Here is a 57,671-nt window from a genome sequence, read left to right as displayed (position 1 = left end):
TTGATGCGGTGGTAAGCGGCAGCGCGCCGGATAATCATCCGGATTTTTTCCCTGTACTGATGATGCGTGCATACATGTTGCTAAGGTCTTATCGACCTGATCAGGCCGCCATCTGGGCCGAGGCACTTCGGACGATTGATCCTGAGAACGATTATGTATTTACGATGAGTAAGATGAATAATGCCAATCGCATGATTAACTGGAATGCGATTATGATCTCGGGTGAGTATCTGCGATGGAGCGAACATCTTGCGATTGAGGATACAACATGGATGGATCGTTATCTGGAAGCATACCATCTGCCACGTTTTACTCCGCTCGGTCTGTATCAGGACGGCCCGCTGGATCGGCCGAATTGTCCGTTTTCCTATGATATCGCTACCCGCTATCATTTTGAAGTGATGCTTGATGCAGGTTACGAAGGGGCAGTCGCGGATGCACTACGAGAGAGACTGAACCATGGTGCGTTCAGCTCACTGCTGATGTTGTCTCCGCTGGGAGAAATACCGCCGCGAGGTCGCAGCTCCCAGCACCAATGGAATGAAGCAGCGGCGGCATATGTGTGCTCGGTGCATGCCAAGCTGGCGATGCAAGCCGGGGATTCTGTGATGGCCGGGGCGTTCGCACGAGCGGCAAATCGTTGTTTTGAAGCCGTAGAGCGCTGGCTGATGCCGGATGGACGTTTGAAGATTGTACGCAACGAATATGCGCCTGAGAAACGTCACGGCTACGAAGTATACACCAATCACACCTGTTACAATCTGTGGACGGCAGCCGCGCTGGCATATGCCTGTCTTCGTGATTCAGATGAGGGTATGGTGCAATCCTATCTCCCCTCCGAGATTGGAAACAGGGTACTGCAGGCGGACGGCTGGTTCGAAACCGTGCTGGCCTCTGTGCCAGGCCAGCAATTGGTTCTGCACACTGCGCTGAATGACCCGTATACGATTCCGGGGCTGGTGCGGGTGCAACAGGCAGGTTTGCCGGGATTATTAGGCCCGTCCGCAGCCAGCCATGTACAGGCAGGATTTACGGAATTTGCTGAGGGTATGGTGCAGCCTTTGAGTTATTGCCCCGCCTGGAAGACAACGGATGGGGTGTGGCATAGTCTGGCTGTGGGCATACCATCAGGGAGTCCGTATGACCGTGATGCGGGAATTGATCCGGCACACGGTGGCGGTTCAATCCTGTTTAAAGTGGTGACCCGGAAGGGTGAGATTACGGCAGCAAATAAACTGCATAACACGGTGTCCGCCGTTGGTACGAATATTGCGGAGAGTACAGCTGAGCATGATCCGGGAAAAGCTTCTGAGCAAGCTAAGAGGGAAACTGCTGAGAAAGCCACGTCGAATACAACGGAGAATGGTTTTGAGATCATCTGGATGGGGCCTTTACCTGGGATGCGCTCTATAATTACCCGTTATGTGCAACGAGCGGATGAACTCATGGTGACGTATATATTCGAGGGTGAGGTTGAGGCGGTGGGAGCTGTGATTCCACTGATGTTCAGCGATGGTCAGGAACAGGCTGTGATTACCTGTACGGAGCAAAGTGTGCGTACAGCTTACCGGGGAGCGTACGTTGAATCGACAATTGAAGATGCAAAAGCGGTGATTCATCTAAGTCCACAGGAAGTGGCGTCACGCAACGGGCTACTCAAGCAAGCACGGATGGAAGTTTACGATGCACAGCAACTGACATTCACTATTCGATTGGGACGCGATCTCGTATAGAAACAGGAGGGACATGATCATGAATACCTCAACATCGGCAACATGGCTGGAGGAAGCATGGCAGCAGGGGGTTCGCAAGACGGTTCGAAATGCGACACGAATCCAGGATACCTTTCCTCATATTTCACCGCAGGGTGTGTACGACCAAAATGATCCGGCATGGTGGACAGCCGGCTTCTGGCCCGGACTGTTATGGCTGGTGTACCGGGATGATCCGCAGCATGAAGCGGCCGCGGATCTGCGGCGGATCGCCGCTAGCTGTGAGCGACAGCTCGAAGATTGTCTGCGTGACCCAGACCTGGTGGATCACGATCTGGGCTTCATCTGGCTGCTTAGTGGCGTAGCCAGCTATCGCCAGATGGGCAGCGAGGATGGGCGCCGCCGCGGCATGCTTGCCGCGAATCTGCTCGCTGCCCGCTTTCACGTGCGCGGTGAGTTCATCCGCGCATGGAACTTCCGCTCGTCGATGATGGACACGCGCGGCGTTGCCATTATCGACAGCATGATGAACCTGCCGCTGCTCTACTGGGCATCCGAGCAGAGCGGCGATCCTCGCTTCCGATGGCTGGCGGAAGCACATGCGGACACCGTGGCGCGCGAATTCGTCCGCGCTGACGGGTCCATCTGCCACGTGGTGGAGTTTGATCCACGCACGGGGCAGAAGTTACGGGAGCATGGCGGCCAAGGCCATGCTCCCGGGTCCGCCTGGGCGCGGGGCACCGCCTGGGCGTTGCACGGGTTTGCGCTGTCTTTCCGGTATACGGGCGAAGCCCGATATCTGGAGACAGCGGAGCGGGCGGCCGATGTCTTCCTCGCCATGCTTGGCGAAGACATCGTGCCGGTGTGGGATTTCCGCGCGCCTGCGGAGCATCAGGCGGCGTGGGACTCGTCCGCTGCGGCGATTGCCGCGAGCGGTCTGTTCGAGCTCGCGAAGCTGTCGCCGCGCGGGCAAATCTACGCCGCCGCGGGAGAGCGCATCGTCCGCGGCTTGTATGAGCGCTACAGCCCTGCTGAATCTGTAGCGGAAGAAGGGCTGATTATGCAAGGAACGGTGCATTACCCGGAAGGCCGGGGAATCAATGTGCCGATTATTTACGGCGATTACTTCTATATGGAAGCGCTGGCGAAGTTGCGTGGAAACGAGGGGTTATTTTAACTAAAAGTAGGAGGTTCCTAAATGTCATTTCCGACACATATCGTATCTGCAGGCGGAATTGTAGAAGATGGACAGGGGAATATCCTGTTGGTCAAAACTCATGATGATGGCTGGGTATATCCTGGTGGGATAACTGAAATCGGAGAGAACCTGATAGATGGCGTCATTCGTGAAGTCCAAGAGGAAAGTGGAATCATCGCAACGGTTAGCCATTTAATAAGCGTTGTTTCTAATACAGCTATTCATAAGTGGTATGACGGTGTAACGGATGTTCCTACAAAAGTCATGTTTGATTTCGTGTGCAGAGCAGAGGGTGGAGAGTTAACGACTTCTGAGGAAACGAGTGAGTGCAGGTGGGTTCCAAAGGAAAATGTTCTGGACATGATCGCTTTACCCGCCATTCGTATGCGTTATGAGGCTTATTTAAACTTCAACGGTTCTGTAAACTATCTGGAGTATGGTACTGCGGCATCGACAGAACTACATGTCAAACTTCAAAGGCATATTTAAATACATGTAAAATAGTATCGTTAAACGTCTGCCTAGTTGAACAGAAGCAAGAAATAGAACCGCACACACAGGCTGGTTCTATTTTTGTTTTTTTTTCAGATATAGATTTTACCTCGCTGGCGAACGTCTCAGAATGACAAAGTCGGCAGAGGACTGCTCGGGATATCGCTGGCGTATGATCTCATGCACTTTGAATTCGGGATAATCGAATAGATAGTGGAACAGATTCCGATCCTGGATGGTTTTCACGCCGGATTCCCCTTGCTCCTTCAGCCTTGTATAGAGCACCACCCATTGAGATGAAGTGTGGAGAACATCGCGTAAGGTAGCCCGAAAATCCGTTTCATCTGTAATATGATACAGCACATCCAGACACACGGTCAGATCAGCTTGGAGAAAACCGCGATTGACCCACAGGCCCGGCGTATACACCATGAAGCTTTTGGAAGGATCGCTGGCATATAGCGAAGCACATTGTTTTATCGACGAGGATGACACGTCCATGCCCAGATATTCACCATAGTTCATATATTTCAACTGGTTTCCATCTCCGCAGCCGAATTCGATGACCCGATAAATACTTTCCCGCTGGATTAACGCATTGACTACCTCGGCCTTGAATTCCGCCAGCACGCCATATGAACCCCTGCCCGACGTTTTACCTGAAGAATAAGTCTGCTCCCAATAGTGGATGTAATCAAATGACTGATTCACACCGATTTCCCCCGATACTGAAAAATGATGTTACTTATGCTGATAAGCCTTATATTCAGGTTATGCGCCACGGAAATGGTTATGAATTAGACTTAGCAAATCTGCGACTTTTCCTCCAAAACGTGTTCCCATGGCGTCCATCGTAGATGATAGATGAGACTATAGTATGAATTTCCATATAATTACCTGAAAATTTCCTGAAAGTCTAAACATCTGGAAAGTTCTTGCCGACATTAATTAGAGTAGGAAAAAATTGACGAATAATCGGAGGGAAATGATGTTAAAGCCAAGATTGACCAAGTACATGGTGATGATGCTGGTGTTGATACTGAGTATATCCAACGTAGGCTTGGCCGCTGCGGCAGAGAAAGAACTGTCCAAAATTGTGGTTTCCAAAAATGAAATGTCGCTCGAAGTCGGCGATTCCGGGTCGGTCACCGTAACGGGGGTATATTCGGATAATACCTCGGCAAACGTGACCATCAGTTCATCCTGGACGAGCAGTGATGCTTCGGTAGCATCTGCATATAATGGTTCGATAACTGCCAAAAAAGAAGGTACAGCCACGATTACAGTGGCCTATCAGGGGCAAAGTCAACCTATTCAAATCAAAGTGACCAAGAAAGTCAAAGCCCTTTCCAAAAATGTGCAAGATCTTGATCTCCGTACAGGGGTTACCAAGGATATTTTGCTGACGGCAACGTATAGTGATAATTCAACGAATGAGCAGGCGGCCAGCAGTGCTGAATGGTCGACAAGTAATGAGAAAGTGGCAACAGTGGTTAACGGTAAAGTGACGGGTCAGAGTGCAGGCACAGCGTTGATTACGGCGAAGCTGGGCAGTCAGAGCGTAACTGTAGATGTTAATGTGGAAGTGGTTAAACGTGTGGATGTAGACAAAAGCCAGATCAGTCTGCTTCTTCAACAGAAGGAAAGTGTCAAATTAACAGCGACCTATCCAGATGGATCTACCAAAGATGTAACCGATCTGGCAGAATGGACGTCAAGCAACGAAAAGGTTGCAGACGTACTGAAAGGCAACATTACAGGTTATTCGGCAGGTTCTGCCACAATTACAGGTAAATATGGTACCAAGTCGGTATCCGTAGATGTGGATGTAGATCTGACGAGCAAGCTGAGCGTAGCGAAACAGAGCATCTTCTTCCGCTTGAGTGATACGAATAAAACGGCCAATGTCGCAGTTACAGCTTCATATCCAAACAGTAGTGATGTGAATGTAACCGATCAGGCAACGTGGACATCCAGCAATGAGAAGGTGGCTACGGTATTCAAAGGCCAGATTACAGCAATAAGTGCGGGATCAACAACGATTAAGGCTGCATACAGTGGCAAAACGGTAGAGATTGCTGTCGATGTGGATACGGCGAGATATCTGGATATCAAAGATGTGACAGACAAACTTGCCATGAGCGTTACCGGTGACAATAGAACGAAACAGCTTACAGCAAACGCTGAATACATCGATGCAAGCAAGGAAGATGTAACGTCCAAAGCGACGTGGACGTCCAGCAATGCAGATATTGTATATGTATCGGGCGGTGAACTGATTGCCTATAAATCGGGTACAGCTACCATTACCGCAGCCTATGGCGGCAAAACGGTGAAATTCACAGTAAACGTAGACGTGCCTGACAAGTATGAGATGGATAAAAAGAAAGCAACCGTTGCTGTTGGCGGAACCACTGCTGCCAAAGTGCTTGCCGTATACGGTGAAACTTCCAAGGATGTATCTGACGATGCAACGTGGAGCAGCAGCAGCGAGAAAATCGCAGAGGTCGACAGCAAAGGGGTTATTACGGGTGTAGCGACAGGCAAAGCGACGATTACGGCTAAAATCGAAGGAAAAACGTTGACACTGCCTGTAGAAGTAGGAATGGCGAGCGGACTGGAAGCGGATGTGAACTTTGTCGTGTTGTCGGCAAAAGAAACTCAAGCCATTGTCCTTACAGGCACGGATGGGGACGGTAATACGAAAGACGTCACAGCCGATGCGACCTGGAAATCGAGCAATGCCCGTGTAGCTGATGTGAAAAAAGGTGTAATCACAGGCAATAGCAGTGGTAAAGCTAACATCACGGCTGAATATGGCTCACAGAAAATCACAATTCAGGTTGAAGTCGATGTTATTTCTCGAATTGAAGCTTCTGAGCCTGCTCTTTCCCTGAAATCCGGTGAAACCGTGGAATTGAAGTTGACTGCTACCTTGAGTGATGGCAGTGAGCGGGATGTTACAGACAAAGCAGAGTGGAAATCAAACAGTTATAAAGTGGCTCAAGTGACCAAAGGCAAAGTGAAGGCACTGAACTCAGGTAAAGCAAGAATAACTGCGAAGTACGGTAACAAAACGGTTACGATTGCGCTGGATGTAGATACATTGAAATATTTACAGACGGATAAAGTCACGTTGACGATGAAAGTTGGCGATAAGGCAACCGTAGTCGCAACCGCAACATATTTGGACGGAAGTGAAGCCAATGTGTCCAAACCAGCACTGTGGACTTCTTCCCGCATTGCGACGGCTTCCGTAAAAGACGGGATCATTCAAGCGAATGGTAAAGGTAAAGCGACCATTACCATCTCCTATGCAGGTGTAAAAACCAAGGTCAACGTTGTGGTTGAGGAGAAGTAAGGTCGGAATACGGATCAGAAATAGTAAATGTCAAAAAGGTGATATCAGCTTGAATGCTGATATCACCTTTTTGAGTACCATCCACATTTGAAAACTTACGTTTTTCTGAATTCAAAAATGAATTAAAGTAGCGGTCTAATCTGGTCACATCGTATGTGACAGTACCAAAGCACCGTAGGCAAAAGCAATAAGGATAAGAATTGCCGGATGCAGTTTAGTTTTGGTCATAACCCAGAGGGAGATGCCTGCAATAATGAGCGTCTGCCAAATGCCGATCGAACCGGTGGATACTTGGCCGAATTCCCAAGTGAGTAGAATCATGAGCACAGCAATCACCGGTTGCACAAGTAGAGTCATACCTTTGACCTTAGGTGAGGTCCGGTGTTTGTTCAACAAACGGAGTAATAGAATAAGTGCAGCCGCTGACGGTACAATGGTAGCGAAACTGGCGATGAACGCACCAAACCAGCCTGCGACGTGATATCCGACAAAAGCAGCGATTTTGGTGGCAATCGGGCCTGGGAGCGCATTGCCGATCGCCAGTACATCTCCGAACTGCTCGGTTGTCATCCAGCGGTAATGATTCACAATCTCTTCCTGCATCAATGGAATGGAAGCGGGGCCGCCTCCATATCCGAGGATGTTCGCTACGAAAAATCCCCAAAATAATTCCCACCATGTCTGAAGCATCCTACGATACCTCCTTGTCGGAGTTACCTTTGGATTTTACACGCTGCACCAGCCCGAAATGGAAGAAACCATAGGCCAGGAACACCGTAATCACCAGTCCCGGATGAATATTGAGTAACTGTAATGCTGCAAAGGCAATCACACCGAATAAAATCGCAAACCACTTACCCAAGCCTTTCCAGGCTTTCATCGCGAATTCATAGGCCATCATGCCAAGCATCACAAAAATGACAGGCCGCACAGCTGCGACCATACCCGCCACAATCTTGGATTCGCGCAGGGCGTACATCGAACCGAGTAGAGCAATTATTGCGATGCTTGTCGGCAAAATATGAGCGAGTACGGACACAATCGCGCCTAGAATCCCCTTTGTTTTATAGCCAAGATAAGCAGCCATTTTAGTTGCAATGGGTCCGGGCAGGGCGTTGGCAATCGCCAGAATCTCGCCGAACTCATCGTCGCTGACCCACTTGTACCGGGTGACGGCTTCATAACGGATTAGCGGAATAACCGAGGGGCCACCGCCGTATCCTATAATTCCGGTTCGTACCATACCGATTACGAGACCGTTGTAATCTTTCCAACTCATGTGGTTATCCTCCTAGAGTCTCATGCCCATACGGCTTTTATATCGTTTTAAGAGCAGTTGTGATTCCACTTTGACGATGCCAGGCATCTTGTAGAGTTTCTCCAGTATAAACTGCTCCATCTCTTCCATATCTGCAAAAATACCGTGCATATGCAGGGTACTTGGGCCTGTCATATGATAGAGACTGGTCACGGCTGGTTCATCATCCAGCATCTCTGCAACTTCATCCAGAAAGCGCGGTTCCACATCGACATTGAAAAAGGCAGAGACCTGTAGCCCCACCTTGCCTGGGTTAATGACAACGGTGAAACGTTCGATGATTCCTTTTTCAGATAATGCATTGATGCGAGCTTGAACGGCTACGCGGGATAAACCGATCTGTGTACCCAGGTCTGTATAGGAAATCCGGCTGTTCTCATGGAGCGCGGCGATGATTTTGCGATCCATCTCGTCCAGATTGTACATTTGCGGAATTTCTCCGCCTTTGGAGGAACGTTTAAGAGACATATTTGAACCATCCTTTACGTTTTCATATGTTGCATGATGTGTATCCGAATCTAAAGAGTAATTGAATATACGCTTAATACATGCAGCATTCATAGTTTAATGACGAAACGTAACTAACGTCAACTGATTTTAGGGGGATTGTTAAAAATATATGAGGGAGCACCTTCATTTTGTCGTATCTGTGAAAGAAAAAAGACTGCTCGCTTGATGCGGGCAGTCAGCACATCCTTGTTAGGGCAAGTTACTTCATGAATTTGTATCAGCAAGGATGCTTCTCTCAGAAGATTAGAAGTTGTTGCTATAGTGAAGATGTTTGTTTGGATGGTGATGCATCACCCATTATGAGTTCACTCTCTTAGGTAGCAGTAGCGTAACCGTAGTCCCTTCGCCGGGTTCTGATGATACGCGTAACGTACCGCCTGCTCCACGTGCACGTTCCTCCATGCTGAACAACCCAACACCATTCCCCGCAGTAGCGTCGTTAAATCCCGCACCTTGGTCTTCAATAACGACAAGCGTGAGCTCTTCCGTATCTTCTACAGTCACTTGTGCCTCGGCAACGTCGGCATATTTGGCTACATTGGTTAAGGCTTCCTGGATGATGCGATAGATGGCGATCTCCCGGTTCATCTCGAGCCGTTTGCGCAAATTGCATTCGAGAGTAACCTCGATGCCGTAATGGCGGTTATAGTTCTCGATATAGGTTCGAATGGCAGGAACGACACCCAGATCATCCAGCACAGACGGCCGCAGTTCCCAAGCCATACCGCGAACATCTTCCATAATGCCCGTAACCTGTTTCCGTAGTGCTTCTAAACCCGGGTTTGCTTGATCTGCCAGCAGACGATCCATCTGAATCACGAGAGAGAACAGGCTTTGTCCAATCCCGTCATGGAGGTCACGGGAGATGCGCCGCCGCTCTTCTTCCTGAATGTTCATGACTTGCGACATCATCTGTTGCAGCTCGGCCTCGACTTGTTTCAGCTTGGTTACCTCACTGCGTACAGCTAAATACTGATATGGCTCCCCGTCATTATCGAGGAAAGGCACAATCGTGGTATTTACCCAGTAATAACTGCCGTCTTTCGCACGATTCCGAATCTCGCCATTCCACACCTTGCCGGCAGAAATTGTGTCCCACAACGTCTTCATAAAGGTTTTACCGTGATACCCCGAGTTAATAATCCGGTGATCCTGACCAATGAGCTCCTCGCGGCTATATTGGGAAATTTCACAGAATTTATCGTTCACGTACTGGATTTTACCTAAACGATTCGTCAGTGCTACGATCGAGGATTCGTCGAGTGCAAACTTCAAATCACCAAGTTGATGCAGCGAACCCTTCAGTTTGCTTCGGAATTCGTTATCCGAGATGTGCTTGTCAATTTCGCTGAGTAGGAGCTGAACAGGTTGGTCAGCTAATCCGCTGAGTCTGTTTTTGCGTGGCTTACTCAAAGTTCAACAACCCCTTTTTCATCGCAAACTTCACCAGTTCCGGTCTGGTGCGCAGGCCAAGCTTTTCCATCAGATTGCTTTTGTGGGATTCCACCGTTTTGACACTGATGACCAGATGCTCGGCAATTTCCTTATTGGCGTATCCTTTGGCAATCCAGGATAAGATCTCTTTTTCCCGATCGGAGAGCGTGTCGTATGGCCCGGCATTTTCCTGTTTGGCTTTGTCCAGATACTCGCTCATTAATCGTTTGGTCGCACTTGGATAGAGGTAGGCGCTTCCATCGGCTACAGAACGAATGGCAGCGAGCAATTCCTCGTGGGGCGCGCTTTTGAGGATATACCCGGAAGCTCCCGCGTGGATGGCGCGGAACAGGTATTCCTCATCATCATGCATCGTTAGAATTAAAATCGATACATCCGGGATGAGTTTTTTTAACTCCGCCGTAGCGGTCAATCCATCCTTGCCCGGAGGCATACTGAAATCCATCAGAACCACATCGGGTTGCAGTTCCTGTGCTTTGGCAATGGCTTCGTCACCATCCGCTGCATCGCCAACAATATGTATATCGTTCTTTCCTTCAAGCAGGGCGATTAGCCCCGAGCGTACAACCACATGGTCGTCCACAACTAACAGTCGAATCACATTCATTTCCCCCTGTCCGCTTCCATCATCTGTATCCATCATACCAAAAAAAAGAGGCTTTTCAGAGGTTAATCTCCGAAAAGTCTCCTATTCAGTGTACTTATTACATGGAATGCATAGATGATAAGGAGGGAATGATGCAACGCTCCCCATACGGTGTAGTCAGATTCTGTGCTCTTACCCTACTCACGCATGCAGCTCTAATTGTCTGGCGGCTTGCTCGGTTTGCATCACCATCTCGGAAGAAAACGTGCGAGGGGTGCGGCTTCCCACAAGTAATACACCGCTGGGCAGGCTACCTTCGCTGAACAGGGGGACGGCTACAGCACATACGAGTCGTTCAGCAAGCATAAGCGGGCAACGATCCGGGGTATACTCCCCACGGGACTGCTCATCCAGCATAACCGTGCGTCCGGTTCGTAGCGCCGTGCCTACCAGATCTTGTCCAGGGCGCATAGCCATGCGTTTGACACGTTCATTGGTTGCCCCGAAGGTATATTTCCAGCGCAACATTGATCCAGACACACAAGCCATTCCGCAAAAATCGCCGGCGGTGCTCTGACACAGGCCGCTCATCATCTCCTGAACGGCAGATGAGACTTCATCATGCATGAGGGACACTTCCTTTTTTCGAATCATATGACGATCTGTTCTTCACTCGTTACGTTCCTTCATTATCGTGGTCGTTCATCGTTGTCACAACATATGGGTAACCTTGAACTCAAGGCTCGTTGGATGGGAGAATCAGTTTACAATCAGGTTATTCCGATGTTAGTTCTATTGTAGACTGTTTCGTCAGCCTTGTAATTCAGGGAAAACCCCTATTTCACTTCTGGAAACTGCTGAACGTGGGCACCGGATCACTCCGAGAAGCATAAGAATGAAAAAACAGCTGGCAATCTCCGCCAACTGTCTCGTTTGAATGTGTTTTCTGGAATCGGTGTATAGTCAGGAAGACTCTCCTGCAGATCAGAAAATGGTACGCATGTCTATTTTTCTACATTGTAAATGTGCTCAGTAATGCTGGCCATACTGCGATATTCTCATGACAAGAGGGACATGTTGCTTTGCCTGCCAGATAAGGCAGATGTGCGGCTAGTGTCTGTTCTCCGATCCGTGCTGTCCGCTCTGCCAGAACTTGGGTCTCCTTATCTGTCCATGAAGAAGCCGGAATGATGGCGTGAGCTTCCTGATCAGGTTGAAAAACAGGATCTTGTTCATAAGCTTTCAGAGGCACAGCATGATTTTCATCGGGCCATATGTACAGTTCATTTTCGCAAGCGGGGCACTCGGCTACATACTCATCCCCTTCCGAAAATGTCAGCAGCATATTCGCAACGATATAGGATTTGCGGAATGCGGCATCTGCAATGAGGATGTAACGTTTCTCCGTATCATCTGTGGATGGTTCGGCAGCATCGGTCAGCACCTGTTCTGTCAGTGATCTGAGCTGGTCGATCGCTTCTACATAATCAGTGTACATCTGCGTGCAGACCGTACTTCCCACCACATCGGCCAGCTCAGTCCAGGATGGCGGATATGGCGTGTGGTGCTGCTCATCGCGGCTTGCTTCTATAATACCGCAGTGGATAAACAGTTCCTTGCGCACCGCTGTATCGGATGTCGTACAAGCGAGATGCGCCAGAAATGGCATGGCTGCGTAGGTAGCCGTATAGATTGTATTTTGATGAAACAGATATTCCTGAAACAGTTCGTCAAAAACCTCTTGGCTGAATTGCTGCTGCAATTGTTGCAATAGGCGGGGTACATTTTCTGCTGACCCGTAGGGGCCGGTAAGCTTTTCCCAAAGGTCACGATCTAACGATAACATATGTATTCCTCCTGTTCCGGAAATGAATAAGATGAAAGGCTTATAAATTCGAAGATTGACAAGACTGATTACTTATAGGGTTTAAATGTATGCTAGCATGATCGCAACAAATGGACAATTTAAGATTGGCTACTCGCAAACGAGGTCTTTATTGGGTATATGTGACTTTTCTCACAGCGAATTGGGGGAGTTTCCCGCCAAAGATCAGGTAATCCCCCGATAACCTTTCGAACTGATTCACGATATGATGTAAACATAAGGAATCACCGAGGGGGACGAAAGTTATGGGTACAGTATTTGTGGAAAGAATCACCCAAAAAGCAGAGCGTGCACAGACGGAGGCGGGCAAGATGACTCAGAGAACAGGTGGAATTCTGTCTTTTGTTACACCGGAACAGTGGGATCTGATCGAAGAGAAAATGCAGCCTAAAAAAGTAAAGTCGGGATACAGCCTCTTTTTGGAAGGTGATGAAGCTGGATATCTGTACTACATTCGTTCGGGACGTGTGAAGTTGACCAAATCGACGGAGGATGGCAAAGAGATTATTCTGTCGATCCAGCAAAGTGGCGATCTGATCGGTGAATTTGGCGGTATTGGCGGATTGAATCACAGTTACAGTGCAGAGATGGCGGAAAAAGGGGAACTGGCTATCATCTCGCTGACGGATCTTGAAAGTGTGCTTAGCAAAAATGGGGATCTTGCGCTGAAATTTCTGCAATGGATGGCACTTGCACAGCGGATTACACAGTCAAGATTCCGTGACCTGTTGCTCTACGGCAAAGCGGGGGCACTTGCTTCGACACTGATCCGTGCCAGCAATACGTATGGCAAGATTGTTCCGGATGGCATTGTGCTGGAGATGAAGCTGAACCACACTGAACTCGCTGAGATGATCGGGGCGACTCGGGAAAGTGTTACACGTATGCTCGGAGCGTGGAAAGAGCAGGGCACCCTCGATATGCTGGACGGCAAATTAATGATTCGGGACATAGCTGCACTCCGCTGCATGTGTGGATGCCCTTCGTTCCCAAGTTGTCCGAAAGAACTGTGTCGTCTGTAGGCCATATTACAGTGGATTCAGGTATCGAAACAGGTAATTAGAGAGAACGCACGGATGGGGAGAAACGAGATCGGAACGAAACGAATAGAACAAATCGGATCTGAACGGATACGGAACTGAAAGGCATTGAACTGAAAGGCACTGAACTGAATGGAACGAATAGGGAACTGGACAATGCTGAAAGGCACTGAATTAAACGTATTGGACCAAACGGAATTAATGAAACAACACGAATTGGATTCATTGTTAAAAAGGGTGGAGCGGCGAGGGCTGTTCTGTCCTTTTTTTCGTCCTTTTGGGTATGTGACTTTCCCAAACTATGGGGTAACAAATCCCCCCGGCGGCTAACGATCTCAGATGAGCCTATTTGATGTATTTTAGCCCATTCGAAAATCTAACGATCAGGAGAGACGTTATTTCTCGAAATTTACTGGAAAATGCTACTTATTTGCGGTTTTTTGGAGAAATAGCGTCACTGGGGATCGTTAGAATCTCAAACAGCTGAAAAACATCCGAATAGGGTCCGTGGTGATCGTTAGAATTTTGGTAGCCACTTCCATACCTCGCTGGATCTTGCTGGCTCATAGACATTGGCGACACCAACGCACAAAACAAGCACATTGCAGTATATACCAACACATCCAGCCCAATTTATACACATGTATTATACAGTAGCACCTCTCCGCACATCCGAACGCATTACACTGTACACCAGTGCATCGCACGCAACGTGCGCCATGCATCACGTAACATCATGACGCCATAATGTCTCACAGAGCACGTATCCACACTAGACGATGCTCATGATGCCATGCTTCACAGGGCACGTACCGACACTAGATGATGCTCATGATACCATGCTTCACAGGCAGGTAAGCACAGCTGAGATTTTATACCAACTCCCGATCCAGCATGGAGTAGAGTGCCGAGTCATGATAAGCCCCTTTATAGAACCAGTGTTCCCGGAGAAGGCCCTCACGTTGCATGCCGATCCGTTGCATGACACGCTCAGACGCCGGGTTTTCTGGACGGCATTTGGCATAAATCCGGTGAACCCCAAGTTCCTTGAAGCCAAAATGAAGTAATGCGCGGCAGGCTTCGGTCACATATCCATTCCCCTGATAGGCAGGGTGAAGCACATAGCCGATCTCAGCATTGGTCTGATCGACAAGGTGCAGACCTGTGCCACCGATGAGAAGCCCTTCCTTTTTCAAAACAATGGCAAGTTCATATCCTTCTCTCGGCTTGGTCAGCCGCATACGAATGACATCCTGTACATAAGCCCGGGTATCCTCCTCCGTGTTCGGGCCCCATGCGGTGTGTGCCGTAACTTCGGGCATCGAAGTATACGTATGGATGTGCGGCCAGTCATGTTCTACAATTTCACGAAGAATTAATCTTTCTGTTTCAAGCTGCATCATGTACACTCCTTTGCTCCATTTGAGGTTCTTCTTCCCACTTGGCATGGGTCATATAACCCTGCCTGAATGGATTCAACATCGCGGTCGTATTGCATCCTATTGTATCGCACCATATACGCGCAAAAAAGCCCACGACCGAATTCATACAACTGAATTCCTCGCAGGCTATTGGAAGATTACCAAAATCGTTCATGTGACGGTATGTTTTTAGGGTTGGTTGCAAGTCGTTGCAGGGTAAGTGTAGGCCAGCTTGCGGATGATCTCCTTTTGCCATCTTGTGTCACCCAGGTTAATCGCCAGGTTCAGAAGATCCAAATAATCGTCAAGCTGCAGGACAGCCTTTTGCAGAGTTGTGTTCATTCGATGTTCGTTCCCCTTTATCTATAAAGTCGTAAGTATGGTTGGCATCATCATCGTAATTGAAAATAAACAAGCTCAAGAATGATAATCATTATCATATATAATCACATTATGCATTGAACGTCGGTAAATTGCAATGCCTAACTGAGCTATAACTCAACTTTTTTCGAAAATAGGCTTTTCCACAGCACATATGGGATATAAACGCCCAAGTAGGAAGCAGGGATCAGAAACCAGCGGTTAAGCAAAAAGTGATGAATTTCCGTAGTGAACGTCGTCATATGAGAATTAGTGGCATAGACATCGCCGGCAATAACCGTTGCCACACTATAGAAGCATAGAATAGCAAGGAGATGGAACAGCCGTACTGCCCATTGGGTTCGAAGTGCTATGAACGTCATGGCAAGTGGCACGATGATGAGGAGTAACAAAAAAACTATTTTCATAAAGGGAAATCTCCTTCTCTATTAGAGGTCATTCTAGACTTAACAAACCGTATTCATTATCGAGTCATATAGGAGTCAGTATAGACAAAAGGGAGCTTTCTTAAAATTTTTCAAAAATTTTACATAAACCGAGAGGAATTCATCATGTGAAGCTTTAAATTAGATAGGGACAAGCATCATACGTTATGAAGGAGGAGAAAGGGTATATGAAAAAGGCGTTAAGGCAGCACTGGATCGGGGCATTCCTGGTCTTTGTTATGATGGCAACAACGTTACTGGCTCCGGGGATTCAGGCTCCGGTTCAAGCCGCGGCACCACTTACCGTATCACAAGCCATTGCTGCCCAGAGCAGCGGAGGCACAGCAACCGTCGAAGGTTATGTTGTGGGACATGCAACCGGGTCACTGACGGCCAAGTTTACCTCACCGTATGCCAATGATTTCAATGTGCTGATTGCGGATGCTGCATCCGAGCGCTCGAACGCCAAACTGCTGGATGTGCAAGTTTCTTCTTCTTTCCGAGCTCAATACGGACTGGCTTCAAACCCTGGTCTGGTAGGAAAAAAAATTATCGTAACGGGAACGCTTGGCGCATATAACAGCTATGCCGGTGTCAAAAATCCTACGTCGATTACCCTTTCTTCAGGTACCACAAATCCTGACCCCGAGCCAAATCCGAATCCGGGCACACCTCTTCCGGGCGGCAACGGCAAAAAAGTGCTGTTTGATAACACGCATGCTCAGACCGCAGGTGCGGCGGACTGGATTATCGATGGAGCTTTTTCAGACTTTGCGAATGGTTTGCGAAACGCAGGCTTTACCGTGGATCAGCTGGAACGCAGCATCCCGTATACATTTGGTGAGCAAGCGTACACCTATAACAAATTGAAAGACTATGACGTGTTTGTCATTGGCGAGGCCAACGTGCCATTCAAGGCCACGGAGCAGGCTGCGCTCCTGCAATACGTACAAAATGGCGGTAGTGTGTTCTTCATCTCCGATCACTACAATGCAGACCGGAACAAAAACCGCTGGGATTCTTCCGAAGTGTTCAACGGCTACCGCCGCGGTGCTTTCCTGAATCCAGCCAAAGGCATGTCCTCTGCCGAAGCGGAATCCCCGGCGATGCAAGGCGTGACCAGTTCCGACTGGCTCGGAACGAACTTCGGTGTTCGTTTCCGCTATAACGCGCTGGGTGATGTGAATGCCACAGATATCGTTGCGCCATCACAAGCTTTTGGCATCACGACAGGAGTACAAGCTGTAGCCATGCACGCCGGATCAACGATTGCCATTCTGGACCCGAACAAAGCTAAAGGTTTGGTTTATGTTCCAACGGGCGTGTCCAAATGGAATAACGCCGTTGATCAGGGCGTATATAGCGGTGGCGGAAGAGCAGAAGGGGCGTACGCCGCGGTTGCGAAAGTAGGCGCAGGAAAAGCGGCGTTCATCGGTGATTCCTCTCCGGTTGAAGATGCGTCGCCAAAGTATTTGCGTGAAGAAAACGGAGCCACCAAGAAAACCTATGATGGTTTCAAGGAAGTGGACGACGCCATATTCCTCGTGAATACGGTGAAATGGCTCGCGGTCAAAGAAAGTTACACCAGCCTGTCCCAAGTGCCAGGTCTGACCCTTGATACAGCAACAAGCTTGTTGCCAATGGAGACACCAGCAAGTTCCACCGAGCCACAGCTTGAGCCGTGGGCTGCGCCGGCGGCAGGGTACAAATGGTATGATCCAACGACATTTAAAGCCGGTTCTTACGGCAAGGCTCAATAGAAATTTACCAGAGTCAGAAATGGCATCAGACAATTTTCGCAAAGAAGCTGGGGTTCGTCACCCGGCTTCTTCGTGTATTTTACGCAACCTTTACATACATCTAACGTTGTTTGTTTATATAAGCGATGTGACCGCACGTAAACGGCAAAGGAGAGATTAAAGATGAAAAGAGAATTAAGAATGTTGCTTTTTCTGTCAGGCATTCTTGTAATTTTGGTTGCTTGCGGAAATGAAGCCAAGAATAATACAAATCCAAATGAGGCCGTGGATGAGCAAGCAATCGAGCAGCAACAGAAAGAAGACAAAGAAGAAAATAAAATAGACCAAGAACAAAACAGTCCTGATTCCCCGGCTCTTGCTGACTTTGAAAGAGGAGTGTTCATTGATTTTGAGAAAGAGAGGGACCCTCTGCTGAATGACCAGATCAAGAACGTTTTGAAGAAATATCTGGTTGCACAGGCTCATTCAGATGAAAAAACATTCCGCAGTACGTTCAAAGATTCCGAAACTGCTGATGCCTATATGTGGAGCTATGATGGAGATTATAAGTTTACAGATATAAATCATATCTCGAAAGATGAAACGAAAAACCATATACTCGTTACGGTCGAAGGCGAAATGATAAGAGAGAATAAGATAGAGCATGCGGCGGTAACCGTATATTTCGTAGCGGATCAATTGGGGAAATGGAGTGTTATAGCTGTGGATTAATTTTGCATAAATCTTGCCTCTTCGGGGGAAGGTAGGGGTACTAATCATGGAGTTGGAGCCGGAGAGCAGATGATTCACAAAGCAGTCAGGTTTGAAGGCAGATGTGTACCAATTTAAGAAGAGGGGGCGGGCACAAGATGAATCAGCACACGGGACAAGCAGACTGTGACAGTTCTCTGATGCGGCAAAAGTTAAAGGCGGACCTGCACCGTGTAGCAGAACGAATGAATGTGACGTTATCGCGCTTTGACCATGACAGTGTCTGTTTGCTGGGACAGTTTGCGGAGATTCGTGCCGAGATCAAGCACATTGAAGTGCTTGCTTCTTCTTTTTATCTCGACTGTTATTTGTCCCCGTTTACCGAGAAGTTTGCAGAACTGACGTCCAGTGTGCAGCATCTATCCGACCGCAGGTATGGAGCGCTGATTGTCATTGAACGGGAGGTTCCGCTGGAGACGATGATTCATTCCGGTGTAGCGGTGGATGCCAAAGTAACTCACGCGTTACTCGAATCGCTCTTCATTCCCGGTGCGCCACTACATGATGGAGCTGTGCTGATTCGTGGCAACCAGATTGTGTCTGCCGGCAATGTGCTGCCGTTATCCCAAGCCGAAGCCCACGAACGAAAGCTGGGCACACGCCACCGGGCGGCACTCGGATTAAGCGAGTTGACCGATGCGGTAGTGCTGGTAGTCTCGGAAGAGACAGGGCAGGCTTCTTTTGCGGTGGATGGGGCGTTGCATCCGATCAATGTGGTTGAAACGCTGACCTAGAGCGTAGAGCGAGATAGCGATATGGTGAGATGGCGAGGGTACATAGGTATACAATTGTGAGCATATGAGTACATGAGCGTATCGACCTGCCTATGCATCCAGAGCGAGTTATTGGAGAGGCTGACCAGTCACAGGGTGACAGGCGGAGCCTCTTTTTGCTATGGTGAGATTCCGTTCCTCAAGGTATTCGTCTGGTTTGCTTTGGCTTGGATACGAATGCAGAGGAGTCCAAAAGCGAACATCGTGATGTGATTTTGCACAAACTGGGTGGATATGGGTACAATAGAGGGTGGAACGTAAATAGGAACGCTAGAATTCGACGCTGCGATTTATCGCAAAAATGGTTAGAGGAGACGGTTAGCACATGAGTTGGTTTGAAGCAATGGAGCGACATGATTATGAGGAACTGGTTCTGTGCCAGGATCGAAATTCGGGCTTGAAGGCCATCATCGCCATACACGATACAACACTTGGGCCTGCGCTAGGCGGTACACGGATGTGGACATACGCTTCTGAGGAAGCTGCCATCGAAGATGCACTGCGTCTTGCTCGGGGCATGACATATAAAAATGCAGTATCCGGCCTCAATCTGGGCGGGGGTAAAACCGTAATTATCGGAGATCCGCGTCGTGACAAAAATGAAGCCATGTTCCGCGCCTTCGGCCGTTACATTCAAGGGTTGAATGGCCGTTACATCACTGCCGAGGATGTGGGAACGACGGAAGAGGACATGAATCTGATCTATCAGGAGACTGATTATGTCACAGGAATCTCAGCTAGCTATGGCTCATCTGGCAACCCTTCCCCTGCAACGGCTTGGGGGGTATACCGCGGCATCAAGGCCGCTGCGAAGGAAGCGTTCGGCACCGATCTGCTGGAAGGCAAAACGATTGCCGTCCAAGGCGTAGGCAACGTAGCGATGCATCTGTGCAAGTATCTGTACGAGGAAGGCGCACACCTTATCGTAACGGATATCCATAAGGATTCCGTGAAGCTGGCGGTGGAACGTTTTGGCGCCAAGGCGGTTGATCCGGAAGATATAACAAGCGTCGAATGTGATATCTATGCGCCATGTGCGCTCGGCGGCACAATTAATGATGATACACTTAAGACGCTGAAAGCCAAAGTGATCGCAGGTTGTGCGAACAATCAGCTACTGGAGCCGCGCCATGGGGATGAGCTGTATCAGCGAGGCATCGTGTACGCGCCGGATTATGTCATTAACGCAGGCGGTGTGATCAACATTGCGGATGAGCTGAACGGATATCATGAAGAGCGAGCATGGGCGAAGATCGGCGAGATTTACACCACGCTGGAGAAAATTTTCGAAAGCTCCCGTACCGAAGGCATTGCCACTTATGTGGCGGCAGACCGTCTTGCGGAGCAACGGATCGAGATGATGAAGAACACGCGTAGCACCTTTTTGCAAAATGGTCATCACGCATTAAGTGCACGCAGGCTGCGTAAATAAATGCGGCCAGCCGAGCAACCGAGAGCTAGACTCATGTACGACAACGTGTAAGACGATAGGTAAGACGAGCAGATGAACTAAAGGGACAATTCTGAAGGTTTGGTCAAACGAACGTAGTAACCTCCGAAAAACGCATTTTTGGAGGTTATTCGTGCAGACCCCATTCAGTATTGTCCCTTTTTGGTGTGATTGCTCGTTTTTCGTTTTAGCTTAAAACTTAAGTAGAGGTTCTTATAAACCGAGGCTTGGACTTAGACACTTTTCGTGTATTCAGGCGATTCAATTCCCTGTTTATTCATGGCGTTTTTTTCAATATACCAGAGCAGCACCATACACACGGCATAGAACAGGCTGATCCCCAGAATAATGATCCATACACTCTTCATATCCACACTTCGAATGAACAGACCCGTCAGATAAGGGCTAAGGGTATATCCCAGACAGCCGACAAACAACAGCAAGCCGTTAAATCTCCCCTGATGGCTGTCGGGCACGCGGGATGCAATATACAGATTGATATTGGTCTGCACCAGAATCTCTCCAATCGTCCAGAGCACCGTGGATACCACAACGATAGCAAATTGAGGCCAATCCCCGAGCAGATATAGCACGCCAAATCCGATACCATAAAAGAGCGCGCCTGCCGCGATGGAGTTTAGAGCCGTGAAGTTACGGGTCACCGATAGCACCAGCGTGGTCAGAAGAATGACACTGATTGCATTAATGGTCATGACAGAGCCATAGTAAGCTGCTCCATGTTCACCGAACGTCTGATTCATCTGCAAGGGTAGGCTGAACGAGTATTGCATGTAAATAAAATAGTTAAGAAAAGATACCACGATGAAAAATACAACAAGTGGATTCTTCAGCAGCATAGGGAACAATGGCGAAGGCAAAGACTCTGATCCTTGTTGCTGCCTGGATGGAGAGCGACCTTGTTTATGTTGTTGTTGTTGTTGTTGTTGTTGTTGTCCCGGCTGCTGATCTTCTTGGTGTTGCTGCTTCCCATATGGTTGTTGTTCCCCCTGCGGTTGCTGTGTGTGATGTCCCCGTTCCCCGGTCGTAGTCTGCGTTGCTTGGCCGCCCGCGCCAACATGAACCTTTTTCCAAATGATGAAGGTAGAGATCAGAAATACGGTACCGATACTCAGAAAGACGATATGCACGTAATCCTTGATAAAAAAGCCGGCAATCAGTGGCCCGAGCGCGATACCCAGGTTGGCTCCGAGATACATCAGGGAAAAGGCCGTTTTCCGCTCCTTCTCTTCCGGGCATAACTGAATAATTAAGGCGTTATACGCCGGGCGTGTAATACTGATGAAGAACATGACCGCAATCAGAAGATAACCGATGGTCATCGTGCCTGACCAGAAGGAGCAGCTCATGATCATGAGGGCAGACAACGCTTGCCCGGAGACAATGATCGTTTTTTTGCCAATCAGATCACTTAAATAACCGCCAAGCAGTACACCGGGGCCGCTAATCAGAGCTGCCATGGATACAAAAATTCCCGCACTGACCACACTCATGCCCATCTGCAGCGTAAGCACCAAGGTGATCAGGGAGAAAATAAAATCCCCCGTGCTGTTAATGGTTCTCGCCAAGCAGAGATAATAGATGCCGCGGCTGAGTCCCGCGTATGTTTTGAATAAAGACAATCGTTTCAAACCTCCCCAAGAAAAACACAATCCCAGTAAAAAAAACACTACGTTAAGCTCGATCTCTATTGCGTATTGATGATCTTATACGTTTTCGGGAACCGCCACCTCAATGACGAATCGATCATACATCTCCAGTAACGTCTGACGTAATTCCTCAAACGAATCACCTTCCACAATAGCGAACCCTGAGCGGGTCATCGTGTCGTTTACAGCCCCGGCGTGCTGCCCCACTTCATAGGAGACGTTAAATTCAATGATGCCCGGAACATCCTTATAATCGTCTCTCCCCGAGATGTGCTGGATCACTCCTGCGCGGGAGGGGAAGCAGATCATACCCGTGAATTTGTTGCTGGTTTCCTGCTGCATGAAGGTATATGTACCGAGTTCCAGATCCGTCACTGCTTCGAAAAAGTCCACACCATGCGTGTTCTTGATGCAAGGCGGCATCACGTGTGAACCCCCGATTCTGGCTCCAATCTCTCCGAAAACTACTTCGCCTTCCGGCGTGAGAAACAGCTCCGCATGGGTCACCGATTGATTGATGCCAAGCGCGGCAATAACTTGTCTGTTGATGTCCTGGATATGCTGGATAAAATCCGCTTCTGTGCCTTTGGGGAAGGTAATGCTAGCCGGAGGTTTCTGCTGCGTTGCGATATCCAGACAGTTGTAGAGATATTGGGAAACGGAAGCAAAGACCACCTCTCCTTTGCACACAATAGAGTCACAGTGGAACTCTGTCCCGTAAATGAACTCCTCAAGCAGATCTCGTTGCTGTTCTTGTCTTGTATGCTGAAGATAATGTAATAGTTCTTCCATGCTGGATAGTTTGAACGTGTTGATACTGCCGTAACCGCTGAGCGGCTTCACGATGATAGGGAACCCATACGTAGCGGAGAAACGAAGATAGTCCTGTTGCTGGAGTGCGATGGCCGTTCTGGAGGTACGGATTCCGCGCTGATGTAACATTTGTTTCATAATCCACTTGTTCCGAACCGCCTCGGCCTGATTGCGTTGCATGCCCGGAATGCCGAACTCGGAACGGAGTTGTCCGCCGATCTCAATGGCATTCTCACCCGGAGTTAACAGAGCAACGATGGAGTGAGATTGCAGGATTTGCTGCATATGTGCCCGGATAGCGTCCACAGATTCGAGATGATCAACGTATCTAATTTCATCAAAATAAGCTTCAAGCTGTTCAGGGTGATGTAATTGATGGCGTTCAATAATCAGAATCTTTCGGCAGTCTGTATATTTGGTCAAGGGTTTCACGAAGTTTAAACCAAAGGGAAGCCTGAAATCAGATATGTATACGATCGTTTTCATATGTCCTCCTGGATAAAATTTGAAATAATGAATGGTTTTCACAACATTATAGCTTATTATTTTCCATTTTCAATACATTATTTGTAAAATTTTATGCACGATTGTACATATTTTTGTTGCGTTGAAGTGTTAATTGACAGCAGGAATTTTTTGGTATAGTATCGTACCGAATTGGAAAATAAATGGGAGGTAATGGAGAAAAATGGATATAAATAAAGAGAAATATGCCATACTGGGCACATTGGGTGACGATGAAGGATTCCTGACTTGCAGCATGCATATTGCGAAAAAAATGGATAATTCTGATATGATTAAGCCATACCCCGAATTCGAAGCGGCTGCAGAAGACCTGAAATCCGGTGCGATTTCCTGCCTGCTGGTGCCTGGAGCGTATCCGAAGCTGAACAGTTTCATTATGGATTCAGATCTGGTTGTGTCTGAAAGTTTTGTAGAGAAGATCCCTGCACTGGTGCTGTCCGGCTTCCACGCCGCTTGTCCAGAGCAGATTGATACGATTTTTCATCATCCGGCAACTACATACTTGTTATCTGAACTGAATATTGCCTATAGAGAGAACAGCACAGTATCATCCAACCCGGAAGCCTGCAGGCAGGTTATGCTGAATACAGAGACCTCCATTGCGCTCACGAACCAGCTCTGTGCGGATCATTATGGACTGGTAACGTATAAAGTACTGCGTGAAGGCATTCAAATGCCATGGGTATGTTTTACGAAAAAACCACAGAGGGTGAATGCACTCGTATGAAGAGAATTGCAATTATACTGGATAAAAATCTGGAGCAAGGAGCCGCGGCCAATGTGGCCGCGCTGCTTATGGGACAAGCTGCCCTGAACGAACCGGAGTTATATGCCGATCAGCCTGTACGGGATCAGAGCGGCATTCAACATGCTGGCATCCGCTATAGCACCGTTATTCTGAAGGCGGGGGAGAATCAACTGATCAATCTGGCCAAGACCTGTGCCGAGAATCAGGACGGATTGAAACATCTTGTTTTTACACAGACAGGGCAGTCCCTGAATAACGCTTTTGAACAATATGCAAGTGAAATTGCATCGATGACATTGGAGGCGACCAAAGTCGTAGGTGTCATTGTATGGGGAGAAGACGAGTCCGTTCGGATGGCGACCAAGAAGTTCAGTGTGATGAAATAGTGCCATGAAATAAGGCAGGTTTGGGGATACGCTTTAAAAGGAGTACAGCGAGCTGGGTATAGCTACAGCATTCAGGCTGTCGCGCCTGGCTGGAACGGAATAGAACAGAGTGGAGATTAGCGCAGGACAGAACGATTTGTCCGCACGGGGCACGAAACATAAGGGATACGAACATAACAAGAAGGGCAGAAGCGATCCTATGGATGGCCTCTGCCCTTGCTTTGTATAGGGAGCATTTTTTAGATGAATGCTCTGTATCTGGTGATGCAAATGGGATGCAGGAGCAGCGACCGCATGGAAAGGTAAAGATAGAAGTATAGGTAAAGTATAGACTGGTACGGGCAAAGACAAAGGCAAGGGAAAGGACAAAGATAAAGAAAAGATAAAGGTACAGGTCCAGGCACAGATAAAGATAAAGATAAAGATAAAGGTGCTGATACAGGTACAGATCAGATACAGGTTATTTGCCGCTTACAGCCGTGATCTTTTTCTCCGTGAAGTAGTATAACAGCGCGAGCAGTGGCATGATTAGACCGATCAGTGTCGTGAGGCTCCAGCCCCCATGGGCATATGACCAGCTACCAAGTGAAGAACCGATGGCCCCACCGATGAAAAAGATCGACATAAACAGGCCATTCACACGTCCTCTTGCTTCGTTCCCGAGGGAGTAGATGATGCGTTGACCCAGCACCAGATTACCGGAAACAGCCATATCCAGCGTAATGGCGACCACAACCAACAGGATCAGGGCTGGTGTAGAATGGCTCTGGAACACATACGCTAGACCAAAGGAGGCTGCGGCAATGATCATAGCGGCTCCGGTGAGCACTCGGGTATAACCGCGGTCTGCCCATCTTCCGGCAATCGGGGCGGCAATGGCGCCGCCTACCCCAGCGAGAGCAAACCAGGCGATCCCTTGCTGCGACAGGCCAAAGTCGTTTGCGAGCCGAAGAGGCACCGTCGTCCAGAACAGGCTGAATGCACCGAACAAGCTGGCCTGATAGAACGCGCGACGCCGTAACATCGGCAGGGTACGAAGCAGTGTACCGAGGGAGATAATCAATTGTCCATAAGTCAGGTTCGGATCAGGCTGACGGGCTGGAAGTGCCCGCGACAGTAGCAGCATGAGCAATGCGATCACCACGGCCGAGAATGCAAAGACCGCTTGCCAGCCGAACACGCTGGTAATAAAGCTGGCGACAGGGCGTGCGAGCATTATGCCAAGCAGCAGACCGCTCATCACATTGCCGACCACCTGTCCGCGTTGCTCTTCGGAAGTCAGGTAGGTCGCATATGGCACCAAAATCTGTGCAACGACAGAACCGATACCAATGAGCAGTGAAGCCGTCAGAAAGAGGAAAGCACTGGTGGAGAAGGTGGCGGTGATCAGCGCTACCACAAGTACAATGAGAAACAGAACCATTAAACGGCGATTTTCAATAATGTCGCTGAGCGGCACGATGAACAGCAGACCAATGACATATCCAATCTGTGTCAGTGTTACGATTAATCCGGCTGCGGCAGACGAGAGACCTGTAGTGCTGCTGATCGGCCCAAGAACGGTCTGAGCATAATACAGGTTGGCTACGATCAGACCGCAGGAAGCAGCAAGCAGGAAAATAATCCAGGCAGGCACGGTCGTCTGAGTCTGGTTAGTACTTTGTTTCTGTGTGGTATCCATAAGATCAACCTCCAATAATAGTTATCGTAATTCAGCTACCATTTGTACTGCGAATTAAGGGTGGTTTGAATTAATACACGTTCCGTTTACTAATTACACCTAAATAATATACGATACGTTTAGTATTGTAAATAGGCAGTTACAGAACCAAGTGATTTTACATAAAGATGACGGACATATAATGACATTGCGTGAGCTTAAAAATGTATATTGACGCTGCATTTTAGTATAATGAACGTATCGTTTTGTTAATTTTATTTTTTTTAGCTATTTTAGCTGAACTATTTTTACACAGATAACGGAGAGGACAGAAAAAATCTGGGAATAACAGCGATTGAAAGGTTATTCTGTCATTGAAGTGGTTGTGTAAATACTTTAGTTCAGCCTATATAGATGATTACAATGGAGGGGTCAGCAATGACTGCAAAAAGAGGACGTCCCCGCAACATGGAAACCCAGAATGCCATTCTGGCGGCGGCATATGAACTGTTGCTTGAGGATGGGTTCGCGGCGGTGACGATTGAAAAGATTGCCGAACGTGCACAGGTCAGCAAAGCCACCATCTACAAATGGTGGCCAAGTAAAGGTGCTGTTATGCTGGACGGGTACATGTCGGCGTTAACGGCCAGGTTGCCTGTGCCGGATACGGGATCTGTATATGAGGATGTGCGTGCTCATGCAGGGAACCTGGTTCAATTTTTGACAAGTGCCGAAGGGAAAGTCATTACACAGATCATCGGAGAAGGGCAGTCTGATCCCGTTCTAGCGGAAGAATACCGTAGCAGATATATTCAACCGCGCCGCCGTGAAGCATGGGGCATTCTGGAGAAAGGCGTGGCACGTGGCGAGTTGAAGCAAGGACTGGATATTGGACTGTATATCGACATGATCTATGGGCCTGTATTTTACCGGATGCTGGTCACGGGTGAGCCGATGGATGATACGTTTGTGGAGCTGTTGCTAAGTACCGTATTTAAAGGCATCGGATCTGAGGCATAGCAAGAAGTGATAGCCAACATGGGATCAATGAAGGAAGAGAAGAAGAGGAAAAGGAAGAGGGCAAATCGGAAGAAGACCGAATTACCCGGAGATACGGTTACTGCGTGGCCAGACGAAGTCTATACCTGGAAGATCGGGGAGATGGCAGTGGGCCATGTGTCCGTCTCTTGAGGGATGAAGGAAGTTTCGTACTCGTTTAAAACGGGGGGATCATTCCACACCGAACTTGGCAGTTCGCGTCGTAATACAGGGGCCACTTCTGTGGCAAAACGTTCCACTTGCTCCAGTTGCTCGCTATGCGTGAGTCCGTCAACGCTTATACTGAGCACCTGGTGCCCGTAAGCGGCATGATAGTCCAGGATCTTGGCGATCACCTGCTCCGGGCTGCCGATCAGAACCGGGCCGCGGGCGATGTTGTCCTCCAGATCCGTAAAAGGAGACTGATTATGCTGTGCCGCCGCGGTAGCATGAAATGCTTCGTAATATGGCTTGTAACGGCGAATGGCTTCTTCGCCCGTGCTCGCAAGATAGAGGCTGCCAGCACCAGAACCAATTACAGCTTGTTGTGCATCATGACCATAATAAGTGAGGCGCTCGCGGTAATGGTCGATCAAAGCTTTGTATTTGGCCTGAGGGTGAAAAGAATTCGAGGTGAACAGCGGCTCACCGTATTTGGCAGCCAGTTCTGTAGATAATGTGCTTGACGCACTTCCATGCCAGATCGGAATGGACTTTTGAAGGGGTCTCGGCCACGTTGTCACTCCATCAAGTGGAGGGCGGTATGTCCCTTCCCAGGTGACATTCTCTTCCGACCACAGCCGCTTTAGCAGATGGTAGCGTTCATCCAGAGAGTCCCACTGCTGCTCTTCACGAATGCCAAACAGCGGATAGTGACGCGGGTCATTACCTTTGCCGATAATCAGCTCCAGACGTCCACCCGACAACTGATCCAGCGTAGCGTAATCCTCGGCAACCCGAACCGGATCAAGAATGCTGAGAACCGTAACCGTGGTCAGCAGACGAATCCGTGAGGTGGCCGCAGCAATCGCTGTTAACACAACCGGCGGCGATGATGACAGAAAGGGTGCACCGTGTCGCTCACCAATGCCATAGGCGTCGAACCCCAGTCGCTCAGCGAGCTGAGCCTGCTGCAGGATGTTATGGAATTTCTGCTGAGTCGTCAAAACTTCTCCTGTGACGGCATTAGGTAGATTCATCATGAGGCTAAACAAGGCAAATTTCATTGGATGTACTCCCTTGCTTGTATAAAAGTGTCTGTCCGTGTTGTATAATCCTATGGAAATAGTAGGATATTGAAGTTGGAATAACTGTATCACGTTCCCGTCCATTCTTCTAATGGATTTTTTCTATAAGCAATTCGGGGCGAAGACAAGCTGGAGATATAGAAGTTTTGAAGTTTGCATAAAAATGTAAATTTATTGCCACGATTGTTATTGACCACTGTAAAATTTAGGATTAAAATTGGTCTAATCATATAAATTCAAATTTTTGGATTTTAATTGTGGAGGTGGGATACATGGAACCTGCAACTACGATACGCTCAACGATTGAAGATTACATCAGGAAACAGGGATATACCCTTCAATATTTTGCAGATATATCGGGAGTGAACGCTGGAACGCTTAGCGCCATTATTAAGGGAACACGCCCCATCGCCATGGCGCAGCTTGATCTGATTACCCAGGGCATGAATCTGGAGGAAGGCTACTTCTACGAGACGTACGGTGCGGAGTGCTTCGTAGAGTCGGCTCCACACTGGCGAAGGCTTGAGCCTTTCCTGCAACGCTGTGCAGAATTGGACAAGCTGGACTGCATCCAGCGGGTCATTCAGCAGGTAACGGACGATCGCTCCTATATCTCTGAACTATTCGAGATGGCCGAAGGTATGCTGGAGCGCGGTCAGCAGCAAGCTGCCCGCATGTTATATGAGTGCGTAGCCGAATGCGAGAAATACCAGCATTCCGAGCGCCTGGCCCTCTGCCAGTACCGCATCTTCACCCTCTCTCTTGGCCAGAATCAGCATGATAATCTCCGTGCCGCCGTGCATTTCGAGCCATATATTAATCGTTTGGATGAAGAGAGGCAACTGGATGCGATTAAGGATTTGGCAAATACGTATCTGGCTTTAAGGTATTGGGACAAGGTATTTGATCTGTCTGAAGAATTAGATCAGAAAACTAAAATCTTGCAAGCATATACAAAGAAAAAAATAGACAAAAGTGATAGACTCACTGCCTATCCTTTGTTCGTATATAGAGCTTATTCCAATTTGCTTAAATCATCTGCATGTGAGAGACAGGGACGTTATGAGGAGGCATTAATCTATACAGAGATCTATGCCAAGCTTGCTAACATCTCGGAACCAGATGATGAAGATCAGATTTACATTGATAAATTTGCGGGCTGGACGGAAGCTAATACTTATTTATATAAATTGATGATGGGTGACCACAGCATTTTACCTGCTTACGTGGAATTTATCGAGAGAAATGAAAAAGAAATTCTACCTGCAATGATTAATATTTTAGAAACAGCTAACAAGTTTGATAAGAATATTGATGAGATTTTGTGTAAATTCAGCGATCGAATTAGTTTAGAAATAACGCATTTAAGTGGATATACTGAGCAGGTTAAACTCGACATGTATACTACTTTCTTGTTAGAGCGTTCAATTTATCACTTGAATCGATGCGAATATCCTGAGGGACTAAAGCAACTTATGAATTGCCTAGAAGAGTCAGTTAAATTAAAGAACCAAACTGATATTATTCATTGCATTTCATTATATGAAAAGTATAGAACGATGAGTACCAATGAAATAGAACATCAATACAAACTTATAATGATGGGAGTTCAGAAATCTTATGAAAAAAAAGAGAATCCTGTATTTAATCTTGCTTAGCTTCATTTTTATTAATATAACTAGTCTGGGTTATTTTGATAGTGAATCAACCTTGTATTCATTGCTTTCTGTTCATGGTGGGGGTAGTTTATAACTACTAGAGAAATTTTTAAAATGTTCAAAGAGGTTTACTTTCAAGTAATGAGAGTAAGCCTTTTTGTCTTTTCATAGATTGACCAATGTAAAATACAGGATTAAAATAACATTTATTATATCAAATTGAAATATAAGTGGTTTGGATGGCGGAGGTGTCATAATGGAATTGGTACCTACAATAAGAACACATATTGAGAAATATATGAGAGAACAAAATCTCAAGTTGCAACATTTTTCCGATATTACAGGAATTAATGTTGGGACATTAAGCGCTATTCTTAAGGGTAGCAGACCAATGTCTATAAACCAACTGAATCAAATTACTTCTGCAATGGGATTAGAAAAAGGTTATTTTTATGAAACTTACGGAGTAGAGTCCTTCATTGAATCTGCGCCCCACTGGAGACGTTTGGAACCATACCTATACGAGTGTGCTGAACTAGGTAAATTGCATTGTATACAAAAAGTTATCACTCATGTAACGGACGATCGATCTTATATAGAAGAGTTATTTGAAGTAGCTGAAGGCTTCTTTGCGAGAGGTTTAAATGAAGCAGCTCTTATTTTATATGAGTGTGTTGCAGACAGTGAGAAATATCAACACTCAGAGCGGTTGGCCTTATGCCAGTACCGCATTTTCCTGCTTCATAAAACACTGAGCAAATTTGATAATCTTAAAGCGGCAATAAAGTTTGAACCTTATATTGAAAAATTAAATGAGGAAGTACAATTAGATGCTATCAAGGATGTAGCAAATCTTTATGCAACTATACATGTGTGGGATAGAGTATTAGATTTGGCTGAAAAGTTGGAACAAAGAGTTGAGTTTCAACTACACTTTCGCTCCGGCAAGAGGAAAACCAAACCAAGAGTCTCATTTTACCCAATATTTAGTTATAGAGCTTATGCAAATTTGTTAAAGGCAACTGTATCCGAAAAACGTAAACAATACAGGCAGGCTTTGAAGTACACAGATGTTTATGAGGATATTATGGATGAAATTGAAAACCCGACAGAGGAAGAGCAAGAATTGATAGAGCGATTCAAGGGCTGGGCTGAGGGCAATCGATATTTATATACATTATTGTTGGGCGATTTCAATATTCTAGATGATTATTTAAGCTACCTAAATGCCAATTCTAAAGAAATCTTAACAGCATTCGTATATATTGTGAAGGCTGCTAACCAGTGCTCATACGATATTGACAGGGCATTAGATAAATTTAAAACTCATATAAATAACATAAAAGTGGAAAATTATGTAAAGGGGACATACAACGAGGAGACATTGAATCTTAGATATATACGCTTATTTTACGAACTAGCAAAATACAGATTAAGTCAAAACCAAATCCAGCAGGGGATCGAACATTTAATTACTAGTTTCGAACGATCTGTCTCAAGTAATGATGACATGATGTGTATCAAATGCATTGATTTATACGGAAAATATAGAGATCAGGCCAGTAAGACCCAGGAAGAGCAGTATGCAAAACTAATAGATAAGTTAAGTGTACCGACTTTTCAATAGTAAAAAATCTGGGGAGGACTATAAAGACAATGTCCAATATACGTTCCTATATTGAAGATTACTTGAAGAATAAGGGATATAAGCTACAGCAATTTTCAGAAATGGCTGACATTAATGTTGGTACATTAAGTGCGATCATCAAAGGAACTAGACTTATGTCAATGAATCAACTAGACCAAATCACATCAGCATTGGGTTTGGAAGAGGGATACTTTTATGAAATATATGGAGTTGAATGTTTTATTGAATCTGCGCCCCATTGGAGGCGATTAGAACCGTTTATATATCGTTGTGCTGAACTTGGTAAGCTGGATATTATACAACAAGTCATTACTCATGTAACAGACGATCAATCCTATATTGATGAGTTATTTAATGTGGCAGAGAGTCTCTTTAATAAAAGCATAAATGAAGCGGCACTCATTTTATATAAATGTGTGGCCGGCAGTGAGAAGTATCAACACTCGGAGCGGTTGGCCCTTTGCCAATACCGCATTTTCTTGCTTCATAAAACACTGAGTAAATATGATAATCTTAATGCAGCAGTAAAGTTCGAACTGTATATTGATAAATTAAATGAAGAAGTGCAATTGGATGCAATTAAAGACTTGGCTAACGTGTATATGACGATACATTTGTGGGATAAGGTTGATGCATGGGCACGGGAACTGGAACGGAAAGCTGAATTTCAATTAGAAATACAATCCCGTAGGCGAAAAAATAAAAGAAGGCTAACAGCCTATCCTCTTTTTACATATACAGCCTATGCAAACTTAATGATATCGACTGTATATGAGACCGGCGGGGAATTTGATAAGGCCATAAAGTATATGCAGAAATACATGAGGATAATTGAAATTGAGAATCCTACACAAGAGGATCAAGAAATAATAGATTTATTCAAAAAATGGGGGGAGGGTAATCGACTGTTGTACCAATTAATGCTTGGTCAAGAAAATGTAATAGATGCTTATTTGGATTATATCGAAAACAACCCTTCAGAAATATTAGCTGGATTGGTTAATATTTTGCAGTCGGCTAATCAGTATTCCTTTAACATTGACTATGCTTTAATTCGATTCGAAAATCAGATCAAATTAATTAATACGGATATGCACAATAAAAGTGGATATAACGATCAAATGTTTAACCGCGTGCATCAAGAATTTTATTATGAATTGGCAAGGTATCAAATGAAAAAACGTAATTATTCATTTGGAATGGATGCCTTACTTGTATGTTTAGAGCTCTCTTCTTTAAGTAAAGATGATCTGATGTGCATTAAATGTTTGGATATGTACGGGGAGTATCGGAGCGAAGCCGATGAAACACAAATGGAAAAGTATAAAAATGTAATAGAAAAGTTAAGCACACCAACTTTTTGATAATGAAATATCTGGGGAGGGGCGGTGAAGGAAATGTCCAATATACGTTCCTATATTGAAAATCACTTGAAGAATAAGGGATATAAACTACAGCAATTTTCAGAAATCGCTGACATTAATGTGGGCACATTAAGTGCGATCATCAAAGGAACTAGGCTTATTTCAATGAACCAACTAGACCAGATTGCCTCTGCAATGGGTTTGGAACAGGGGTACTTTTATGATGTGTATGGTGTGGAATGTTTTATTGAGTCTGCACCCCATTGGAGACGTTTAGAACCGTTTATATACCGTTGCGCTGAGCTTGACAAGCTGGATATTATTCAACAAGTCATTACTCATGTGACAGATGATCATTCATATATAGATGAGTTGTTTGAAGTAGCCGAAGATTTATGTAACAAAGGAATGAAGCAAGCAGCGCTTATTCTGTATCAATGTGTGTCTGAATGCGAAAAATATCAGCACTCTGAACGCTTGGCTATGTGTCAGTATCGTATATTTCTGATTAGTATGGGTTATGACCAAAAAGAAAACAGAAGAATTATTTCAAAGTTTGAACCTTTTATAGAGCGATTAGATCAGGACTATCAATTGGATGCAATTAAGGATTTGGCGAATGCTTACTGGGGGTTGCATGAGTGGAATAAAATGAAGGATTTATCGCAAGAACTTGAGAGACGAGCTAACCTGGCTATGAAACAAACTAAAAAGCGTGTATCTAAATCTCAATATCCTTTCTTCGTATACAAAGCCTATGCCAACTTACTTTTTTCTAACTATTGTGATTATGCTAAAAATTACAAAGAAGCCTTAAAGTACACTGATATATATGAGAAAATCATTGAGAATGAAGCGAAAGTTTATGCAGATTATGAAGTTCTTCATAAATTTAGAGAATGGGCGAAATTCAACAAATGTTTGTATAAAGTCATGATGGGAAGAAAAGAGGTCATCCCTGAATACATCACTTACATTGAACATAGTGAAGAGGAAATTCTCCCTGCAATGGTCAAAATTCTTCAATCAGCAAATAGATATCAATATGATATAGATGAGGTGTTGATTAGATTTAAAGCTCAAATCGATGCTAAATTCAGTGACGTACGTTCACAAGGAAGATACACTATACAGAGTTGGTATTATCGAAGAGTGGTGCTATTCTACGAATTGGCTTTTTACTACTTTAACAAGAAGAGGTTTGAACTCGGAGCTACTTCTCTGTTAACAAGTTTAGAGTTAAGTATTTTTGTCAAAGATGACGTTCTGATCTCAAAATGTGTAAATCTCTATGGGCAGTTTAAGGAGCATTTAACTAATCAAGATCATGATAAATATAGAATACTAATAGATAATATTTATATAGAAGCGAGTTTATAGTTTAGCCTACTGCAACCAGTAGGCTATTTTTTATTTTTACTTTCTTGAAAAGATAGAGCGCGATGCCTTTTTCTAAAGAATTATTTTTACAGTATTATGCAAAACATAATATGTTCTTAAAAGTACTTTCCATCATTAGCAAAACTAAACAACATACTTATTTTAAAAGTTTTCTAGAATCTCCTAGAGGGGTACATGCCATGAGAGAACTGAGTATCTTAAAAGACCAAATCGAGCAAGGTCGGCAAGAGTTGAGTCGCTTGATAGATCAATATGGAATCCCGAATGTGAAAGTGCTTGAGCAGTCTATGGCGTTGGATGAGCTAATTAATGAGTATAATCGGAGTTTCTTAGGGATGAGCATGAAGCGATAAAAAGTTTTGTAAAGTTAACCAAAAACGTACTCATACTAAACATAGTATTTGGATGGTTAAGATAAAATTGTATTATTATTCATAAAAAGTATGTTTAAGTTTCTTTTGAAAACAATTATATAATTGTTTCGGGCCCATTCACAATTATAAAAAATGGAGGTTTTATCTATGAAAAATTACGGAAAAATTTTATTAACAGCAATTATGATTTCTTCCTTATATTCAACGGTGGCAGCTGCTTCATCTGAAGGACAAGATTTAAGTACAAATACGCCTGAAATAATGATTAATAATGAAATTTCTCAAACATCTACAATAGGTATTTTTGATCCTAATTTTAAAGAAAAAGCTATTTCACAAGGACTTGATTCTGAAACAATTATTGCAGGGTATTATGTTCCTTTTGATAAGACGCGTTCCAATCTATCAAGCGATCAGGTGCTTCCTTCTGCGTTAGGAGATGTCTATCTGAAAAACATTGATATGACCCAAATTACTGGAAACGTTATTGAGCGTGCAGTTGGAAAAGGTCCAGCTCCTTTGTCCTTGTCTGTTGTTGATGGTGTGGCTACTACGTTCTCTGCTGAAATTTCTTCTAAAGCAGGGTTGGGAGGTGCAGAGATTGCTGCGAAGTTAGGCACGACCTACCAGGCAACTCGTAACTTTAACAAAACATATGGCCCAATCCAAATTCCTGCGAATAAAACATATACCATTTACTGCGCACCAACATATAACTACTACTCGTTTCAGATATGGAAACAAGGCTTTTTTTCTGATTCTTATATTGGTACTTATGAGTATAAAGAACCAACGGGGTTATACTTTTACTGGCAAGATACTACTGGCTGGTAACTAGACTTAATTTCATAATTTTGGTAATATAATAACGCATACAATAGCGATACTATATTACTAAAGGAGAATTTAAATTTGAAAAGTAAAATGAATTCCTTAGTGCCTTTTATATGTTCTATTGTATTATTTGTTATTGGATTTCAGTTTATTGCTCAAAGTACTGATTGGGGTATGGACAAAGCTATGTTGGTTTTGGCAGAATACCAAAATGTAAAGTCTGATACCTTTGATATCCTTGGTAGTTTTATAAACTCAGAGATTTGGTCGTATAAAATTGAAGGAATATTATTGATATTTTTAGGGATGTTAATGTTGTATTTAGCAAATTCATTACGAAATAAATAAGGCAGGGCTGTCCCATAAGTCATAAAATTGGCTAGGGACAGCTCTGTTTTCTGAATTGTAGCAACAAAAAAATGTTTCCGTCAAAACGATTTTATTTGATCTGATCGCGAATGTGATTAAACGCCCGTCAGAAATACAAGGTATTCCTGATGAGAAAGAAATTATCTACCAGCTTTGCCACTTGCCTTTTACTCAAAATTGTACGACAATAATTACCAGTAAAGAGTTAACTTGTGCAACAAACTGTGCTAAATTGAAGATAATAAAAAAGAGCAAGGATGCGCTAACATCCCTACTCTTTACAACAGCCGCTTCTAAGGGTGGTGGCTGTGCATAGGTAGCTGAGATAGACCATACCTTAGCTGGGGCGGTCTATTTCTTTTTGTTTTGATTATTTAAGGCAATTAACACCGAATCGCCACAGCTATCACCCTTGCAGCGATTAGAAAAAAAGATTGATATGACAGGAATTGCATTCGACATCAATGGGTTTTATTCATCAAGATAAAATCACCTTTAGCGGATCATATGAGACATTTATTAAAATGGGTGATGGGGTAAATCCGGATTCGGCGTTTCTGAATCAAGTAGGAACAAAAACATAAGGATCATCCAAATCATAGTTTGAGATTTCTAGTGAAGATGGATGGATCACGAAATGTGGACAAAACATAAGATTGCGTATCCATATGTTGTATGTGTTTTTGATTAATGTGCACTTAAAAAAATACTTAACTTATGAAACTAAACCTTTGCAAACAATCATTTGATTTTGCAAAGGAATAAAATATGAATTTTTTGGCAATGTATCCTAAAATGATATAAAACGAGGGGGTGCATGCTATGGGTGAACCGATGCAGATTAAAGATCGAATTGAACGGGATAGGCAAAAGTTACGTCGGTTGGCGGAGAATCATGGCATGCAGGATAACAAAGTCCTCGAGCAGTCCATGGTGTTGGATGAGCTAATCAATGAATACTATCGTTTTCAATATAAACATGTGATAAAGAGACAACCGATTGCTTAATGCAGTCGGTTTTTTGATGTGACCCAAAAGAAGCCGACTGCAAAATTGCATTCGGCTTTTTAATGTTTTCCGAAAGATACATCACCCTCCCCCAACATACTCCCAGAACATCCCTCCATCCCATCCACTTCCTCTTGAAATTCCGTACTAAATCCATAGCTTACAGGATCGTCGCGACATCTCTAAACGGGATATGATGACCTCAATTCACCCGGAATGGATGCATCTGTTGGTTCCAACGGCTTGAACCATTTCATCGAACAACAGCTAGGGTTCATACAATGAAACGAAGGAGGGTGACAAGTTAATGGTAGAAAGGGTGTGGAATTTCATCCGTGCAATTTGTTCGATCTGTTCTAGTTGTTTTCGGCGTGTTCAAAGCATGCGTGGTTTTCGTTCTATTCGGGATTTCATAGGTTTCAGTTCAATTCGAAAAAGCATAAACCTGCGCACCAAGCTGCTAGTGCTTTTTCTGGCATTGACGCTCTTGCCGCTTAGCTTGCAGGGGGTGATGAGCTACGTTCATTTTTCGCAGACGCTCGATCGCAAGACGGAGCAATTCACCATTGATATGGTGCGGCAGATCAACACAAATCTGAATCGGATGCTAAAGGATTTTGAGCGGTTGTCGCTCTTGCCGCTCTATGACGAGACCATTCTTGGCATCCTGAGGGAGTACGATGGGGCGATGGGTTCAGGGACGTGGGCGAGGTCGGATGATTATCAGAAAATGAAGCTGTATACGTCAGCTCAGGCCTATGATCGGCCAGAGATTCGAGGCATTCATCTGCTCAGCAATAGCGGCATTCTGTTCTCCAATCTGGACTCCCTTGCGGTCAAACCCGTCTGGGACGGCAGCCAAGAGAAATGGTTTGCCGAATTGAGGGGCACCGAAGGCATATGGCACTTGCTTCCTCCGCATATTCCCGGCTACTACGTAAGTGGTCAGGAAGCGGAATACATCACCGTGGGCAGAGAGCTGCGTGATCCGGGAACGCTACAGCGGCTGGGGTACATTTTGATCGATATCCGGCTGGAGGCTTTTGGACAGCTATTATCCAACCTGAATTTTGAGCAAAAAGCAAGTCTGATGATCGTGGATAGCCAGCAACGTCTTATTTTTGAAAAAACGTCTACGGACGGGTTATCCGCTTATGCTCCTTTGTTATCCCATGGAAAGCTTCAGGATTATGCGGATCATCAGAAGATAGCACTGGATGGACGTTCCTACCTCCATGTAAAGCATCATTCAGGATATTCGGGGTTGTCCGTGATCGGCCTGACGCCAATTACGGTCATTCAAAAGGAGTCGGGGGAGATGCTGACCTTTACGATGGGACTTGCCCTTCTCTGTATGGCGGCTGTAGCAATCCTCGCCGTACTGGTATCGTATAGGGTCACCCGTCCGCTTATTCGTCTGAAACATCATATGATTCGGGTGGAACAGGGCGATTTCAGCCAGCGGGTTACCCAATACAGCAGTGATGAACTGGGGCAGATTAGCAGAGGATTTAACCGCATGATGGAGGAGATCCATCGCCTGTTCCATGAGGTGTATATGCTCGAAATTCAGGAACGGGAAGCAGAACTGTCGGCACTGCAGAGTCAGATGAACCCTCATTTTATATACAACACGCTGGAGTCGATCAACATGATGGCTGTCCGCCAGAGACATACCGAGGTATCTGCAATGGTAACAGCGCTTGGTAGGCTGCTGCGATATACCATTGATAAGGCAGATCGCATGGTGACGCTGCGGGAAGAGCTGGCGTTTGTCGATTCTTATGTACGAATCCAGCAAGTGCGTTACAACGGTGAATTGGAGATCATCTATGACATGGAGGAAGAGGTTAACGACTGTCTTGTTCCCAAGCTGATCCTGCAACCGCTGGTGGAAAATGCGATCTGCCATGGGAACGAAGGACGGCTAGCAGGCGGTAGCACGGGAGGTATGATCTGGGTATCTGCCGTTTTATTCGATCAGGAACTGCTCATCAGTGTCCGGGACAACGGCAAAGGAATGGAACAGGAGGAGTTGGATCGGTTAAATGCTTCTATCTCTGGACAGACCGTTTCTGGAAAAAACGTGCATCCACCCGCTAATCCCATTCTGCATCGTCATGCCGGGGAGAGTCTGGGGTTGCACAATATCGCTCAAAGGCTGCACCTGGTGTATGGAAAAGACAGCGGACTAAGTGTGGATGGCAGTCCTGGGCAAGGGCTGGTTGTGACCTTATCCATTCACCTTCAACGGAAAGGAGATTGATACGCATGTATAAAGTGCTGCTGGTGGAGGATGAAACGGTGATTCGCCAGGGATTACGAGAGTTGATTGTACAGGCGTCCCCTCAGTTTCAGGTGGTGGGGGAAGCGGCAAGCGGAGCCGAGGCACTGGAGGTACTGCGCTGTGAAGTGCCGGATGTATTAATCACGGATATCCGTATGCGCGAGATGGATGGATTGACGCTGGTTTCATTAGCGAGAGAGATGTACCCTGATCTGCTGATGCTTATTATTAGCGGATACGGGGAGTTCGAATATGCACGCAGGGCTATGGAACACGGGGTATTGAGTTATCTTTTGAAGCCGATCGAACGTCATGAACTGGTGAAATGTTTGCAAAAAATGCAATCGCTGCTGGACCGTAGAACCGGCCGCTCCACACTTCCTATCCCCGAAACCTCTGGCGCAACCAACCCGGAACACGGGGAACCTCGCAAAATTATTCGCAGCGTGAAAGAACACATCCACCAGCATCCCGATGGTGACCTGCGGCTCCAGACGGTTGCTTCACTGGTCAATCTGAACCCGACGTATCTGAGCCAGCTGTTCAAAACCGAGACGGGCATCAACTATTCCGAATATATCGCGGAGGCGCGAATGGAACGGGCCAAGTGGCTGCTGGTCAACACCGGACTCAAAATCTATGACGTTGCCCGGTTATCCGGATATCAGAGTCCGAAGCATTTCATGTTGGTTTTTAAACAGCAGATGGGATGTACCGCAGGGGAGTATCGTGACGGATATGATGTGAATCGTGGGGAGTAGTGAGGAACAGAGAGTACAGGAAGAGAGCAGCACTAGCAAAATGCCTCTTGGTTTAGAGCGTTTGAAAGAGCAAAGCATAGAGAGCATTTAGGCGAGTGCTGTATGAGGGCAGAGCTAGGTGCCATGAGAAAATCTCTTAAAATTCCGTACCATTTCTGCAACTGACGTGATTTAGGAGCAAGTAGCGCTTTCGATATACTGGGGTGGCACAGGAATACCATAACGTCCATAAGGGGGATCTCGATGAAAAAGGCAGGACTGATGCTGATTCTCGCGCTTATGATCACAGCTCTAATCGGATGCACAAGCACCAATACGGGCGGGGGTTCGAACGCCTCTGGCGGAGAGAAAGACAAGGTAGAGCTGAAATTCATGATGTGGGGCAACCAGGCACACATTGATGTGTACAACAAGCTGATCGATGGCTTTACAAAAGAAAATCCGGGCATCAAGGTAACGATGGAATCGGTACCCTTTGCCGATTATCAGCAGAAAATATCGGTGCTTGCCGCTGGCGGCTCGCTCCCTGATCTGGCCTGGGTATCGGAACGCATGATACCGCAGTTCAAGTCCAATCACATCCTCGCCGACGTGTCGGCGTTCAAGGATGACGCACAATTCAAGCTGGACGATTACATTCCCAGCACGCTGGATCTCTTCCGTGAGGGAGATCAACTGTTAGGCTTGCCGTTTTCCACACCGCCTGTGGTGATGTTTTATAATCAAACGCTCTTCGACAAGGCTGGGCTGACCGATCCGAATACGCTGGCTGCCAAAGGCGAGTGGACGTGGGAGCAGTTCGAGGCATCGGCCAAAGCGATAACCAGCAAGGATGCGGCGAACCGCATCTATGGGGCTAACTTTTTTCGGGACTGGAAGACCTGGGCCGTGCTTTCTTCCTACTCCTGGTCTAACGGAAGCGGGCCGTTCAATGAAGATATGACAGCGTTTACCTGGAATGACGAGTACGGTGTACAGACCTTTGCCATGCTGGAGCGCATGATGTTTACCGACGAATCCCATCCGAAAGCGGGCGAGCAGGTAAGCTTTGATGCAGGTAATGTGGGCATGTTCTTCGATAACTACAGCTATGTGTCCAAAGCAAGGGAGATCAAGGATTTTAAGTGGAGTATTGCACCTATGCCGTCTGGCTCACAGGGCAGCGTACCGATGCTGGGGCAAGCGGGCTATGCCATGTTCAAGGATAGCAAGCACCCGGAGGAGACAAAGAAGCTGCTGAAGTATTTTGCCAGTGAACAGGGAACTCAGGCGACTGCGACGTACTTTGTGCCTGCGCGTACTTCGGTGCTGAACTCCGACGTTTTCATCCAGCAGCCGAACAACCCAAGCAAAGAGCATATCGTGCAGGCGGTCATTGATGAAATGCCGAAAGCCCGTCTGATTCCGGGACATATCCGCTGGCAGGATATTGATAACGCGGTACTGCAAGGTTTTGACCGATTATTCGCCCGTACAGCCTCGCCAGAGGATAATTTGAAACAGATGCAGACCGAAGTGCAGCGCATATTGCAACCCTAAAGAGAGGCAGAGGGTGAAGGAGTGCGGGAGATGAAGCGTAAATTAGAACAGGGCGTAGGGAAGACAGGAAAATGACGGAAAGAAAAATGACGGAAAAAGTGAATGAGGCGTATGAAGAGTGAGAGAAGTGAGGGGATGAACCAGGTGGAAGACATGAAGAGGGTGAAGCAGACGGAGCAGATGCAGCAGCGGTCACAGAGGACGGAACAGACCAAGGAGTCACAACAGATGCAGCTTTCTCAGAGTTGGCAGAACCCGCAGCACTCCCAGAACCCGCAACATTCACATGAAGTCGGTCAACTTTGGGATAAGCAACATATGCACAAGACAGGTCAACTGCAAGCTATGCTGGAGCAAAAACCGCTGTCGCTCATCGTCAGTCTGCCCGGGAACGATCTCGCACTGGCTCGGGCGGCATGGGAGGAAGGGGCAGATGCTCTAAAGGTGCACTTTAATGTGGGCCATCGCGCAAGCGGCAACCATTTTGGTCGGCTGGATGAATATGCCGAGGTATTTCGGGCGATTCGCTCAGCGTTCGGCGGTCCGTTCGGCGTTGTGCCGTCCGGCAGTATTGAAGGGACACGGAGAGAAGATGTGGAGCGACTGGCGGGTATGGGCTTTGACTTCTACTCGATCTATGCGCATCATCTGCCTTCTTTTATGTTGAAAGACCATGGGCTGGAATCTACGTTTGCGATTAACAACGAGTATGATGTGTCTCTGGTGGCATCTGCTGCACATTTCGGTTTTACTGCACTGGAGGCTTCGATTGTACCCGGCAATGAATACGGCACCCCGCTGAGCTTCGCGGACGTGCTTCATTATCGGCAGCTGGTCTTGCAGGCCGGGGTACCGGTACTTGTCCCTTCCCAGCGCAAGCTGGTGCCGGAGGATGTTCCCGTGCTTCACCATAGCGGCATCAAGGCCATTATGCTGGGGGCAATCGTTACAGGCAAAACGGAGGATGAGCTACGTAGAGCGGTGAGTAGCTTCCGCAATGCAATAGATCGTTTGACTGGGAGGGATGGCTCGTGAGCCGATCCAACAAGCGGAGACGCGGAGGGCCGCTCGCCAGAGAGGCACAGATTGCCGGCTGGTTGTTTATTTCACCGATGGTGCTGGGCTTTACCCTGTTGCTCTTATTCCCGATGGGGCTTGCGTTTTATATGAGCCTGACGGATTGGCCGCTGCTTGGGGATCACCATTTTATCGGACTGGACAATTACCGGGATATTATGACGGACGCCATGTTCTGGGAAGTGCTTGGCAATACGGTTTATTTTACGGCAGGTCTGGTGCCGCTGAATATCGTACTCGCTTTGCTGCTCGCCCTGCTCTTATCCAAAAGCATTCGAGGGATCGGCCTGTTCAGAACGGCCATTTTCGTCCCGGTGATGACGTCATTAATTGTCTGGGCCATCGTGTGGAAGCTGATGTATGCAACAGAGTCGGGGCTGATCAATCAGCTATTGCTGATGATGGGCATTAAAGGCCCTGCTTGGCTGTACGATCCGAACCTGGCCATGCCTGCGGTTATTGTGACGAGTGTGCTGAAAAATGTCGGTCTGAACATGGTGCTGTTCATTGCAGCACTTCAGCAGGTCCCGCGTTCCCTGTACGAAGCGGCGACACTGGATGGCGCGGGCAGGAGGGCTTCTTTTTTCAACGTCACCCTGCCTATGATCACGCCGACCGTATTTCTGACCGTCGTGATGACCGTCATTGGGTCGCTCAAAGTCTTTGGACAGATTTATGTCATGACCCAAGGCGGGCCGAGCAACAGCACGAAAGTTCTGGTCTATTACATCTGGGAAAAAGCGTTCAAGCTGTTTCAATTCGGCTATGCTTCGTCCCTTGCGTATGTGCTGTTCCTGATTGTGCTGATTCTGACGCTGCTGCAATGGCAGCTCCGAAAGAGGTGGGTGTTTGGTGAAGGCGATGCCTAGGTTGACAGGCCGGAGGTTCGGGACTGCTGTTGGCACCTATTTAATACTGACGGTGGTTTCGCTGATCATGATTGTTCCGTTGATTTGGATGGTCTCGACATCCCTCAAGGAACCGCAGAGCATATTCACCTATCCGCCGCAGTGGATACCGGACAGCTTGCAATTTCAGAATTATATCGATGTGTTTCGATTGATTCCGTTTCACCGTTTTTACGGGAATAGTGTGTATATCTCTGCGTTGGTGGTGCTTGGCACGGTGTTTTTTGCTTCCCTTGCGGGGTATGCCTTTGCCAAGATTCCGTTCAAGGGGCGGAATATGATCTTTCTCATCCTGCTGAGCGCGATGATGATTCCGCATGAGGTAACGGCGATTCCGATGTTCTTGTTTATGCGGCAGCTGGGCTGGATTGATACGCATCTTCCGCTAATTTTACTGCCGATCTTTGGCGCGGGCGGTGTGTTTGGCATCTTTGTGATGCGGCAGTTCTTTATTACGGTGCCCACCGAGCTGGAGGAAGCAGCCATGATGGATGGCTGTAGCCGATTTCGGATTTATTGGCAGATTATGCTTCCCCTTGCGAAGCCGGGTATGGCGACGCTGACTATTTTTACATTTGTGACGAGCTGGAATGAGTTCTTTGATCCGTTGATTTTTATCAATTCGAGAGAGCTGATGACGCTGCCGCTGGGGTTGTCCCTGTTCACGGATGAGGTGGGCACAGCCTGGCAGTATTTAATGAGTGCGACCGTGATGGCGACGGTACCGCTATTGATCGTTTTTTTCCTGGCGCAGCGGCGTTTCATTGAAGGTGTGGCGATGACGGGATTGAAGGAGTAATGGCGATTGGAAGAGCAACTTATCATACGGGAGGGAGAGGACGCGTTTGAAAGAAGTGACGCATTTGAAAAGGGAATCGGCGGAAGTAGTCATTGTAGGCGGTGGTCCCGCAGGAATAGCGGCGGCGATTGCAACAGGGAGGCAGGGTGTTCGCGTGGTGCTAGTGGAACGTTACGGATTTGTTGGCGGGATGTCAACGGCTGCTATGGTCTACCCGTGGATGACGTTTCATACGGAGCAGGGTGAGCAGGTCATTCGGGGGATTGCACAGGAGATTGTGGATCGTTTACAGGCACGGGGCGGTTCCCCCGGGCATCTGCGTGATACGGTTGGTTTTGTGCATAGCGTGACACCGTATGATCCGGCCGTCTATCAGGTGGTTGCAACAGAAATGCTGAAGGAGGCGGGTGTTCGGCTTTTGCTGCACAGCTTCGTAGATAGTGTCGCGACGGTGGATGACCGGGTAGAGGCAGTGCGAGTCACGAACAAATCCGGTCAGCTGGAGATTCAGGCGAACGTATTTGTCGATGCGAGTGGTGATGCGGATGTGGCTTATCTGGCTGGTGCCGCTATAGCGAAGGGACGGGAGAAAGACAGCCAGTCTCAGCCGATGACGATGAAATTCCGTATGCGCGGCGTGGATCTCGGGCGTGTGAAGCAGTACATGCAGGAGCACCCCGAGGATTTTTATGAGAAAACACCCTTTGGCGAATTGGACACGATTCCGTTGACGGGCGTGAGCGGCTTCTATTCACACTGGAAGAAAGCGGCGGTGCCGATTCAACGCGATCAGGTGTTATTTTTTACCGGGCCAGCAGGAGATGAGGTGTTGATTAACTGTACTCGGGTGCAGGGGCTCGATGCCACCAATGCTGTGGATTTAACCGAAGCTGAACAGGAAGGACGGAAGCAGGTGCTGATGATTGCCGAGTTTCTGCGGAATAATGTGCCTGGTTTCGAACGAGCTTCGATCTCGGCTGTAGCGCCACAGATCGGCATTCGTGAATCCAGACGTATTGTTGGGCGCTATGCGCTGACTCGGGAAGATGTCGTTGCAGGGCGGAAGTTCGAAGATGTAGTCGCTAGAAGCGGTTATCCTATCGATATTCATGATCCCTCCGGGCAGGGCGTGACTGCAGCCTTTATTGAAGGAGATGGTGCGTATGATATTCCCTATCGTTCGCTGCTCTCGCAAAATATCAGCAACTTGCTGGCTGCCGGACGCTGTATCTCCACGACACATGAGGCTCACGCTACAACCAGACTGACCCCAAGCTGTATGGCAACGGGAGAGGCTGCGGGAACAGCTGCGGCTATGTCGGTGAAGCTGAAACTTCCGCCTGCGAATCTTCCTGTATCACTGTTGCAAGCAGAGTTGCGCCAAAATGGTGTGGCAATTTGAGTGAAAAGGGGCCGAAGATTAGCGTAACTGCACAGTGGTGGAATTCTAACGATCACCAGAAGCCTTATTTGGGCAAAAAAGTAGACATGAAAATTCTAACGATCCCCAGTGACGCTATTTTGCCAAGATTGCTCGGAATGGGGCGGAAAATGGCCTGAATCAGCAAAATAAGCTTCCTACGGATCGTTAGAATTGAAAATGCCCCCAAAATGGCTAAATAAGCTCATCTGAGATCGTTAGAATTCAAAAGCTCCAATTCCACGAAAAATGTGGAACGGAAGCTTTTGAACTTCGAATGGTTACTTCGAACCGTTGCTCTGTTTAGCTCATATTTTGGGTGGTTCCACTTCGAGTACTGAAGCTAGAGAAGTTGAATCCGATTTAGAGGAGTGAAGCGCAAGTAATCGTAGCGGTTGCCTCAAACCATTCAGCATGGAGCAAGGAGTAGCTTCGCTTCGAGCCACCGCCTCATGCAACTGAAACAAAACAGATGAAACAAAACAGATGAAACAAAACAACGGTTCACCTCCCTAGTTCATTCGTGCTTCAAGTCTTCTGGCAACGATGGAGAGGGAGTAGTTGATGATGAAATACAGTACAGCAGCGAGTAACAACGCCGGGATGATGTAATCGAAGCTTTGACCGCCGAGGATCTGCACATTGCGCATCAGCTCCGGCAGGGAGATAATGATCGCCAGCGACGTATCCTTCAATAGTGAGATGAACTGGCTGACCATGGGCGGAGACATGCGGCGCAGTGCCTGTGGCATGATGATGCCAGTGAGCGTCTGCATGTAACTTAGGCCGGAGGAGCGGGCAGCTTCCACCTGACCACGTTCTACGGATTTAAGGCCGCTTCGCACGATTTCAGCGATCATGGCGCCTTCGAACAGACTTAGTCCCACGACCGTGGACCAGAAGGGTGGCATTTTAATGCCAAGCTGTGGTAGCACGATATGGATAAAAAAGATGATGAGCAGCAACGGCAAGTTACGAATGGTATCTACGATGACCGCCACAATCTGGGAGAGGACGGGAATTCGTGTGAATCGTATGGTACCGAGCAGTGTGCCCAGCACAAAGCTGAACACAATGGATAAGCCTGCAACTTGAAGGGTCACCCAAAACCCTTGCAACAGGAAACGAAGGTTAGGCCATTCATAGGCCCCGCTAAAGTCCATACGTTCGATGCCTCCTTCGGTGAACGTTATATGTTCAATGCGTGATAAAATCCTCTACATCGTAACCTGCCCGGCAGGTTTGTTTTTCTTCGGTTTGCCTTTGGGCTTGCGTGCTTCTGCGTCACTCTGTCCGAATCTGCGTTCCATATAGTGCACCAGAAAGCTGAGCGGTAAGGTTAGCGTCAGATAGAAGAGGGCAACGATGGTGTAGACGCTTAGTGGCTGGAACGTATCCGAGTTTACAATGTCGGCAAAATACATCAAGTCCATGCCGGCGACGACCGCCAGAATGGAAGAGTTTTTAACCAGATTAATAAATTGATTGCCAATGGAGGGCAGTACAATTTTGATGGCCTGCGGCAGGATGATCAGGTTCATGGCCTGTACATAAGACAGTCCCGATGAACGTGCCGCCTCCAGTTGACCACGAGGTACAGTTTGAATGCCTGCCCGAATCGCTTCTGCGATGAAAACAGCTGTGTATATGGTTAGTCCCAGTGTGCCTGCGACGAATCCATCCAGAGAAATACCCAGCGAAGGCAGACCAAGATAGAAAAAAAACACAACGATCAGCAACGGAATGTTGCGGATAAACTCAACAAACGCCGTACCAAACCAGTTCAACGGTTTGACCGGTGAGATTCGAAAGATCGCCAGAATGGCCCCCAGCACAAAGCTGCCAATCAGGGCCATCACGCTCACTTGAATCGTATTCAGAAATCCTTCAAAAAATCGGTCGGAGTGTCTGAACAGTACGCTGAAATCCAATGTACCCATAACAAGAGCCCCCGTTCTCCAGGTGTGAAAATAAAACAACAGCGCATCTGCTGCATACGTATTTCTCGTATACGGCAGATGCTTGCAGTGTATATTGAATGTTTGGCTGATGGTAGATTTGCTCATCATCAGGTACTTGGACTACTCAGGCTTACTGCCCAGCCACTTCTCATGCAACGTGTCATACTCACCGCTATCCTTCAGATCTTTAATCAGCTTGTTCACTTCTTCTACAAAAGCCGTATCGCCCTTGCGAATCGCCATGCCATAAGGCTCGCTTGTGAAGTTGCCGCCGACCAGCTTGTAGTTGTTGTCCGTCTGCTGCATGCCGATGAGGATGATGTTATCGGTTGTCAGCGCTTCGCCTTTGCCTGCTTTCAGCGCTGTAAAAGCATCCTGATAATTATCGAACTCCAGCACGTCGGCCTTCGGTGCCTTCTCGCGGATATTCTGTGCGGACGTGGAGCCTTTTACGGCAAGCACCTTCACACCATCCAGGCTCTCCAGACCGGTGATGGCACTGTCGTTTTTCACCAGCAGGGATTGGCCTGCCTCGAAGTACACATCACTGAAATCCACTTGCTCTTTCCGCTCGTCCGTAATGGTCATCGTGGCAATGATAATGTCGATATCTCCGTTTTGCAGCATCGGTATCCGTGTCTTGGACGTCACCTCTTTCAGTTCTACCTTCGTTTCATCTCCTAGAATCTGTTTGGCGAGTGCCTTGGCAATATCGATATCAAAGCCTTCTACATCTCCGCTTGCCGGGTTTTTGAGTCCGAATAACTTCGTGTCATATTTGACGCCGGCAATCAGCTTGCCGCGCTCCTTAATCCGTTCAATCGTGCCTTGCGCTTCTGCGTCGCCCCCACCGCTTGCGGAGGGTGTGTCTGTACCCGTGGAGTTACAGCCGGACAATACAAGAGATAACATAAGCACCAACATTAACGTTAAAGACGGGAGTTTCATCCTATTTTTCATCAATTTAAGACCCCTTTCAAAATGTGGAGTGAGCAATGGCTTTTATTTGTAGAGTGAAGTTTTCTTTTTGCTCTTGTTTAAGGCTTACCTGTTGTTTACTTTGTAGTGGTAGTTCTGATGTGAGTTTAGGGAGTGTTGACTAGATTTAAGCCTGACAAACGGCTCATTTGCCATCTAGCTATGCATTTCGGTGATAGAACGATGAAGTGCTAATGATGGATTAAGCGGCTTAGGAACTGTTGTGCTCTTTCTTCCCGGGGGTTGTCAAAAAAATCTACTGCGGGAGCCTCTTCTACGATGCGGCCCTCGTCCATGAAAATGACCCGGTCTGCCACCTCGCGGGCAAAGCCCATCTCGTGGGTAACGACTACCATGGTCATGCCGTTGTGGGCAAGGGAACGCATGACATCCAGAACCTCTCCGATCATCTCGGGATCAAGGGCGGACGTGGGTTCGTCAAAAAGCATAATCTTCGGCTCCATGGCGAGTCCTCTCGCAATGGCTACACGTTGCTGTTGTCCACCGGACAACTGGGAAGGGTAACTGTCTGCTTTATCGGCAATGCCGACCCGCTCCAGGTATTTCATGGCGGTTGCTACGGCTTGGGCTTTGGGTTGTTTGCGCACCTTGACGGGTGCAAGAGTGATGTTGTCGATGACTTTTTTGTGGGGGTACAGATTGAAATGTTGAAAAACCATGCCGATGTCGCGGCGGAAGAGGTTGATGTCCACCTTTTTCTGATGAAGAGGGATGCCGCTGACAACGAGCTCACCCTCGCTGATGGTCTCTAGACGGTTAATGCAACGGAGCAGCGTGCTTTTGCCAGAGCCTGAAGGTCCGACAATAACGACGACTTCTCCTTCTTCGATACGAAGATGAATATCCTTGAGGACATGGAAATGACCGAAATGCTTTTGCACACGTTTAAATTCAATCAAGAACACACACCCTTTCTGCAATGGAGAATAAAAATGGAATAAAAAGGCATTATTGCAAAGTGGTTATTTAATCATACATAGACATCCTGCTAATAGCAATTGGTCTGTAATAAAACGTGACATAAGTAATGGGTTTTATAGGGCTATAGCCCAAATTTACGTTATATATATGTTATATAGTTGATTTTATTGTGACGAATGCTGACAGAAAAATGAATCAATACTCCTAGTTTATTTACAATGACTGGAATTGATGTATGCTGTAAACTAAAAATAGTGTCTTTTTTTATAAGCGGGCTAACAAATATAAATAACAAATAACATCAAGTTCACCCTGTACATGGCAAAAAAGCTTAACCCGTCACTACTGTGCCGTTGATATGATGAAATGAGAGAATCGTAGAGAGGATGATTTCATACCATGAATATATATCGCTCCCCATTATCTGCAGGGTCAGGCAGTGCAGCTGATCTTCAAGCTTACGAAGTGAATCTGCCTGTGATTCCTGACAATGATTTTCATATTACTGAGTATGGTGCCGTTGGAGACGGTATGACAGATAATACAGAGGCCTTCCGGCTGGTTATTGCCGCATGTGCAGACGCAGGTGGAGGCAGGATCATCATTCCTGCCGGCGTGTGGCTCACTGGACCGATCATGCTTCGTAGCCGGATTGAACTGCATGTGCAAGCCGGCGCACTGGTAACCTTCAGTCAGGATTTCAACAAGTATCCTCTTATTGCATCAAGCTTCGAGGGTTGGCAGGTTGTACGCTGTCAATCTCCGATTGATGCAGACGGGCTCGAAGATATTGCGATTACGGGGGAAGGCATCTGGGATGGCGGCGGTGAAGCCTGGCGTCCGGTGAAACGTTCCAAAATGACTGCTGGCCAGTGGAAGCGATTGCTTGCCTCTGGTGGTGTTGTAGAAGAGTCGAGTACGACGGATGAACAGATCTGGTGGCCTTCCCAATCTGCGATGGACGGCGGTGCCATTGCCGAGAAGCTCTACAGGGAAAAAGTACGTGATCTCGCCGCGCATGAAGAGATCCGGGATTTCCTGCGGCCGAACATGGTCAGCTTGCGCCGATGCAAACGGGTTCTGCTGGAAGGGCCTACGTTCCAGAACTCGCCGGCTTGGAACCTGCATCCCTGGGCATGTGAACATGTAACGATTCGTAAAGTGAATGTGCGAAATCCTTGGTTCTCCCAGAATGGAGACGGGCTGGATATTGAATCATGTCGTCATGTTCTGGTAGAGCAGAGTATATTTGATGTCGGTGATGATGCGATCTGTATGAAGTCAGGCAAAGATGCCGAGGGACGGGAACTCGGACTGCCATCGGAGTACGTTACGATTCGGGATTGCACGGTGTATCATGGTCATGGCGGCTTTGTAATCGGAAGCGAGATGTCCGGCGGAGTGCGGCATGTGCGGGTAACGGATTGTACGTTTATCGGCACGGATATTGGTCTGCGTTTCAAGAGCGCACGAGGGCGTGGCGGTGTTGTAGAAGATATTCAGATTGAGCGCATTTATATGAAAGATATCATTATGGAAGCTATTTCGTTTTCCTTTTTCTATGCCAATATGGAGGGGTCTGCCCGCGGTGGGGACCTTGCAAAAGAGGTCAGCGAAGAAACACCGGTGTTCCGCGATATTCGCATCTCGGATGTAGTCTGCGCGGGAGCCGAGACGGCACTATTTGTTAGCGGTTTGCCTGAAATGCCTCTGGACAGCGTAAGTATCGAACGTTACAGCGTGGAAGCTCATACTGGCATTCAGTGTGCTCAGGCGAAACATTTACAGATTACGGGGCTTCAGGCACAGATCACCGAAGGTCCGCTCATTCATCTGCACAACTGCAAAGGAGCTACACTGGAGGACATTAAAGGTGTGGGTGCGGATGGGAAGCTGCTGAAAGTCACTGGACTTGAATCTGCGGGGATCGTATGTCGGGAAACGGATGCAGACACAGAAGGACGACAGATATCGGTGAGTCCGGAAGTTCGAAGTGGGGTTATCATTCGTAGATAAACGGTGTGATTTTTTCGTGCCTAATAGAAATGTAATAGGGCAGCCATGTATGCAGTCCAGTCATCGCCTGAACTTCTCCTGAGATGGGGAAGGGCGCATACTGGAGCTGGAGCACGGCTGCCCGATTGGTTTTGTATAGGAAGAACAGGTCAGGACAACGTGTGACATTCATCGATGCTCTTTGCGATAACGCAGCGGCGTTGTGCCTGTGATCTGTTTAAAGGTTTTGTTAAAATGAGCGGTATGCTCGAATCCGACCTTTTCCGCGATAAATTGAACCCGCTCTTGTGTCGAAAGTAATCTTCGCTGTGCCTCTCGAACTCGAACGATACGCAAATATTCGCTGAAGCGAAATCCGGTAAGCCGGCTGAACATTCGGCTGAGATAAGAAGGGCTGATATAAAAACGGGCTGCTGCATCTTCCAAAGTGAGCGGTTCGGTGTAGTGTTTATTGACATAGGTTACAATCTCGCTGATCTTGTCCTGCATCGGATGTAGCGAGCCTGGATTGGATTCACGGATAACCTCCTGTGCCCGATGGACAAGAATCAGAAGTTGAGCCAGCAGACTACGTACGGCAATCTCATAGTGAGGTCGTCGTTCTTTGCATTCCTGAAGCATCTTCCATAAGATACGCTCAATCTCAGGCTGATCTGACTCGGGAAGACGGAGGAGGCTGGAGCATTTGAATGGCAACAGGCCACAGATGCCTAGCTCCATTCCGGTGGCAAAAGCAGGCGAAAAACCTATGAGAATCCGTTCGAAGCCAGGTTTGTTGCCTTTGGATGTAGTGTGTACGTCATGTGGGTTGATGAGAACCAGGTCACCTTTTCTCGCAGGCAAAATCTGTCCATTCATGGAGTATACCCGTTCACCTTCGAGCAGGTAATATAATTCGTAAAAGGGGTGAGCATGAGGTTGCGGCATCGCACTCCCGTCATGTCTTCGCATATATTCTATGGTAAAGGCATAATCACCAATCCGATACTTGGGTCCGATTCGATCCTCAATGAGACTCATTAGGCAACTCCTCTCAACTTCAGCTTGGCGTTGATACTCATATCATAACGGAAAGTAGATAATTTTGTAAACGCTATCATATAGAGTGGGATTGCTTTTTGTGTAGATAGATATCATTCGTTAGGGATGGGGGTATAGCGTGGAGAAGCTGGACAAATGGAGGAATGCCCGTTATAAAGGTGACAAAACGTTCATGTTGTTTTAGAGTAGGGAGAGCGAGGTCATGCTCCAGTTTGGGAGTATCCCCGAAAATGAATTGGAAGGAAGGAAACAAGTTATGACAGCACATGAATTATCACCGCTCGTAGCTGCGCTGGATATGCAGCCTCACGTTGAAGGTGGTTGGTATAAGGAAGTTTGGAAAGCATCTTATCAAATCCCGCAATCCGTATTGCCAGACGCATACTCTGGTCCGCGCTTCTCAGCAAGTTCAACGTATTTCTTGCTTCATGCTCATGAGATCTCCGAGTGGCACACGGTGCTTTCGGATGAGCTGTGGTTATGGCACAGTGGCAGTCCAATTGAATTGAAATTGGGTGGCAACGGCGAAAACCCGGAGAATGAGGAAGTGCTGATTCTCGGTATGGATATCGAGGCAGGGCAATCTCCGCAGGTGCTTGTGCCTGCAGGGGTATGGCAGACGGCGCGGCCACTGGGCGATGAGCCGGTTCTGGTCACTTGCGTCGTAGCGCCAGGCTTTCATTTTGATGATTTCAAACTGGTATCCAAAGGATAAGCATGTTAATCAGGATTGCATAACAAAAGGGACGAGGCGGGGGATTAACTCTGCTTCGTCCCTTTTGTTAACTATGCTGTTAGAATGACGCAAATCTTGTTGGAGGTTGCCGGATCTGATCTGGACGGGATAACGCTCTTAAAAGTTAAAATTGTCCGGATCGGAACCGAAACGCTTATGCTCATTCAGACCGTTAATCTGTTCAATCTCCTCGGCTGTTAACTCGAAATCATATAGCTCGGTATTGGCGTGAATGCGCTCAGGTGTTACCGATTTCGGGATGGTCACGATGCCGTTTTGCAGATCCCAGCGCAAGATGACTTGTGCCGGAGACTTGCCGTATTTGGTAGCGATATCCTGGAGCAAAGGATGCTCCATCAGATTACCTTGTCCAAGTGGAGACCAGGCTTCAATCTGAATCTCATGCGCACTGCAGTAGTCCCGTAGCTCCTTCTGGGTCAGTAGAGGGTGAAGCTCGACCTGATTGACCGCAGGTTTGACGGTGGCATCCATCAAGAGGTCTTCCAGGTGATGAATCTGGAAGTTACTCACGCCGATGGCGCGAACACGGCCTTCTTTATAGAGCTTTTCCAGCGCTCTCCACGTATCTTTATATTTGCCTTTGACAGGCCAGTGGATCAAGTAAAGATCAAGATATTCAAGCTCCAGACGTTGCATGCTTTCTTCGAAAGCGGCAAGTGTGCTCTCGTAGCCTTGGTCACTGTTCCATACTTTGGTTGTGATAAACAAATCTTCACGAGCAATGCCAGATTCACGGATGCCTTGAGCGACACCGGATTCGTTATTATATACTTTGGCGGTATCGATGCTGCGGTACCCGGCTTCTATCGCTGTTTTGACGGCATTTACAACCTCATCCCCGTCTTTCACTTTGAATACGCCAAAGCCAAGCCATGGCATCTTGACTCCATTATTGAGTGTGGCTGTGTCCTGAACGTGTTTCATGATCTGTCATTCCTCCTCTGATTCTTAGGTCAACATGAAGTTATTACCCTGGGTTCGGGCAGCCAACCGGTTGCTGACAGGCTGTCACTTTTTATTATACTAAAGTTTTCCTCTCTTTAAATACGGGTGGGCAAGCTTCACGCGAAAAGCCCCTGTTTTATCCTTTTTCGCCAGGCAGAGGTTTGGTTTTGACGCTTGTGGGTGATAAGATGAAGTATACGAAAAAAGAACGAATTGTATTTTATAGATCCATCATTATAATTCTGAGGGGATAGCGGTTAGAGGAATGGATTCAAACGTAGAGTCCGTATGCTTTTACATAATCAAAATCAATCAAGCGTAGTGATCTCGTATGACAAGTCGAGCCCGCGCGATTAACGATAAAGGAGCAAATTAATCATGGCTAAACCTAAAAAAACCAAAACGGCAGCAGCCTGGTCTCTCGTCATTATGGGAGCAGGTTTCGCAGCATCATTGCCATTCCAGGGGGTGCCGGTAGGTAAACTGCTGGTAGGTTCGTTTGAAGCAGGACTCGTGGGTGGACTTGCGGATTGGTTCGCGGTCACTGCGCTGTTCCGCCATCCGCTAGGTATTCCGATTCCCCATACGGCATTACTGCCGAAGAACCGGGATAAGATGACGGAAGGTCTGGTCTCCGCTGTGGAGAATAATCTGCTCAACAAGGACAGCATTACGGAAAAAATTGCTGGCTTCAAAGCAGCTGAGATCGTGCTGGATACTTTGGGCCGAGAGCTGCATAGTGACGGCATCAAAACCATGATTGATACGTTGTGCAAACGTATCTTGGCGGGACTTCCGCTGGAGCAGATCGCTCCGATGGTTTCCAAAGAGATCAAGTCACAGGCCGGAGCGTTTGACTTGGGGCCGATTCTCGAACGGGCTGCTGTACAGGTAACGGAGCGAGGGTATGATGCCCAGGCTTTGGATTATGCGCTGAAACAGGCAGAGGAGTGGCTGGTCAAACCGGAAACGATTCTGTTTCTGGGTGAAAGTGGCATGAAGGCGATTAGTGGTATCCAGATGAATGGACTCATGCAGTTTGCAATGAATGCGTTCATGGGTTATTTGAATGAAGACCGTCTGGGCGGCATTATCCAAGGATATCTTTTTGACCGGGTAGAGGATATGAAACGGGAAGGCAGTGCGCTGCGTTACAAAGTGCTGGATATACTTCGTACACAGGCCATGCGTCTTGCGGTGAGCGAAGCTGTGCAGGATGGCCTTAACGGGTGGAAGAATAATCTGCTGGATGGCTGGAATGCGGAGGAAACCGTGCTGAACAAGCTCACCGAGATGCGGGATAAAGCACTGGTGGCGATGGAGGATGGACGTTATGTGGACACCTATGCACTGCCTGCGATAGAGAAGGTGTTGGCTGATCTGCGTGCAGATGATGCGTTAATGACAAGCATGAATGGCAAGATTGTAGAAGGTGTCACCACATTGCTGGAGAAAAATCACTCTAAAATCGGGAATCTCGTGCGCGAAAATGTAGATAAAATGGATAACGCTTCACTCATCTCGCTGATTGAAGATAAAGTAGGTCAGGATCTGCAATGGATTCGGATCAACGGTGCGGTGACCGGATTTATTATCGGGGTCTTACTGACCGCCCTACGGATGGTACTTGAATAAAAGGGAAGGCCGGGCCGATCCGGCTAGCCAGCAAGAAGAGCCGCTCGTGTGCAGAGCAGGCTCTTTTTTAGAAAAATTCGAGCTTTAGGGAAATATCGTAAACAAAGCAGGCTTTCTTTTTGACACCAGCCGGTGTTCGGAAGAAAGTTTTTTGTTTTTCATATGGAAAAAGTTAGGTTCTAATTGGTACAACAGTCTTAGAAGCGGGTAATATACACCCAAATATAGGTATGAATCAACTAGGAGAAAAGTTTCAGGAAAACGCTCCTGTGAGCCGATGTGTCTTATGTTGATTTTGTACTATGATGCATGTAACAGGTGAAGGGGGCGCTCTTTACTTACACAGGTTTGAGCCAAAAGGGGGAATTGCTATTCCGCGCACGAAATGGATGAGAAGTTTATTCGCACTGATGATGGTGTTCACTATATTGCTGGGAGGGTGTCAGAAGATGACAGAAAGTGAGAAACAGGCGTTGTACCAGGAGGCTGAGAAGGTTGTGGTGCAGCACTTCAAAGAAAAGTTTGAACTGGATGTGGTCGTTACAAGCAAGGAACTGCTGCCAGAGATGGCGATGTCGCAGATCGGACTGAAAGGGCATGTGAAGGATCATGAGGATCAGAGTTTTGGCATATCGTACGATTACAAGAAAAAAATCACCAAAAATCTCGTGATTAGTCCCGAGCTCGAGGAAGTCATTAAAGCTAAAGGACATGATCCATACGCCAAATAAAAAGGGAGGTGCAGTGATTGAGTAACGGCAGGAACATCGATGATGAAACGTACAAAACCTTATCGGAGTTAGCCTATCAGGATCAAAAGGCAGGTGACCGTCTAACGGAGCTTCCTGGCTGGGAAGTGCTGGAGGGTACAGAGAGCAATAAATTTTCCGGTTTTGACGCCGTGACGTTCTATAATCCGGAGACCAAGGAGGCGGTCATTGCCTATCGGGGAACCGAGGGAAGTGCGTCTTTGGACCGTTCGGTGCCTGACTTGGTGATGGATGGACGCATCGGGGGCGGAGAATTGATCCGCAAAGGGCAACAGAACGCGGCACAATTTGTAGACAACCTGACACCCGATTGGCTCGATAGAGGCGTTCAGAATATCAAAGATTCCACAGGTATCTCCAAAGTGGAGAACTGGGCCGGCGACCGGGTAAGGGATGTACAAAACTGGACGGGTGATCGCGTAAAGGATATCGAAAAAACCTATTCGCCTACAGGCTGGGCGAACCAGATGTATCAGTCCGAAGATTACGCGAACCATATGAAAGAAAAGTATGGCGATCTGAATTTCTCTCTGACAGGACACTCTCTCGGAGGTGGAGATGCACAGTACGCTTCCGCT

General features: G+C 47.1%; 55 protein-coding genes (2 of these 55 running past the window's edge). 34 read left to right on the top strand and 21 right to left on the bottom strand.

The window, feature by feature from the left end; translation table 11 throughout:
- The 3 genes in view from FS818_RS20555 to FS818_RS20545 are tightly spaced (at most 21 nt apart) and all read left to right on the top strand, a layout consistent with a single transcriptional unit that may run on beyond the window.
- A protein-coding gene (locus FS818_RS20555) for a glycosyl hydrolase (protein WP_145334204.1) crosses the window boundary here: on the top strand, nt 1-1,733 show its 3' portion. The gene continues 307 nt to the left of window position 1, outside the view; 1,733 of the gene's 2,040 nt are visible here — the last part of the coding sequence; its start codon lies beyond the left edge, outside the window; it ends in the stop codon at nt 1,731-1,733.
- A gap of 19 nt (nt 1,734-1,752) precedes the next feature.
- On the top strand, nt 1,753-2,889 hold the full coding sequence (locus FS818_RS20550) for a glycoside hydrolase family 88 protein (RefSeq protein ID WP_145334202.1): 1,137 nt from the start codon (nt 1,753-1,755) through the stop codon (nt 2,887-2,889).
- Nucleotides 2,890-2,910: 21 nt separating this feature from the next.
- Entirely contained in the window at nt 2,911-3,399 is a 489-nt protein-coding gene (locus tag FS818_RS20545; protein WP_145334200.1) for an NUDIX hydrolase, read from the top strand.
- 108 nt (nt 3,400-3,507) lie between these two features.
- On the opposite strand, the gene FS818_RS20540 is transcribed toward FS818_RS20545, so the two are convergent.
- Nucleotides 3,508-4,113, bottom strand: a complete 606-nt coding sequence (locus FS818_RS20540) for a methyltransferase domain-containing protein (protein WP_145334198.1) — start codon at nt 4,111-4,113, stop codon at nt 3,508-3,510.
- Nucleotides 4,114-4,390: 277 nt separating this feature from the next.
- Between FS818_RS20540 and FS818_RS20535 the strand changes: the two genes are divergently transcribed.
- Nucleotides 4,391-6,763, top strand: coding sequence for an Ig-like domain-containing protein (locus tag FS818_RS20535; protein WP_145334196.1), 2,373 nt, complete (start codon nt 4,391-4,393; stop codon nt 6,761-6,763).
- Between the two features lie 144 nt (nt 6,764-6,907).
- Here FS818_RS20535 and FS818_RS20530 read toward each other — a convergent pair whose 3' ends face one another.
- From FS818_RS20530 to FS818_RS20500, 7 genes are all read right to left on the bottom strand, one after another.
- The gene (locus FS818_RS20530) at nt 6,908-7,453 is read right to left on the bottom strand and encodes a chromate efflux transporter ChrA (protein ID WP_145334194.1); all 546 of its coding nucleotides are present in this window, start codon (nt 7,451-7,453) and stop codon (nt 6,908-6,910) included.
- 1 nt (nt 7,454) lies between these two features.
- Nucleotides 7,455-8,042 (bottom strand): chromate efflux transporter ChrB, encoded by a 588-nt coding sequence (locus tag FS818_RS20525; protein ID WP_145334192.1) that lies wholly within the window; start codon nt 8,040-8,042, stop codon nt 7,455-7,457.
- Nucleotides 8,043-8,054: 12 nt separating this feature from the next.
- Nucleotides 8,055-8,549 (bottom strand): chromate efflux transcriptional regulator ChrS, encoded by a 495-nt coding sequence (locus FS818_RS20520; RefSeq protein WP_145334190.1) that lies wholly within the window; start codon nt 8,547-8,549, stop codon nt 8,055-8,057.
- A gap of 339 nt (nt 8,550-8,888) precedes the next feature.
- The gene (locus FS818_RS20515; RefSeq protein WP_145334188.1) at nt 8,889-10,004 is read right to left on the bottom strand and encodes a sensor histidine kinase; all 1,116 of its coding nucleotides are present in this window, start codon (nt 10,002-10,004) and stop codon (nt 8,889-8,891) included.
- Nucleotides 9,997-10,647: a response regulator gene (locus FS818_RS20510; protein ID WP_145334286.1), complete on the bottom strand. Its 651-nt coding sequence runs from the start codon at nt 10,645-10,647 to the stop codon at nt 9,997-9,999. Before FS818_RS20510 ends, FS818_RS20515 begins: the two co-directional genes overlap by 8 nt.
- Nucleotides 10,648-10,833: 186 nt before the next feature.
- Nucleotides 10,834-11,259 (bottom strand): GAF domain-containing protein, encoded by a 426-nt coding sequence (locus FS818_RS20505; protein WP_186331807.1) that lies wholly within the window; start codon nt 11,257-11,259, stop codon nt 10,834-10,836.
- A 385-nt stretch (nt 11,260-11,644) separates the two neighbouring features.
- Nucleotides 11,645-12,478: a hypothetical protein gene (locus FS818_RS20500; RefSeq protein WP_145334184.1), complete on the bottom strand. Its 834-nt coding sequence runs from the start codon at nt 12,476-12,478 to the stop codon at nt 11,645-11,647.
- 284 nt (nt 12,479-12,762) lie between these two features.
- Here FS818_RS20500 and FS818_RS20495 point away from each other — a divergent pair, with 284 nt between their 5' ends.
- Nucleotides 12,763-13,539, top strand: a complete 777-nt coding sequence (locus tag FS818_RS20495) for a Crp/Fnr family transcriptional regulator (RefSeq protein WP_145334182.1) — start codon at nt 12,763-12,765, stop codon at nt 13,537-13,539.
- A gap of 890 nt (nt 13,540-14,429) precedes the next feature.
- Here FS818_RS20495 and FS818_RS20490 read toward each other — a convergent pair.
- From FS818_RS20490 to FS818_RS20485, 3 genes are all read right to left on the bottom strand, one after another.
- Nucleotides 14,430-14,957, bottom strand: a complete 528-nt coding sequence (locus FS818_RS20490; protein WP_145334180.1) for a GNAT family N-acetyltransferase — start codon at nt 14,955-14,957, stop codon at nt 14,430-14,432.
- Between the two features lie 210 nt (nt 14,958-15,167).
- Complete coding sequence (locus tag FS818_RS28950) at nt 15,168-15,320, bottom strand: hypothetical protein (RefSeq protein WP_167375706.1); 153 nt, start codon at nt 15,318-15,320, stop codon at nt 15,168-15,170.
- 149 nt (nt 15,321-15,469) lie between these two features.
- A complete protein-coding gene (locus FS818_RS20485; protein ID WP_145334178.1) occupies nt 15,470-15,766 on the bottom strand; it encodes a hypothetical protein in 297 nt (98 codons plus the stop codon).
- A gap of 206 nt (nt 15,767-15,972) precedes the next feature.
- Here FS818_RS20485 and FS818_RS20480 point away from each other — a divergent pair, with 206 nt between their 5' ends.
- From FS818_RS20480 to FS818_RS20465, 4 genes are all read left to right on the top strand, one after another.
- The gene (locus FS818_RS20480) at nt 15,973-17,544 is read left to right on the top strand and encodes a DUF6359 domain-containing protein (RefSeq protein ID WP_145334176.1); all 1,572 of its coding nucleotides are present in this window, start codon (nt 15,973-15,975) and stop codon (nt 17,542-17,544) included.
- Between the two features lie 162 nt (nt 17,545-17,706).
- Nucleotides 17,707-18,255, top strand: coding sequence for a hypothetical protein (locus FS818_RS20475; RefSeq protein ID WP_145334174.1), 549 nt, complete (start codon nt 17,707-17,709; stop codon nt 18,253-18,255).
- A gap of 137 nt (nt 18,256-18,392) precedes the next feature.
- Nucleotides 18,393-19,028, top strand: coding sequence for a sporulation-specific diadenylate cyclase CdaS (gene cdaS / locus FS818_RS20470; RefSeq protein ID WP_145334172.1), 636 nt, complete (start codon nt 18,393-18,395; stop codon nt 19,026-19,028).
- Nucleotides 19,029-19,392: 364 nt separating this feature from the next.
- Nucleotides 19,393-20,499 carry a Leu/Phe/Val dehydrogenase gene (locus FS818_RS20465; protein ID WP_145334170.1) on the top strand — a complete coding sequence of 369 codons (1,107 nt, stop codon included), beginning with the start codon at nt 19,393-19,395 and terminating at the stop codon, nt 20,497-20,499.
- Nucleotides 20,500-20,750: 251 nt separating this feature from the next.
- Here the strand turns inward: FS818_RS20465 and FS818_RS20460 are convergent, their stop codons facing one another.
- Both FS818_RS20460 and FS818_RS20455 read right to left on the bottom strand, forming a co-directional pair.
- Complete coding sequence (locus tag FS818_RS20460; RefSeq protein ID WP_186375557.1) at nt 20,751-22,157, bottom strand: MFS transporter; 1,407 nt, start codon at nt 22,155-22,157, stop codon at nt 20,751-20,753.
- Nucleotides 22,158-22,241: 84 nt separating this feature from the next.
- The gene (locus FS818_RS20455; protein ID WP_145334166.1) at nt 22,242-23,483 is read right to left on the bottom strand and encodes an ATP-grasp domain-containing protein; all 1,242 of its coding nucleotides are present in this window, start codon (nt 23,481-23,483) and stop codon (nt 22,242-22,244) included.
- Nucleotides 23,484-23,685: 202 nt separating this feature from the next.
- Here FS818_RS20455 and FS818_RS20450 point away from each other — a divergent pair, with 202 nt between their 5' ends.
- Complete coding sequence (locus FS818_RS20450; protein WP_090918912.1) at nt 23,686-24,249, top strand: hypothetical protein; 564 nt, start codon at nt 23,686-23,688, stop codon at nt 24,247-24,249.
- Nucleotides 24,246-24,656, top strand: a complete 411-nt coding sequence (locus tag FS818_RS20445; protein WP_145334164.1) for a DUF2000 family protein — start codon at nt 24,246-24,248, stop codon at nt 24,654-24,656. Before FS818_RS20450 ends, FS818_RS20445 begins: the two co-directional genes overlap by 4 nt.
- 460 nt (nt 24,657-25,116) lie before the next feature.
- On the opposite strand, the gene FS818_RS20440 is transcribed toward FS818_RS20445, so the two are convergent.
- A complete protein-coding gene (locus FS818_RS20440; RefSeq protein WP_145334162.1) occupies nt 25,117-26,337 on the bottom strand; it encodes an MFS transporter in 1,221 nt (406 codons plus the stop codon).
- 417 nt (nt 26,338-26,754) lie between these two features.
- Between FS818_RS20440 and FS818_RS20435 the strand changes: the two genes are divergently transcribed.
- Nucleotides 26,755-27,336 carry a TetR/AcrR family transcriptional regulator gene (locus FS818_RS20435; protein ID WP_145334160.1) on the top strand — a complete coding sequence of 194 codons (582 nt, stop codon included), beginning with the start codon at nt 26,755-26,757 and terminating at the stop codon, nt 27,334-27,336.
- 119 nt (nt 27,337-27,455) lie between these two features.
- Here FS818_RS20435 and FS818_RS20430 read toward each other — a convergent pair whose 3' ends face one another.
- Entirely contained in the window at nt 27,456-28,580 is a 1,125-nt protein-coding gene (locus FS818_RS20430; RefSeq protein WP_145334158.1) for an LLM class flavin-dependent oxidoreductase, read from the bottom strand.
- Nucleotides 28,581-28,873: 293 nt separating this feature from the next.
- On the opposite strand from FS818_RS20430, the gene FS818_RS20425 reads away from it, so the two are divergent.
- The 17 genes from FS818_RS20425 to FS818_RS28945 all read left to right on the top strand — a co-directional run bounded on the left by FS818_RS20425 (nt 28,874) and on the right by FS818_RS28945 (nt 46,188).
- Complete coding sequence (locus FS818_RS20425) at nt 28,874-30,259, top strand: helix-turn-helix domain-containing protein (RefSeq protein WP_145334156.1); 1,386 nt, start codon at nt 28,874-28,876, stop codon at nt 30,257-30,259.
- A gap of 256 nt (nt 30,260-30,515) precedes the next feature.
- Nucleotides 30,516-31,886, top strand: a complete 1,371-nt coding sequence (locus tag FS818_RS20420) for a helix-turn-helix domain-containing protein (protein WP_145334154.1) — start codon at nt 30,516-30,518, stop codon at nt 31,884-31,886.
- Nucleotides 31,887-31,915: 29 nt separating this feature from the next.
- A complete protein-coding gene (locus tag FS818_RS20415) occupies nt 31,916-33,271 on the top strand; it encodes a helix-turn-helix domain-containing protein (protein WP_145334152.1) in 1,356 nt (451 codons plus the stop codon).
- A 33-nt stretch (nt 33,272-33,304) separates the two neighbouring features.
- Nucleotides 33,305-34,651, top strand: coding sequence for a helix-turn-helix domain-containing protein (locus FS818_RS20410; RefSeq protein WP_145334150.1), 1,347 nt, complete (start codon nt 33,305-33,307; stop codon nt 34,649-34,651).
- 62 nt (nt 34,652-34,713) lie between these two features.
- A complete protein-coding gene (locus FS818_RS29525) occupies nt 34,714-35,025 on the top strand; it encodes an aspartyl-phosphate phosphatase Spo0E family protein (RefSeq protein ID WP_313960298.1) in 312 nt (103 codons plus the stop codon).
- 168 nt (nt 35,026-35,193) lie between these two features.
- A complete protein-coding gene (locus FS818_RS20400; protein WP_145334148.1) occupies nt 35,194-35,880 on the top strand; it encodes a hypothetical protein in 687 nt (228 codons plus the stop codon).
- Between the two features lie 78 nt (nt 35,881-35,958).
- Nucleotides 35,959-36,228, top strand: a complete 270-nt coding sequence (locus tag FS818_RS20395) for a hypothetical protein (RefSeq protein WP_145334146.1) — start codon at nt 35,959-35,961, stop codon at nt 36,226-36,228.
- Nucleotides 36,229-36,340: 112 nt separating this feature from the next.
- A complete protein-coding gene (locus FS818_RS29110) occupies nt 36,341-36,565 on the top strand; it encodes a hypothetical protein (RefSeq protein WP_145334144.1) in 225 nt (74 codons plus the stop codon).
- Between the two features lie 506 nt (nt 36,566-37,071).
- Nucleotides 37,072-37,257 carry an aspartyl-phosphate phosphatase Spo0E family protein gene (locus tag FS818_RS20385; protein WP_145334142.1) on the top strand — a complete coding sequence of 62 codons (186 nt, stop codon included), beginning with the start codon at nt 37,072-37,074 and terminating at the stop codon, nt 37,255-37,257.
- A 382-nt stretch (nt 37,258-37,639) separates the two neighbouring features.
- Nucleotides 37,640-39,523, top strand: a complete 1,884-nt coding sequence (locus tag FS818_RS20380; protein ID WP_186331804.1) for a sensor histidine kinase — start codon at nt 37,640-37,642, stop codon at nt 39,521-39,523.
- A gap of 5 nt (nt 39,524-39,528) precedes the next feature.
- The gene (locus FS818_RS20375) at nt 39,529-40,305 is read left to right on the top strand and encodes a response regulator transcription factor (RefSeq protein WP_145334138.1); all 777 of its coding nucleotides are present in this window, start codon (nt 39,529-39,531) and stop codon (nt 40,303-40,305) included.
- A gap of 243 nt (nt 40,306-40,548) precedes the next feature.
- Complete coding sequence (locus FS818_RS20370) at nt 40,549-41,844, top strand: ABC transporter substrate-binding protein (protein WP_145334136.1); 1,296 nt, start codon at nt 40,549-40,551, stop codon at nt 41,842-41,844.
- Between the two features lie 153 nt (nt 41,845-41,997).
- Nucleotides 41,998-42,879: a beta/alpha barrel domain-containing protein gene (locus tag FS818_RS20365; RefSeq protein WP_260989925.1), complete on the top strand. Its 882-nt coding sequence runs from the start codon at nt 41,998-42,000 to the stop codon at nt 42,877-42,879.
- Nucleotides 42,880-42,956: 77 nt separating this feature from the next.
- Nucleotides 42,957-43,790: a carbohydrate ABC transporter permease gene (locus tag FS818_RS20360; RefSeq protein WP_260511128.1), complete on the top strand. Its 834-nt coding sequence runs from the start codon at nt 42,957-42,959 to the stop codon at nt 43,788-43,790.
- A complete protein-coding gene (locus tag FS818_RS20355; RefSeq protein WP_145334280.1) occupies nt 43,783-44,628 on the top strand; it encodes a carbohydrate ABC transporter permease in 846 nt (281 codons plus the stop codon). Before FS818_RS20360 ends, FS818_RS20355 begins: the two co-directional genes overlap by 8 nt.
- A gap of 46 nt (nt 44,629-44,674) precedes the next feature.
- A complete protein-coding gene (locus tag FS818_RS20350; protein WP_145334132.1) occupies nt 44,675-46,030 on the top strand; it encodes an FAD-dependent oxidoreductase in 1,356 nt (451 codons plus the stop codon).
- Nucleotides 46,027-46,188 carry a hypothetical protein gene (locus FS818_RS28945; protein ID WP_186331803.1) on the top strand — a complete coding sequence of 54 codons (162 nt, stop codon included), beginning with the start codon at nt 46,027-46,029 and terminating at the stop codon, nt 46,186-46,188. Before FS818_RS20350 ends, FS818_RS28945 begins: the two co-directional genes overlap by 4 nt.
- Nucleotides 46,189-46,560: 372 nt before the next feature.
- On the opposite strand, the gene FS818_RS20345 is transcribed toward FS818_RS28945, so the two are convergent.
- The 4 genes from FS818_RS20345 to FS818_RS20330 all read right to left on the bottom strand — a co-directional run bounded on the left by FS818_RS20345 (nt 46,561) and on the right by FS818_RS20330 (nt 49,928).
- Nucleotides 46,561-47,211, bottom strand: coding sequence for an amino acid ABC transporter permease (locus tag FS818_RS20345; RefSeq protein WP_145334130.1), 651 nt, complete (start codon nt 47,209-47,211; stop codon nt 46,561-46,563).
- Between the two features lie 54 nt (nt 47,212-47,265).
- Nucleotides 47,266-47,988, bottom strand: a complete 723-nt coding sequence (locus tag FS818_RS20340; protein WP_145334128.1) for an amino acid ABC transporter permease — start codon at nt 47,986-47,988, stop codon at nt 47,266-47,268.
- Between the two features lie 141 nt (nt 47,989-48,129).
- Nucleotides 48,130-48,969, bottom strand: coding sequence for a transporter substrate-binding domain-containing protein (locus FS818_RS20335; RefSeq protein ID WP_145334127.1), 840 nt, complete (start codon nt 48,967-48,969; stop codon nt 48,130-48,132).
- A 209-nt stretch (nt 48,970-49,178) separates the two neighbouring features.
- Nucleotides 49,179-49,928: an amino acid ABC transporter ATP-binding protein gene (locus FS818_RS20330; protein ID WP_276539760.1), complete on the bottom strand. Its 750-nt coding sequence runs from the start codon at nt 49,926-49,928 to the stop codon at nt 49,179-49,181.
- A 400-nt stretch (nt 49,929-50,328) separates the two neighbouring features.
- Here FS818_RS20330 and FS818_RS20325 point away from each other — a divergent pair, with 400 nt between their 5' ends.
- On the top strand, nt 50,329-51,945 hold the full coding sequence (locus FS818_RS20325; protein ID WP_145334126.1) for a glycoside hydrolase family 28 protein: 1,617 nt from the start codon (nt 50,329-50,331) through the stop codon (nt 51,943-51,945).
- Nucleotides 51,946-52,113: 168 nt separating this feature from the next.
- Here the strand turns inward: FS818_RS20325 and FS818_RS20320 are convergent, their stop codons facing one another.
- Nucleotides 52,114-52,965 carry a helix-turn-helix transcriptional regulator gene (locus tag FS818_RS20320; RefSeq protein ID WP_145334125.1) on the bottom strand — a complete coding sequence of 284 codons (852 nt, stop codon included), beginning with the start codon at nt 52,963-52,965 and terminating at the stop codon, nt 52,114-52,116.
- A 277-nt stretch (nt 52,966-53,242) separates the two neighbouring features.
- On the opposite strand from FS818_RS20320, the gene FS818_RS20315 reads away from it, so the two are divergent.
- Nucleotides 53,243-53,701, top strand: coding sequence for a cupin domain-containing protein (locus FS818_RS20315; protein ID WP_090919039.1), 459 nt, complete (start codon nt 53,243-53,245; stop codon nt 53,699-53,701).
- Nucleotides 53,702-53,839: 138 nt separating this feature from the next.
- Here FS818_RS20315 and FS818_RS20310 read toward each other — a convergent pair whose 3' ends face one another.
- On the bottom strand, nt 53,840-54,667 hold the full coding sequence (locus tag FS818_RS20310; protein WP_145334124.1) for an aldo/keto reductase: 828 nt from the start codon (nt 54,665-54,667) through the stop codon (nt 53,840-53,842).
- A gap of 399 nt (nt 54,668-55,066) precedes the next feature.
- Here FS818_RS20310 and FS818_RS20305 point away from each other — a divergent pair, with 399 nt between their 5' ends.
- The 3 genes from FS818_RS20305 to FS818_RS20295 all read left to right on the top strand — a co-directional run.
- On the top strand, nt 55,067-56,323 hold the full coding sequence (locus FS818_RS20305) for a DUF445 domain-containing protein (protein WP_145334123.1): 1,257 nt from the start codon (nt 55,067-55,069) through the stop codon (nt 56,321-56,323).
- A 449-nt stretch (nt 56,324-56,772) separates the two neighbouring features.
- Nucleotides 56,773-57,054 carry a hypothetical protein gene (locus tag FS818_RS20300; protein WP_123065515.1) on the top strand — a complete coding sequence of 94 codons (282 nt, stop codon included), beginning with the start codon at nt 56,773-56,775 and terminating at the stop codon, nt 57,052-57,054.
- A gap of 17 nt (nt 57,055-57,071) precedes the next feature.
- Nucleotides 57,072-57,671: the 5' end (the start) of a Tle-like phospholipase domain-containing protein gene (locus tag FS818_RS20295; RefSeq protein ID WP_186331802.1), read on the top strand. 738 nt of this gene lie beyond the right edge of the window; only the first 600 of its 1,338 coding nucleotides appear in the window; it begins with the start codon at nt 57,072-57,074; its stop codon lies off the right edge, out of view.

Source organism: Paenibacillus xylanexedens (assembly GCF_007680605.1).
GTDB lineage: Bacteria > Bacillota > Bacilli > Paenibacillales > Paenibacillaceae > Paenibacillus > Paenibacillus xylanexedens_B.
Note: the sequence above shows the minus strand (reverse complement) of the source record. Positions and strands in the feature narration are given on the sequence as shown.

Coding starts and splice junctions, on each gene's coding strand:
- FS818_RS20520 (WP_145334190.1), bottom strand. CDS start 8,549: ATGTCTCTTAAACGTTCCTCCAAAGGCGGAGAAATTCCGCAAATGTAC.
- FS818_RS20310 (WP_145334124.1), bottom strand. CDS start 54,667: ATGAAACACGTTCAGGACACAGCCACACTCAATAATGGAGTCAAGATG.
- FS818_RS20495 (WP_145334182.1), top strand. CDS start 12,763: ATGGGTACAGTATTTGTGGAAAGAATCACCCAAAAAGCAGAGCGTGCA.
- FS818_RS20325 (WP_145334126.1), top strand. CDS start 50,329: ATGAATATATATCGCTCCCCATTATCTGCAGGGTCAGGCAGTGCAGCT.
- FS818_RS20430 (WP_145334158.1), bottom strand. CDS start 28,580: ATGAAATTTGCCTTGTTTAGCCTCATGATGAATCTACCTAATGCCGTC.
- FS818_RS20435 (WP_145334160.1), top strand. CDS start 26,755: ATGACTGCAAAAAGAGGACGTCCCCGCAACATGGAAACCCAGAATGCC.
- cdaS (WP_145334172.1), top strand. CDS start 18,393: ATGAATCAGCACACGGGACAAGCAGACTGTGACAGTTCTCTGATGCGG.
- FS818_RS20345 (WP_145334130.1), bottom strand. CDS start 47,211: ATGGACTTTAGCGGGGCCTATGAATGGCCTAACCTTCGTTTCCTGTTG.
- FS818_RS20420 (WP_145334154.1), top strand. CDS start 30,516: ATGGAATTGGTACCTACAATAAGAACACATATTGAGAAATATATGAGA.
- FS818_RS20505 (WP_186331807.1), bottom strand. CDS start 11,259: ATGCATGATGAAGTCTCATCTGCCGTTCAGGAGATGATGAGCGGCCTG.
- FS818_RS20485 (WP_145334178.1), bottom strand. CDS start 15,766: ATGAAAATAGTTTTTTTGTTACTCCTCATCATCGTGCCACTTGCCATG.
- FS818_RS20440 (WP_145334162.1), bottom strand. CDS start 26,337: ATGGATACCACACAGAAACAAAGTACTAACCAGACTCAGACGACCGTG.
- FS818_RS20490 (WP_145334180.1), bottom strand. CDS start 14,957: ATGCAGCTTGAAACAGAAAGATTAATTCTTCGTGAAATTGTAGAACAT.
- FS818_RS20385 (WP_145334142.1), top strand. CDS start 37,072: ATGGGTGAACCGATGCAGATTAAAGATCGAATTGAACGGGATAGGCAA.
- FS818_RS20445 (WP_145334164.1), top strand. CDS start 24,246: ATGAAGAGAATTGCAATTATACTGGATAAAAATCTGGAGCAAGGAGCC.
- FS818_RS20410 (WP_145334150.1), top strand. CDS start 33,305: ATGTCCAATATACGTTCCTATATTGAAAATCACTTGAAGAATAAGGGA.
- FS818_RS20355 (WP_145334280.1), top strand. CDS start 43,783: ATGCCTAGGTTGACAGGCCGGAGGTTCGGGACTGCTGTTGGCACCTAT.
- FS818_RS20305 (WP_145334123.1), top strand. CDS start 55,067: ATGGCTAAACCTAAAAAAACCAAAACGGCAGCAGCCTGGTCTCTCGTC.
- FS818_RS20320 (WP_145334125.1), bottom strand. CDS start 52,965: ATGAGTCTCATTGAGGATCGAATCGGACCCAAGTATCGGATTGGTGAT.
- FS818_RS20525 (WP_145334192.1), bottom strand. CDS start 8,042: ATGAGTTGGAAAGATTACAACGGTCTCGTAATCGGTATGGTACGAACC.
- FS818_RS20415 (WP_145334152.1), top strand. CDS start 31,916: ATGTCCAATATACGTTCCTATATTGAAGATTACTTGAAGAATAAGGGA.
- FS818_RS20370 (WP_145334136.1), top strand. CDS start 40,549: ATGAAAAAGGCAGGACTGATGCTGATTCTCGCGCTTATGATCACAGCT.
- FS818_RS20360 (WP_260511128.1), top strand. CDS start 42,957: ATGGTGCTGGGCTTTACCCTGTTGCTCTTATTCCCGATGGGGCTTGCG.
- FS818_RS20380 (WP_186331804.1), top strand. CDS start 37,640: ATGCGTGGTTTTCGTTCTATTCGGGATTTCATAGGTTTCAGTTCAATT.
- FS818_RS20375 (WP_145334138.1), top strand. CDS start 39,529: ATGTATAAAGTGCTGCTGGTGGAGGATGAAACGGTGATTCGCCAGGGA.
- FS818_RS20545 (WP_145334200.1), top strand. CDS start 2,911: ATGTCATTTCCGACACATATCGTATCTGCAGGCGGAATTGTAGAAGAT.
- FS818_RS20465 (WP_145334170.1), top strand. CDS start 19,393: ATGAGTTGGTTTGAAGCAATGGAGCGACATGATTATGAGGAACTGGTT.
- FS818_RS20450 (WP_090918912.1), top strand. CDS start 23,686: ATGGATATAAATAAAGAGAAATATGCCATACTGGGCACATTGGGTGAC.
- FS818_RS20365 (WP_260989925.1), top strand. CDS start 41,998: ATGAAGAGGGTGAAGCAGACGGAGCAGATGCAGCAGCGGTCACAGAGG.
- FS818_RS20340 (WP_145334128.1), bottom strand. CDS start 47,988: ATGGGTACATTGGATTTCAGCGTACTGTTCAGACACTCCGACCGATTT.
- FS818_RS20400 (WP_145334148.1), top strand. CDS start 35,194: ATGAAAAATTACGGAAAAATTTTATTAACAGCAATTATGATTTCTTCC.
- FS818_RS20500 (WP_145334184.1), bottom strand. CDS start 12,478: ATGTTATCGTTAGATCGTGACCTTTGGGAAAAGCTTACCGGCCCCTAC.
- FS818_RS20335 (WP_145334127.1), bottom strand. CDS start 48,969: ATGAAAAATAGGATGAAACTCCCGTCTTTAACGTTAATGTTGGTGCTT.
- FS818_RS20425 (WP_145334156.1), top strand. CDS start 28,874: ATGGAACCTGCAACTACGATACGCTCAACGATTGAAGATTACATCAGG.
- FS818_RS20550 (WP_145334202.1), top strand. CDS start 1,753: ATGAATACCTCAACATCGGCAACATGGCTGGAGGAAGCATGGCAGCAG.
- FS818_RS20315 (WP_090919039.1), top strand. CDS start 53,243: ATGACAGCACATGAATTATCACCGCTCGTAGCTGCGCTGGATATGCAG.
- FS818_RS20455 (WP_145334166.1), bottom strand. CDS start 23,483: ATGAAAACGATCGTATACATATCTGATTTCAGGCTTCCCTTTGGTTTA.
- FS818_RS20530 (WP_145334194.1), bottom strand. CDS start 7,453: ATGCTTCAGACATGGTGGGAATTATTTTGGGGATTTTTCGTAGCGAAC.
- FS818_RS20475 (WP_145334174.1), top strand. CDS start 17,707: ATGAAAAGAGAATTAAGAATGTTGCTTTTTCTGTCAGGCATTCTTGTA.
- FS818_RS29525 (WP_313960298.1), top strand. CDS start 34,714: ATGCCTTTTTCTAAAGAATTATTTTTACAGTATTATGCAAAACATAAT.
- FS818_RS20535 (WP_145334196.1), top strand. CDS start 4,391: ATGTTAAAGCCAAGATTGACCAAGTACATGGTGATGATGCTGGTGTTG.
- FS818_RS28950 (WP_167375706.1), bottom strand. CDS start 15,320: ATGAACACAACTCTGCAAAAGGCTGTCCTGCAGCTTGACGATTATTTG.
- FS818_RS20480 (WP_145334176.1), top strand. CDS start 15,973: ATGAAAAAGGCGTTAAGGCAGCACTGGATCGGGGCATTCCTGGTCTTT.
- FS818_RS20300 (WP_123065515.1), top strand. CDS start 56,773: ATGACAGAAAGTGAGAAACAGGCGTTGTACCAGGAGGCTGAGAAGGTT.